Origin of the sequence: Aeromonas sp. Y293-4 (assembly GCF_027705905.1) — a bacterium.
Taxonomy (GTDB): domain Bacteria; phylum Pseudomonadota; class Gammaproteobacteria; order Enterobacterales; family Aeromonadaceae; genus Aeromonas; species Aeromonas veronii.
The window spans coordinates 299,873-357,543 of sequence record NZ_JAPDCI010000003.1 but is presented as its reverse complement, the minus strand read 5'-3'; the positions used below and the strand labels follow the sequence as shown (position 1 = coordinate 357,543).

Annotated in this window: 49 protein-coding genes, 5 tRNA genes and 1 pseudogene (1 of these 55 cut by a window edge); 33 read left to right on the top strand and 22 right to left on the bottom strand. The window is 58.9% G+C overall.

Going from position 1 to position 57,671, the window contains the following annotated elements; genetic code table 11:
• From OKC31_RS05595 to OKC31_RS05575, 5 genes are all read left to right on the top strand, one after another.
• Positions 1 to 401, top strand: the 3' portion of a protein-coding gene (locus OKC31_RS05595) for a glycoside hydrolase family 9 protein (protein ID WP_270656459.1). It extends 1,333 nt beyond the left edge of the window; 401 of the gene's 1,734 nt are visible here — the last part of the coding sequence; its start codon lies off the left edge, out of view; it ends in the stop codon at positions 399 to 401.
• Positions 394 to 1,266 (top strand): BadF/BadG/BcrA/BcrD ATPase family protein, encoded by an 873-nt coding sequence (locus OKC31_RS05590; protein WP_005347722.1) that lies wholly within the window; start codon positions 394 to 396, stop codon positions 1,264 to 1,266. The genes OKC31_RS05595 and OKC31_RS05590 overlap by 8 nt, the downstream gene beginning before the upstream one ends.
• The gene (locus tag OKC31_RS05585; RefSeq protein WP_270656458.1) at positions 1,251 to 3,116 is read left to right on the top strand and encodes a beta-N-acetylhexosaminidase; all 1,866 of its coding nucleotides are present in this window, start codon (positions 1,251 to 1,253) and stop codon (positions 3,114 to 3,116) included. The genes OKC31_RS05590 and OKC31_RS05585 overlap by 16 nt, the downstream gene beginning before the upstream one ends.
• A gap of 212 nt (positions 3,117 to 3,328) precedes the next feature.
• The gene (locus tag OKC31_RS05580) at positions 3,329 to 4,882 is read left to right on the top strand and encodes a methyl-accepting chemotaxis protein (RefSeq protein WP_157162149.1); all 1,554 of its coding nucleotides are present in this window, start codon (positions 3,329 to 3,331) and stop codon (positions 4,880 to 4,882) included.
• 66 nt (positions 4,883 to 4,948) lie between these two features.
• Positions 4,949 to 5,305, top strand: a complete 357-nt coding sequence (locus OKC31_RS05575; RefSeq protein WP_157162148.1) for an MGMT family protein — start codon at positions 4,949 to 4,951, stop codon at positions 5,303 to 5,305.
• 16 nt (positions 5,306 to 5,321) lie between these two features.
• Here OKC31_RS05575 and OKC31_RS05570 read toward each other — a convergent pair whose 3' ends face one another.
• Together OKC31_RS05570 and topA are read right to left on the bottom strand one after the other, a co-directional pair.
• The gene (locus OKC31_RS05570; protein WP_201989940.1) at positions 5,322 to 5,486 is read right to left on the bottom strand and encodes a hypothetical protein; all 165 of its coding nucleotides are present in this window, start codon (positions 5,484 to 5,486) and stop codon (positions 5,322 to 5,324) included.
• Positions 5,487 to 5,594: 108 nt separating this feature from the next.
• Positions 5,595 to 8,216: a type I DNA topoisomerase gene (gene topA / locus OKC31_RS05565; protein WP_157162147.1), complete on the bottom strand. Its 2,622-nt coding sequence runs from the start codon at positions 8,214 to 8,216 to the stop codon at positions 5,595 to 5,597.
• Between the two features lie 355 nt (positions 8,217 to 8,571).
• Between topA and astB the strand changes: the two genes are divergently transcribed.
• From astB to OKC31_RS05540, 5 genes are all read left to right on the top strand, one after another.
• Positions 8,572 to 9,909 (top strand): N-succinylarginine dihydrolase, encoded by a 1,338-nt coding sequence (gene astB / locus OKC31_RS05560; protein WP_157162146.1) that lies wholly within the window; start codon positions 8,572 to 8,574, stop codon positions 9,907 to 9,909.
• A 240-nt stretch (positions 9,910 to 10,149) separates the two neighbouring features.
• Positions 10,150 to 10,234 (top strand) — tRNA-Tyr (locus OKC31_RS05555).
• 34 nt (positions 10,235 to 10,268) lie between these two features.
• Positions 10,269 to 10,353 (top strand) — tRNA-Tyr (locus tag OKC31_RS05550).
• Between the two features lie 34 nt (positions 10,354 to 10,387).
• Positions 10,388 to 10,472 (top strand) — tRNA-Tyr (locus tag OKC31_RS05545).
• A 142-nt stretch (positions 10,473 to 10,614) separates the two neighbouring features.
• A complete protein-coding gene (locus OKC31_RS05540; protein WP_005353834.1) occupies positions 10,615 to 10,905 on the top strand; it encodes a hypothetical protein in 291 nt (96 codons plus the stop codon).
• On the opposite strand, the gene OKC31_RS05535 is transcribed toward OKC31_RS05540, so the two are convergent.
• Entirely contained in the window at positions 10,879 to 14,322 is a 3,444-nt protein-coding gene (locus OKC31_RS05535) for an ATP-binding protein (RefSeq protein WP_270656456.1), read from the bottom strand. The two genes, OKC31_RS05540 and OKC31_RS05535, sit on opposite strands and share 27 nt — an antisense overlap.
• A 122-nt stretch (positions 14,323 to 14,444) precedes the next feature.
• Here OKC31_RS05535 and OKC31_RS05530 point away from each other — a divergent pair, with 122 nt between their 5' ends.
• Positions 14,445 to 15,083: a response regulator gene (locus tag OKC31_RS05530; protein ID WP_151285611.1), complete on the top strand. Its 639-nt coding sequence runs from the start codon at positions 14,445 to 14,447 to the stop codon at positions 15,081 to 15,083.
• Here OKC31_RS05530 and OKC31_RS05525 read toward each other — a convergent pair.
• The 4 genes from OKC31_RS05525 to OKC31_RS05510 form a co-directional block, all read right to left on the bottom strand.
• Complete coding sequence (locus tag OKC31_RS05525; protein WP_139493522.1) at positions 15,080 to 16,285, bottom strand: hypothetical protein; 1,206 nt, start codon at positions 16,283 to 16,285, stop codon at positions 15,080 to 15,082. The genes OKC31_RS05530 and OKC31_RS05525 overlap by 4 nt on opposite strands.
• Positions 16,272 to 18,689 (bottom strand): TcfC E-set like domain-containing protein, encoded by a 2,418-nt coding sequence (locus OKC31_RS05520; protein WP_270656455.1) that lies wholly within the window; start codon positions 18,687 to 18,689, stop codon positions 16,272 to 16,274. Before OKC31_RS05520 ends, OKC31_RS05525 begins: the two co-directional genes overlap by 14 nt.
• Before the next feature lie 64 nt (positions 18,690 to 18,753).
• Positions 18,754 to 19,242, bottom strand: coding sequence for a CS1 type fimbrial major subunit (locus OKC31_RS05515; protein WP_270656453.1), 489 nt, complete (start codon positions 19,240 to 19,242; stop codon positions 18,754 to 18,756).
• A gap of 45 nt (positions 19,243 to 19,287) precedes the next feature.
• Entirely contained in the window at positions 19,288 to 19,986 is a 699-nt protein-coding gene (locus tag OKC31_RS05510; RefSeq protein WP_247823256.1) for a hypothetical protein, read from the bottom strand.
• 279 nt (positions 19,987 to 20,265) lie between these two features.
• Between OKC31_RS05510 and OKC31_RS05505 the strand changes: the two genes are divergently transcribed.
• From OKC31_RS05505 to OKC31_RS05495, 3 genes are all read left to right on the top strand, one after another.
• The gene (locus OKC31_RS05505; protein ID WP_247823258.1) at positions 20,266 to 21,003 is read left to right on the top strand and encodes an EAL domain-containing protein; all 738 of its coding nucleotides are present in this window, start codon (positions 20,266 to 20,268) and stop codon (positions 21,001 to 21,003) included.
• 256 nt (positions 21,004 to 21,259) lie between these two features.
• On the top strand, positions 21,260 to 22,621 hold the full coding sequence (gene trhP, locus OKC31_RS05500) for a prephenate-dependent tRNA uridine(34) hydroxylase TrhP (RefSeq protein ID WP_247823260.1): 1,362 nt from the start codon (positions 21,260 to 21,262) through the stop codon (positions 22,619 to 22,621).
• 1 nt (position 22,622) lies between these two features.
• Complete coding sequence (locus OKC31_RS05495; protein ID WP_005334896.1) at positions 22,623 to 22,871, top strand: YfhL family 4Fe-4S dicluster ferredoxin; 249 nt, start codon at positions 22,623 to 22,625, stop codon at positions 22,869 to 22,871.
• Between the two features lie 75 nt (positions 22,872 to 22,946).
• Here the strand turns inward: OKC31_RS05495 and OKC31_RS05490 are convergent, their stop codons facing one another.
• Positions 22,947 to 23,339, bottom strand: coding sequence for a DUF1090 domain-containing protein (locus tag OKC31_RS05490; protein ID WP_005334898.1), 393 nt, complete (start codon positions 23,337 to 23,339; stop codon positions 22,947 to 22,949).
• Positions 23,340 to 23,497: 158 nt separating this feature from the next.
• Here OKC31_RS05490 and OKC31_RS05485 point away from each other — a divergent pair, with 158 nt between their 5' ends.
• Positions 23,498 to 23,851 (top strand): DsrE/DsrF/TusD sulfur relay family protein, encoded by a 354-nt coding sequence (locus OKC31_RS05485; RefSeq protein WP_043822380.1) that lies wholly within the window; start codon positions 23,498 to 23,500, stop codon positions 23,849 to 23,851.
• A 175-nt stretch (positions 23,852 to 24,026) separates the two neighbouring features.
• Positions 24,027 to 25,109: a diguanylate cyclase gene (locus OKC31_RS05480; protein WP_123172560.1), complete on the top strand. Its 1,083-nt coding sequence runs from the start codon at positions 24,027 to 24,029 to the stop codon at positions 25,107 to 25,109.
• A 34-nt stretch (positions 25,110 to 25,143) separates the two neighbouring features.
• On the opposite strand, the gene OKC31_RS05475 is transcribed toward OKC31_RS05480, so the two are convergent.
• Both OKC31_RS05475 and sohB read right to left on the bottom strand, forming a co-directional pair.
• Positions 25,144 to 26,367, bottom strand: coding sequence for an MFS transporter (locus OKC31_RS05475; protein WP_247823261.1), 1,224 nt, complete (start codon positions 26,365 to 26,367; stop codon positions 25,144 to 25,146).
• 180 nt (positions 26,368 to 26,547) lie between these two features.
• Positions 26,548 to 27,555 carry a protease SohB gene (gene sohB / locus OKC31_RS05470; protein ID WP_005347779.1) on the bottom strand — a complete coding sequence of 336 codons (1,008 nt, stop codon included), beginning with the start codon at positions 27,553 to 27,555 and terminating at the stop codon, positions 26,548 to 26,550.
• Positions 27,556 to 27,777: 222 nt separating this feature from the next.
• On the opposite strand from sohB, the gene OKC31_RS05465 reads away from it, so the two are divergent.
• Positions 27,778 to 28,533 carry a YciK family oxidoreductase gene (locus tag OKC31_RS05465; protein ID WP_040069067.1) on the top strand — a complete coding sequence of 252 codons (756 nt, stop codon included), beginning with the start codon at positions 27,778 to 27,780 and terminating at the stop codon, positions 28,531 to 28,533.
• Positions 28,534 to 28,660: 127 nt separating this feature from the next.
• Complete coding sequence (locus tag OKC31_RS05460; RefSeq protein ID WP_247823263.1) at positions 28,661 to 29,575, top strand: LysR family transcriptional regulator; 915 nt, start codon at positions 28,661 to 28,663, stop codon at positions 29,573 to 29,575.
• Between the two features lie 15 nt (positions 29,576 to 29,590).
• On the opposite strand, the gene OKC31_RS05455 is transcribed toward OKC31_RS05460, so the two are convergent.
• A complete protein-coding gene (locus tag OKC31_RS05455) occupies positions 29,591 to 30,763 on the bottom strand; it encodes an MFS transporter (protein WP_005334914.1) in 1,173 nt (390 codons plus the stop codon).
• A 182-nt stretch (positions 30,764 to 30,945) separates the two neighbouring features.
• On the opposite strand from OKC31_RS05455, the gene OKC31_RS05450 reads away from it, so the two are divergent.
• A complete protein-coding gene (locus OKC31_RS05450; RefSeq protein WP_247823264.1) occupies positions 30,946 to 32,088 on the top strand; it encodes a MalY/PatB family protein in 1,143 nt (380 codons plus the stop codon).
• An 81-nt stretch (positions 32,089 to 32,169) separates the two neighbouring features.
• Positions 32,170 to 33,531 (top strand): TAXI family TRAP transporter solute-binding subunit, encoded by a 1,362-nt coding sequence (locus OKC31_RS05445; protein ID WP_245133621.1) that lies wholly within the window; start codon positions 32,170 to 32,172, stop codon positions 33,529 to 33,531.
• A gap of 104 nt (positions 33,532 to 33,635) precedes the next feature.
• Here the strand turns inward: OKC31_RS05445 and OKC31_RS05440 are convergent, their stop codons facing one another.
• Entirely contained in the window at positions 33,636 to 34,550 is a 915-nt protein-coding gene (locus OKC31_RS05440) for a LysR family transcriptional regulator (RefSeq protein WP_005353868.1), read from the bottom strand.
• A 170-nt stretch (positions 34,551 to 34,720) separates the two neighbouring features.
• On the opposite strand from OKC31_RS05440, the gene OKC31_RS05435 reads away from it, so the two are divergent.
• The 4 genes from OKC31_RS05435 (at position 34,721) to ygjK (ending at position 40,198) form a co-directional block, all read left to right on the top strand.
• A complete protein-coding gene (locus tag OKC31_RS05435) occupies positions 34,721 to 35,977 on the top strand; it encodes an adenylosuccinate synthetase (RefSeq protein ID WP_005347796.1) in 1,257 nt (418 codons plus the stop codon).
• 196 nt (positions 35,978 to 36,173) lie between these two features.
• Positions 36,174 to 36,710: a YbhB/YbcL family Raf kinase inhibitor-like protein gene (locus tag OKC31_RS05430; RefSeq protein ID WP_005353872.1), complete on the top strand. Its 537-nt coding sequence runs from the start codon at positions 36,174 to 36,176 to the stop codon at positions 36,708 to 36,710.
• Between the two features lie 11 nt (positions 36,711 to 36,721).
• Positions 36,722 to 37,522 carry a helix-turn-helix transcriptional regulator gene (locus OKC31_RS05425; protein WP_219296356.1) on the top strand — a complete coding sequence of 267 codons (801 nt, stop codon included), beginning with the start codon at positions 36,722 to 36,724 and terminating at the stop codon, positions 37,520 to 37,522.
• Between the two features lie 195 nt (positions 37,523 to 37,717).
• Positions 37,718 to 40,198: an alpha-glucosidase gene (ygjK, locus tag OKC31_RS05420; RefSeq protein WP_270656452.1), complete on the top strand. Its 2,481-nt coding sequence runs from the start codon at positions 37,718 to 37,720 to the stop codon at positions 40,196 to 40,198.
• Between the two features lie 100 nt (positions 40,199 to 40,298).
• On the opposite strand, the gene OKC31_RS05415 is transcribed toward ygjK, so the two are convergent.
• From OKC31_RS05415 to OKC31_RS05405, 3 genes are all read right to left on the bottom strand, one after another.
• Positions 40,299 to 40,850 carry a hemerythrin domain-containing protein gene (locus OKC31_RS05415; protein ID WP_005353878.1) on the bottom strand — a complete coding sequence of 184 codons (552 nt, stop codon included), beginning with the start codon at positions 40,848 to 40,850 and terminating at the stop codon, positions 40,299 to 40,301.
• Between the two features lie 70 nt (positions 40,851 to 40,920).
• Positions 40,921 to 41,598: a uracil-DNA glycosylase gene (ung, locus tag OKC31_RS05410; RefSeq protein WP_005353881.1), complete on the bottom strand. Its 678-nt coding sequence runs from the start codon at positions 41,596 to 41,598 to the stop codon at positions 40,921 to 40,923.
• 69 nt (positions 41,599 to 41,667) lie between these two features.
• On the bottom strand, positions 41,668 to 42,408 hold the full coding sequence (locus tag OKC31_RS05405) for a substrate-binding periplasmic protein (RefSeq protein WP_270656451.1): 741 nt from the start codon (positions 42,406 to 42,408) through the stop codon (positions 41,668 to 41,670).
• Positions 42,409 to 42,775: 367 nt separating this feature from the next.
• Between OKC31_RS05405 and grcA the strand changes: the two genes are divergently transcribed.
• Positions 42,776 to 43,156, top strand: coding sequence for an autonomous glycyl radical cofactor GrcA (gene grcA / locus OKC31_RS05400; protein ID WP_005334936.1), 381 nt, complete (start codon positions 42,776 to 42,778; stop codon positions 43,154 to 43,156).
• Between the two features lie 117 nt (positions 43,157 to 43,273).
• Here grcA and OKC31_RS05395 read toward each other — a convergent pair whose 3' ends face one another.
• The 7 genes from OKC31_RS05395 to hemA all read right to left on the bottom strand — a co-directional run bounded on the left by OKC31_RS05395 (position 43,274) and on the right by hemA (position 50,459).
• A complete protein-coding gene (locus OKC31_RS05395) occupies positions 43,274 to 44,554 on the bottom strand; it encodes a dicarboxylate/amino acid:cation symporter (RefSeq protein WP_058059198.1) in 1,281 nt (426 codons plus the stop codon).
• Positions 44,555 to 44,855: 301 nt separating this feature from the next.
• Positions 44,856 to 45,710, bottom strand: a complete 855-nt coding sequence (gene kdsA / locus OKC31_RS05390) for a 3-deoxy-8-phosphooctulonate synthase (RefSeq protein ID WP_005334937.1) — start codon at positions 45,708 to 45,710, stop codon at positions 44,856 to 44,858.
• A 183-nt stretch (positions 45,711 to 45,893) separates the two neighbouring features.
• The gene (locus tag OKC31_RS05385) at positions 45,894 to 46,694 is read right to left on the bottom strand and encodes a SirB1 family protein (RefSeq protein ID WP_005362204.1); all 801 of its coding nucleotides are present in this window, start codon (positions 46,692 to 46,694) and stop codon (positions 45,894 to 45,896) included.
• A 12-nt stretch (positions 46,695 to 46,706) separates the two neighbouring features.
• The gene (locus tag OKC31_RS05380) at positions 46,707 to 47,090 is read right to left on the bottom strand and encodes a SirB2 family protein (RefSeq protein WP_005334939.1); all 384 of its coding nucleotides are present in this window, start codon (positions 47,088 to 47,090) and stop codon (positions 46,707 to 46,709) included.
• Positions 47,091 to 47,146: 56 nt separating this feature from the next.
• Positions 47,147 to 47,998 (bottom strand): peptide chain release factor N(5)-glutamine methyltransferase, encoded by an 852-nt coding sequence (gene prmC, locus OKC31_RS05375; protein WP_270656450.1) that lies wholly within the window; start codon positions 47,996 to 47,998, stop codon positions 47,147 to 47,149.
• Between the two features lie 61 nt (positions 47,999 to 48,059).
• The gene (gene prfA, locus OKC31_RS05370; protein WP_005334945.1) at positions 48,060 to 49,148 is read right to left on the bottom strand and encodes a peptide chain release factor 1; all 1,089 of its coding nucleotides are present in this window, start codon (positions 49,146 to 49,148) and stop codon (positions 48,060 to 48,062) included.
• Positions 49,149 to 49,199: 51 nt separating this feature from the next.
• Positions 49,200 to 50,459: a glutamyl-tRNA reductase gene (gene hemA, locus OKC31_RS05365; RefSeq protein WP_139476479.1), complete on the bottom strand. Its 1,260-nt coding sequence runs from the start codon at positions 50,457 to 50,459 to the stop codon at positions 49,200 to 49,202.
• A gap of 126 nt (positions 50,460 to 50,585) precedes the next feature.
• On the opposite strand from hemA, the gene lolB reads away from it, so the two are divergent.
• The 8 genes and pseudogenes from lolB to OKC31_RS05325 all read left to right on the top strand — a co-directional run bounded on the left by lolB (position 50,586) and on the right by OKC31_RS05325 (position 57,670).
• Entirely contained in the window at positions 50,586 to 51,164 is a 579-nt protein-coding gene (gene lolB, locus OKC31_RS05360) for a lipoprotein insertase outer membrane protein LolB (protein ID WP_005353907.1), read from the top strand.
• A pseudogene (gene ispE, locus OKC31_RS05355) lies at positions 51,164 to 52,034 on the top strand (4-(cytidine 5'-diphospho)-2-C-methyl-D-erythritol kinase). The gene lolB and the pseudogene ispE overlap by 1 nt, the downstream one beginning before the upstream one ends.
• Positions 52,014 to 52,088, top strand: a tRNA-Gln gene (locus OKC31_RS05350). Before ispE ends, OKC31_RS05350 begins: the two are co-directional and overlap by 21 nt.
• A 195-nt stretch (positions 52,089 to 52,283) precedes the next feature.
• Positions 52,284 to 53,231: a ribose-phosphate pyrophosphokinase gene (locus OKC31_RS05345; protein WP_005343846.1), complete on the top strand. Its 948-nt coding sequence runs from the start codon at positions 52,284 to 52,286 to the stop codon at positions 53,229 to 53,231.
• 116 nt (positions 53,232 to 53,347) lie between these two features.
• Positions 53,348 to 55,336: a bifunctional metallophosphatase/5'-nucleotidase gene (locus OKC31_RS05340; RefSeq protein ID WP_270656449.1), complete on the top strand. Its 1,989-nt coding sequence runs from the start codon at positions 53,348 to 53,350 to the stop codon at positions 55,334 to 55,336.
• A 218-nt stretch (positions 55,337 to 55,554) separates the two neighbouring features.
• Positions 55,555 to 56,151, top strand: a complete 597-nt coding sequence (pth, locus tag OKC31_RS05335; RefSeq protein WP_270656448.1) for an aminoacyl-tRNA hydrolase — start codon at positions 55,555 to 55,557, stop codon at positions 56,149 to 56,151.
• Between the two features lie 116 nt (positions 56,152 to 56,267).
• Positions 56,268 to 57,359, top strand: coding sequence for a redox-regulated ATPase YchF (gene ychF, locus OKC31_RS05330; RefSeq protein WP_005334961.1), 1,092 nt, complete (start codon positions 56,268 to 56,270; stop codon positions 57,357 to 57,359).
• 234 nt (positions 57,360 to 57,593) lie between these two features.
• Positions 57,594 to 57,670 (top strand) — tRNA-Met (locus OKC31_RS05325).
• Position 57,671 lies beyond the last annotated feature (1 nt).

Genomic DNA, 57,671 nt, shown 5'->3' with positions numbered 1-57,671 from the left:
GGGAGAATGCCCGCCTCGCCTCTCTGGCGACCATGGCCTTTGCTGGCGCCCGCCACTTCCCCCGCCAGAGCCAGCCGCTGCTCACTTATGGTCAGCACCAGCTCGACTGGATCCTCGGGCAAAACCCCTTCAACGCCTGCATGCTGGCGGGCCACGGCATCAACAACCCCGCCTATACCGCCGGGTATCCCAATGCGCAGGGGGGCATCTGCAACGGCATCACCTCAGGGTTTGATGACGAAAATGAGGTGGCCTTTATTCCGGAGGAGTACAAGGATCGGCTGGATCAGAACTGGCGCTGGGGCGAGCAGTGGATCCCCCACGCCGCCTGGTTTGCCCTGGCTATCAGCTGGCAGAGTGCGCAGAGTGATCGACATGAGCAGGGAGGTCGCCATGATTGAGTTCTGGGTCGGGGTCGACGGCGGGGGCACCCACACCCGCGCCCGCATTCGGGATCGGGCGGGCAAGCTGCTCGGAGAGGGGCGCGCGGCAGGATCCAATCTGGAGCTGGGCATCCCCCATGCCCACGCCAATGTGCTGGCTGCCATCGCCAGCGCCCGCCTTGCCGCCGGGATCGCTATCGAGAGTGAACAGCAGATGGGGGTCGGACTGGCGCTCGCCTCCGCCGAGCTGGCCGACTGCTATCACGCCCTGCTCGAGATGCCCTTCCCCTTTGCCAGCGTCAGACTCACCTCCGATGCCTTCGGTGCCTGCCTCGGCGCCTTTGGCGGCCGTGAGGGGGCCATTCTGATCGCAGGTACCGGCTCGGTGGGGCTGGTCTATCAGGAGGGGCAGATCCGCACCTGCTCCGGCCGCGGCTTCCCCATTTCAGACATAGGTAGCGGCGCCTGGTTGGGGCTGCGCGCCATCCAGCAATCCCTGCTCTGCCACGACGGCATTCTGCCCCCCAGCACCCTCGCCATCCGCTTGATGGACCGCTTCAAGCGGGATCAGGCCGAGGTGGTACGCTGGGCCGCCCGCGCCATTCCGGCGGACTATGGCCACTTTGCCCCCTGGGTGTTCGATGCCGCCAGCGATGGCGACGAGCTCGCCAATCAGCTGCTGGACGAAACCTGCGAACAGCTGCGGATCCTGCTGGAGGGGATGACCCAGCTCGGTGCCAGACAGATCGCCCTGCTGGGGGGGATTGGCACCCGCCTCGCTCCCCGTCTCGGCCAGCTCAACCTGATCCCCCCCCAGGCAGATGCGCTCGATGGCGCCATCCTGTTTGCCCAATCAGAGGATTTTCCATGTCTACACCCCTGATCCACACCCAGGTCGCCCGACGTGACGGCGAGGATGTCTGGTTCACCTTCACCCTCTCCCGCATGCCTGATACCAAGTGGAAGCTGCACTTCTGTCTGGCTCGCCATATCGACCCCGACTCCTTGCAAGGGGGCGAGCTGGAGCGCCAGAGCGGCAGCTACAAAGTGATTGTCCCGAACGCTGGCAGCAGCGAACTGCGCTTTTGCTGCCGCCAGACCCCCATCAAGAAGCTCTCCGACATGCCGCAGGGCTTTTTCCTAAGCTTGCCGGAGGCGACCACGGGTGCCCAGCTGCTGCCGGTGACGCTGGCGGCGCAGGATCTCGGACTGGAGAACCCGCCGGTAACCCGCCCCGACCTGCCGGATGTCGAGCCCCTGCCCGGAATCGTGCCACAACCGGCCCATCTGGTACTGCTGGAGGGGAACTTCCGGCTGGCCGAGCGGGCTCATGTCAGCGCCCCCCGCGATGTACCGAAATTGCTGGCCCACTTCAACGAGCTGACGTCGCTGGCGCTGGAGCAGGATCACGACGCTGAAATCCGGCTAACCGAGGCCAAACTGGCCCCCGAAGCCTACCAACTCACCATCACGCCGCAGGAGGTAGTGATTGCCGCCGCCGACGAACCGGGCTGGCGTCATGGGCTGGTCACGCTGGCCCAGTGGTATCTGCAACATGGCGAGAGCCTGCCCTGCGTCACGCTGGAGGATGCCCCGCGCTTTGGCTTTCGCGGCATTTTTCTCGACTGCGCCCGCCACTTCCACACCCCGGCCACCATCAAGCGCCTGCTCAAGCTGATGAGCCTCTACAAGTTCAACCGCTTCCACTGGCATCTGACCGATGACGAGGGGTGGCGACTCGAGATCAAGGCCTTCCCGGAGCTGACCGACGTGGGAGCCTGGCGCGGCCACGATCTGGCGATCGGCCCCCAGCTCAGCGGCGGCGCCGAACCCTATGGCGGTTACTACACCCAGAGCGAGGTGAAGGAGCTGGTGAGCTATGCCGGTGAGCTCGGCATCACCGTCATTCCCGAGATCGACATCCCGGGCCACTGCCACGCCGCCATCAAGGCGCTGCCCGAGCTGCTGATCGAAACGGCGGATCACTCCCGCTACCGCTCGGTTCAGCATTTCGATGACAACGTGCTCAACCCCGCCCTGCCTGGCACCTACCGCTTTCTGGAGGCAGTGCTGGACGAGGTATGCGAGCTCTTTCCCGGCCCGCAGATCCACATGGGGGGTGACGAGGTGCCGACCGGGGTCTGGACCGACAGCCCCGCCTGCCAGCAGCTGATGACCGAGCAGGGCTACGCCGACTGCCGCGAGCTGCAGGGCCATCTGCTGCGCCACTGCCAGCGCTATCTGGCCGCCAGAGGCAAACAGATGATCGGCTGGGAGGAGATCCTGCATGGCGACAAGGTGAGCCGCAAAGCGGCCATCTGTGCCTGGACCAGCTTTCAGGCGGGGCTGGATGCTGCCGCGGCCGGTTATCCGGTGGTGATGGCGCCCGCCCAGTTCCTCTATCTCGATCTCGCCTGGAGCGCCGATATTCATGAACCCGGCCTCTACTGGGCGGGTACCCTCAATCTGGAGCAGATCTACGCGTGTGACCCTGCCCCAGCCGATTTCCATGCCAACGATAACATCCTCGGGGTGCTGAGCCCCTTGTGGTCAGAATTGATCACCAGCCGTGATCGTCTCGACTACATGTTGTTCCCGCGTATGCTGGCCACGGCCGAGGTGGCCTGGAGCGATCCCGCCCACAAGGGCTGGGAGCACTTCGCCGCCCGCCTGCCGGGTCAGCTGCAGATCCTCGATCAGTTGCAGGTGCGCTACCGGATGCCACAGAGGTAATGTTGTCTCTACTTTGGCGGCCAATCGGCCGCCTTTTTTACAATTAACCAACAAAACATCAACTTCCCCCTACCATTCATCCGCCATTATTGGCAAAATCCAGCCCCCAATGAAGCTGGTCTGCCTCCTGCTGGCGCGAGCCTGCGGCCACCTCCAGATCTGCCACAATAAAAACGACAATATTATCAACAAGAACATCGGAGCGTATTCCTATGGCCCGCAGAGATGTCCATACCCTGGATAGCGAAGTGGAGTTTCCTGCCGACGTACAACTGGTCTCCACCACTGACCTGCGCGGGGTGATCACCTACGCCAACCCGGCCTTTTGCGAAATCGCAGGCTACCCGGTCGATGAACTGGTGGGACACAACCACAATCTGGTACGCCACCCCGACATGCCCAAGGCCGCCTTCGCCGATCTCTGGGCCCGCCTCAAGGAGGGCAAACCCTGGCGCGGTATGGTAAAAAACCGCTGCAAGGATGGCCGTTACTACTGGGTAGATGCCTATGTGACCCCCATCTATGAAGGCAACAGGATCAGCGGCTACCAGTCGGTACGCTGCAAGCCCGAGCCCCAATTCAAACGCATCGCCGCTCAGACCTACCAAGCCCTGCTCAAGGCCGAGCGCGGCAACAGCAGCAACCTTCCCTCTCTTGCCAAAGTACGCACCCCAGCCATTACCCTGCTGCTGCTCGGCCTAATGGGCTGGACCTTCGCCAGCCAAGGGGCCATGACCGTCCTGCTGATGCTGCTGCCCCTGTTGCTGCTTGGCGGAGCCTACTGGCGCGAGCTCTTTGCCCTGCCCCACTATCTGCAGCAACTGGGCCGTGAATATGACAGTCTGACCCGGCTGGTCTACTCCGGTGACAACCCCGGTGCCATTGCCGATTTTCATATCAAGATGCTGCAGGCCCGCATCCGAACCGTGTTGGGGCGGATCAACGATGCCACGGCACCTCTGCAAACCCTGGCCATCAATTTGAAGCAGGCCTCTCATCAGGCCTGTCTCGATATCAACGAGCAAGATGCCCAGACCCAGCAGATGGCTACGGCTATGACTCAAATGGCCAACACAGCTCACGAGATCGCCCGCAACATTCAAGACTCCAACGGTCAGGTCAACGAAGCTCGCAATCGTTGTGAACAAACCAACCAGCAGTTGAACCAGACCGAGCAACAGATCGAACAGCTCGCCAAACAGGCAGAGCTGGCGTTCAACTCGGCGGTAGAGCTCGCCAGCGAATCCGAACGGATTGGCAGTGTCATGGGCGAGATCCAGGGCATCGCCGAGCAGACTAACCTGCTAGCCCTCAACGCCGCCATCGAAGCGGCTCGCGCCGGGGAGCAGGGCCGTGGTTTTGCGGTGGTCGCAGACGAGGTGCGAACTCTATCGACCCGCACCCACAAGGCGACCGAGCAGATCCAGGGCAGCATCAAGCAGATCCAGCACACGCTGGGACGTTGGAAGGGGATGATGCAGGAGAACCTGCAGCAGACCCGCGCATGTGCCGAGATGACCCGCCAGGGCGCCAGCAGCCTCCATACCGTGCTGACAGAGATAGAGCTGGTCACCGAACACTCCACCCAGATCGCCACCGCTGCAGAGCAACAACAAGCTGTAGTGGAGGAGATCAGCCGCAGCATCCACCAGATCTCCGAGTACTCCCACGCCAACAGTCAGAAGATGCTGGATGTCGATCACTCCAGTCAGGCTCTGCTGGAACGGGCCAAGCAACTGAAGGGGCTTAGCCAGACCTTCGGCTGAATCATTGCCAGCCCCATGACAGAAGCGCCACAATGGCGCTTCTGTTGTTTTTGACGAATCGGGTCTATGAGCATTGAATCAAGTCCATCCCCATTGAACAAAGCTGCCCGTATCGAAGCGATCATCGCCCTGATCCCGGCAGGCCGGGTGGTCAGCTATGGTCAGGTGGCCGATCTGGCCGGGTTGCCCGGACGGGCAAGACTGGTGGGCAAGGTGCTGCGGGAAACCGACAAGGTACTGCCGTGGCATCGGGTGCTGAGCGCGGCGGGCACCATCTCGTTACCGAAAGGATCGCCAAGCTTTGCCGAACAGACGGGACGCCTGCAGCAAGAAGGGGTCGTGGTGATCGGTGGGCGGGTCAGAATGAAGCAGTGGCAATGGCAGCCCGATCTGGCCGAGCTGCTTTTTCTACTGCCGTTTTGAGGGGGTCACAGCCGGATCACTCCAGCGGCGCCAGGATCTCGTCGCTGCGCACCTGCACCGGTATGGTCTCATCCGCGCGCTGCAGCAGCACCAGCAGGCTCTGCCGGTCAACCTCCAGCACATAGGCCACCCCTTCCCGGGTCATACAGCTCATGCCCGGCCGGATCTCGTTAATCTCCATCTCAACCTCCTTGTCTACTCCGCGATTGATGACAGCTGCACTCCTTGCAGCTGTCTCAGTATACCGCTATCCATAAGCAAAGAGGCCCCTTGTCGGGGCCTCTTTTCATCAGGCTTTTTTAGCCTTTGGCAAACTCTCTTGCCAGGTACCGTTGTCGTAGTGAGCGGTCCAACCGGTCGCCTTGCCGTTGACCTCGCTCATCACGTACTGCTCCTTGGTCTTGCGACTGAAGCGTACGATGGCGGGGTTGCCGTCCGGATCGGTGAGCGGGGCTCCCGCCAGATACTTGTGTTTGGCAGAGATGCGATCCTTGAAGCGCTTGAGCTCTTCCACCAGCGGCGCGCGGGTCTCGCGGGATTTGGGGAAGTTGCTGGCCGCCAGGAACAAACCGGCAGCACCGTCACGCAGTACAAAGTGGGCATCGGACTGGGTGCACTTGAGCTCTGGCAGCGGCACCGGATCCTCCTTCGGTGGCGCGATGTCGCCGTTTTTCAGGATCTTGCGGGTGTTCTTGCAGGTCTCGTTGGTGCACCCCATGTACTTGCCGAAACGGCCGTTCTTGAGCTGCATCTCGGCTCCGCAACGGTCGCACTCGATGCTCGGCCCTTCGTAGCCCTTGAGCTTGAACTGGCCCTTCTCGATTTCGTAGCCATCGCAGTCCGGGTTGCGGCCACAGACGTGCAGCTTGCGGCTGTCATCGATGATGTAGGCATCCATTGCTGTACCACAGACACCGCAGCGGTGCTTGGCGCGCAGCGCTTCGGTTTCCGCCTCTTCGCCGTCAGTGGCGGAGACAAACTCATCGGCAGAGACCAGGTTGATGGTCTTCTTGCAGCGCTCTTTCGGCGGCAAGGCATAGCCGGAGCAGCCAAGGAACACACCGGTTGTGGCGGTACGAATCCCCATCTTGCGGCCGCAATCCGGGCAGTCGATGTCAGTCATCACCATCTGGTTGGCACGCATGCCGCCCTCTTCGGGCGCCTTGTCAGCCTTCTCCAGCTCCTGGGTAAACTCGGCGTAGAAGGCGTCCAGCACCTTCTTCCACTCCAGGCTCCCTTCGGCGATGCCATCGAGCTTGTCTTCCATCTTGGCGGTGAACTCGTAGTTCATCAGCTCGACGAAGTTCTCCACCAAACGATCGGTGACGATCTCGCCCATCTTCTCGGCGAAGAAACGGCGGCTCTCGACCCGCACATAACCGCGATCAACGATGGTGGAGATGATGGAGGCGTAGGTTGACGGACGGCCGATGCCGCGTTTTTCCAGCTCGCGCACCAGCGCAGCTTCGGTGAAACGGGCAGGCGGCTTGGTGAAGTGCTGGCGCGGATCCAGCTTGACCAGTTTCAGCACCTCGCCAACGCTCACCGCCGGCAGCTGGCTATCTTCGCCCTTGCGACCCATCGGCGGCAGTGCCTTGGTCCAACCGGCGAAACGCAGGGTACGGCCACGGGCCTTGAGCTCGAACTCACCTGCCTTGACGGTCAGGGTGGAGGAGTCGTATTGAGCCGGGGTCATCTGGCAGGCAACAAACTGACGCCAGATGAGATCGTACAGACGCATGGCATCCGGCTCCATCCCTTCCAGCATCTCGGCAGTCACCTGTACGTTGGAGGGACGGATCGCTTCGTGCGCCTCCTGGGCATTGGCCTTGGCGCCATACAAATTCGGCTCGGCTGGCAGATAGGCAGCGCCATACTGCTCGCCGATATATTCACGCACCGCCTCAACCGCCTCTTTGCTGAGGTTGGTGGAGTCGGTACGCATATAGGTGATGTAACCCGCTTCATAGAGACGCTGGGCCATCATCATGGTCTTCTTGACCCCGAAGCTCAGACGGGTAGAGGCCGCCTGCTGCAGGGTGGAGGTGATAAACGGCGCGGACGGTTTGGAGCCGGTCGGCTTGTCTTCCCGGTTCACCACCTTGTAGTCGACCCCTTCCAGGGCCGCCACGGCGGCAAAGGTCTCGGCCTGGGTCACCGGCTTGAAGTCGGCACCATTGCGGCTGACCACTTCCATCCGCAGATCGCTCTTGTCGGCGGTCAGCAGGTCGGCATTGAGATCCCAGAACTCGACCGGAACGAACGCCTTGATTTCGCGCTCTTTATCGACGATGAGACGCACCGCAACGGACTGCACTCGACCGGCGGAGAGACCACGGGCCAGCTTTTTCCACAGCAGCGGGGAGACCATGTAACCCACCACGCGGTCGAGGAAACGACGGGCCTGCTGGGCATTGACGCGGTCAATATTGAGTTCGGACGGCTGGGCAAACGCTTCCTTGATGGCGCTCTTGGTGATCTCGTTGAACACCACGCGCTTGTAGCGGCTGTCGTCGCCACCGATGATCTCGCGCAGGTGCCAGGCGATCGCCTCTCCTTCTCTATCCAAGTCGGTTGCGAGATAGATGGTGTCGGCTTTCTCGGCCAGACTTTGCAACTCGCTGACCACCTTCTCCTTGCCGGGCAAAATCTGGTAGTTGGCCTGCCAGCCAGCGGTCGGATTGATACCCATCCGGGCAAACAGGGCCTTGCGATCCTTGGCAGCCTTCTCGGATTCGCTCAACTTGATGCCGCGAATGACAGGTTTCTTGGGCTCGGTGCTGGCGCTGCCGCTGGTGGGCAGATCGCGAACATGACCCACGCTGGATTTCACCACGTAGTCCTTGCCCAGATATTTGTTGATCGTCTTGGCCTTGGCCGGAGACTCCACTATGACCAGTGATTTGCCCATGCTGTAACTATTATCCTCATTGCACCCGACGGGGTTGGTGTGCGGTTTTGTGGGGCTGTATAAGAGATTTGGCGCGAAAAAGCAATCTTGTGAGCAAATTTGCCTGACCAGCCCGAACCACACGGCTTCTTTTATTGCTTCTTTATTTATTAATGCGAAGGCAACAGGCCGGACGCAACCGCTTTTTCAATTTTCTGCCATACCGCCCCTCTTTTTATATCTGAAACGACATAAAAACGTCTGCTGGTTACCGGCTTGTTACAAAAACATAAAATCTCTTTATAATGGCCCAACCCCGACGCATTGCGCGCGGAAGGAACCGCTACCCATCATAAAAATCGAAAGGATGTACTCAATGAAGCACTTCGAGGTCAATTTCGACGGTCTGGTCGGCCCGACTCATAACTATGCCGGCCTCTCCTACGGCAACGTTGCCTCCCAGAGCAATGCCCAGGAGGCTTCCAATCCGAAAGAGGCCGCCAAGCAGGGGCTGCGCAAGATGAAGGCGCTGACAGAGCTTGGCATGACCCAAGGGGTACTGGCGCCACAAGAGCGTCCCGACCTCGCCACCCTGCGCCGCCTCGGCTTCACCGGCAACGATGCCCGGGTGCTGGAACAGGCCGCCAAACAGGCTCCCGCCGTACTGGCTGCCTGCTATTCGGCCTCCAGCATGTGGACAGCCAACGCCGCCACCGTCTCTCCCAGTGCCGATACCCAGGATGGCCGCATTCACTTCACCCCCGCCAACCTGACCAACAAGTTTCACCGCTCCCTGGAGCCTGACGTCACTGGTCGCATCCTGCGCGCCGTGTTCAACAATGATCGCCACTTCAGCCACCACCTCCATCTGCCGGAAAATGACCACTTCGGCGACGAGGGGGCAGCCAACCACACCCGCCTCTGCCGCGCCTATGGCGAGGCGGGGGTCGAGCTGTTTGTCTATGGCCGCAGCGCCTTTGACTACTCCCGCCCGGCGCCGAAGCGCTATCCGGCCCGCCAGACTCTGGAGGCAAGCCAAGCCATCGCCCGCCTGCATGGCCTTGGCGAGGAGAGCGTGGTGTTTATTCAGCAAAACCCGGAGGTGATCGATCAGGGGGTGTTCCATAACGACGTAATCGCGGTGGGCAACCAGAACGTGCTCTTCTTCCACCAACAAGCGTTCCTCAACACCGAAGCGGTGCTGACCGAAATCCGCGGCAAGTTTGGCGAAGGAGATTTGCACTTTATCGAAGTTCCGACCGCCGAGGTATCCGTGCTGGATGCGGTGAAATCCTACCTGTTCAACACCCAGATCCTCACCCTGCCGAGCGGTGAGATGGCCATCATCGCCCCCACCGAGTGCCGCGACAATCCGGCGGTGTCGGCCTATCTCGGCAAACTGCTGACGCAGGGCACCCCGATCAAGGCGGTCCACTATATGGATGTGAAACAGAGCATGCGCAATGGAGGCGGCCCGGCCTGCCTGCGACTGCGGGTTGCCATGAACGATCAGGAACTCGCAGCGGTCAATCCGGCCTGCCTCATCAACGACAGCCAGTTTGCCCGCCTCGATGGCTGGGTAGATCGCCACTACCGTGACAGCCTGACCCTCGATGACCTGCGGGATCCGGCACTGGCGCAGGAGTCCCGCAGCGCACTGGACGAACTTACCCAGATCCTGAAACTGGGTTCGGTCTACCCGTTCCAGCGCTAGATGTGATGCCCGGGAAGACCGCCGACACTGGCGGTCTTCTGCTATCTGCCTGTCTTCAGCGCGCTCACCAGCTTGCACGGATGCTGTTTTGTGCAGAAAAGCAGCGCACAACTTGCTGATAAGCTTGAATTTTGAGCTGGATGTATCAAAAAATCGACGAACAGTCATTTTTTACTGCCAGATGCCTCATCAAGGGGTTCACAAAGCCTCTGGATCTGATAGTATGCGCCTCGCACTTGGGGAGGGGTTCCCGAGCGGCCAAAGGGATCAGACTGTAAATCTGACGGCTCTGCCTTCGAAGGTTCGAATCCTTCTCCCTCCACCATTTCAAGTGCGACAAGTTGAAAGCAATACCCCGTGGAGGGGTTCCCGAGCGGCCAAAGGGATCAGACTGTAAATCTGACGGCTCTGCCTTCGAAGGTTCGAATCCTTCTCCCTCCACCATTTCAAGTGCGACAAGTTGAAAGCAATACCCCGTGGAGGGGTTCCCGAGCGGCCAAAGGGATCAGACTGTAAATCTGACGGCTCTGCCTTCGAAGGTTCGAATCCTTCTCCCTCCACCATCATTCAAGAAAACCCGGCCTCGCGCCGGGTTTTCGCTTTCTGCTATCCCCCTCACACTTTTTCGGCATTGTCAGATCTGACAGTTGCAATTGCATCCCATCTTGCTCATCGTGGCATCATCGACATTAGAGTGTTCACATCATGTTTGAAGTCTGGGACGAGCATGGTCACGCCACCGGTCTGACACTGCAGGCGCTCAAAGTCAGAATCAGCAACGACTATCAGGGCGATCTGATGGTGCGCTACAGCAACAAGCTGGGACTCCCCACGACCCTCTTTCTGACCATTCATCAGGGCGTTGCCTATCAACGCTTCAAAGCGGGCTCGCCAAAACTGGATTGGGAGTGGCTGGCCAGCGCAGGCAATGGCCACAGCCCCCGCAATTTTATGAGCGAACAGTTTCCCTTACTCCAGCTCTCCTTGGATAACTGAATGCCCCTCTCTTTCGCTCAATAACGTCAATTCATCGATGATTTGCTGTAATTGGGCACGAAAGCGTGTCAGCTCATCTGTACAAGCTGGCGATCCAAACTGACGGATTTTTTCTTCCAATCGCCATGCCTGTTCCGCCAATTCCGGCGCCATCATCATGCTGATGGTCCCCGCCTGACGATGCACCCAATTGGCCAATGCATTGTCATCAAGTGGCTCCTGCACCATCGACTGTTCAAGCTCCTGGCGAAAAAGCGGAAACATCTGCTGCAACTTGTCACCATAACCAAAAAATGCCTCCATGGCCGCAATATCAATCAAGGTTGGCGCGGGTAAGATTCGCCACTTCTGCAACATCTGGCGCAGAGTATCCAGCAGCACCGGTTTGCCCAACAGATCGTCCATGCCCGCGGCAAAACAGCGCTGAGCCTGCTCTGGTAACACATTGGCCGTCATGGCGATGATCAGCTGCCGCTCGCCTTTCTCTGCAGCCCGTATCCTGCGGGTGAACTCATAACCATCCATCACCGGCATCTGACAGTCACAGAGCACCAGCTCATAGGCATGCTGCGCGACCATCTCGAGAGCCTGCTGGCCATGCTCTGCCACATCGCAGTTCATCCCAAGTTGCCTGAGCTGGCGTATTACCAGCGACTGGTTGAGGGGATTATCCTCCACCAGCAATACCCGACAGGGCTGCATGGATGCGCTCTTTCGCATCCCTTTCGTTGCCGTCCCATCGCTCAAGCCAAGCTGGTGATAGCAAACTTCCCGCACCGAATGCCAGGTCATGGGATTGCTGTTGAGGGTGCAACCCTCCTCATCACAACGATAACCGAGGGGGGTTGCCAGCGGCAGCACCCGGATGACCCTGTTGCCCGCCAACTCATGGTCTGTGAAACGCAACTGAGCATCACCAGACTCCGACGTTCGTGTTACCCCCAAGGCATCAAGTTGCAACAACAGGGTGTGGCACAACTTCTCGTCATGGAGATCGATGTGGGCTTGCACGCCATTGAGACGAGGATCCGGCTCTCGCTGTGCCAGCACTGGCAACGTGACCGTCAGGCTGATGAAAGTGCCCAGCCCAGGGGCACTCTCCAGCCGGATCTCGCCACCCATCAAGGTGGCCAGAGTCTGGCAAATACTCAGGCCCAAGCCGGTACCACCATAACTGCGGGTGGTGGATCTCTCAGCCTGTTCAAAGGCATTGAAGATCCGGCCAAGCGCCTCCGGGCTCATACCGATGCCGCTATCGCGCACACCGAAGCACAATTGCTGTTGCCCCTCCCCCTGCGACAGCAGTTGCACCGAGATCTCGATAAAGCCCCGCTCGGTAAATTTGATGGCATTGCTGACAAAGTTGAAGAGGATCTGGCGCAGACGCAGCGCATCACCACTAACCCGAGCCGCCACACCGGCATCCGCCCAGAGATAGACGCGCAACCCCTTGTGATGCACCTCGCTCACCGTCATGGTCAGCACGCTGTCGATCAATTCACGGACAAGAAACGGCGCTTCTTCGAGTTGCATCTTGCCCGCCTCCAGCTTGGCGAAGTCGAGCACGTTGTCGATCAGCGCATGCAACCCCTGGGCACCGCGGTTGATAACCTCCACCATCTGGCGCTGATCCTGGGTCAGCTCGGTAAAAGTGAGCTGTTCCGCCATACCGACAATGCCATTCATGGGCGTGCGAATCTCGTGGCTCATGGTGGCCAGAAACTCCCCTTTCTGGGTGGCGGCAGACTCCGCTTTGGCCTTGGCTCTGGCCAGTGCGGCCTCAATCAGATGCCGACGGGCTATCTCCTGACGCAGCCGCCAGTAAGCTACCGACAGCACCAGGATAAAGAACATGATCGCCACTCCGGTAGGCAACAGGGTACGCACCAATTTTGCTCTGGGGATCCCCTCGCTATAGTTCAGCGCCAGCCAACTGTTGCGGATCTGTCGCTTCTCCTTATCGCTCATGCTGGCAAGCACCCGGTTGACCAGGGGCAGCAAGGGGATGTAAGGCTCACGTACCGCAACGGCCAACTCATCCTTGAAGGGGGTGGGTGCGGCAATATGAAGTCGGTCATCAAACTGTTCGGTGATAATACGGGAAACCACCACCAGATTGCCGATATAGGCATCTCCCTGACCTGCTGCAACCTGGGCGAGCCCCTCGCTGGCACTCTTGGTCGTGATCAGTTTAAGGTCAGGCACCATTGCCCTCAGCTGGGGGATCAGCATGCTGTCGGTCAGCAACAGCTTTTTACCAGCCAGATCAGAGAGATCCCCGATCGGAATACTACCGCGCGCCGTCACCAGCACCATCGGGAATGATGCGAAGGGTTCGCTGGCATGCCAACCCACCAGCCGCTCGATAATGCGAGCGGGTAATACCGCCAGGTCGACTTCGTGATGCAGCAGTTGCTGTTGCAGGTCAGGCCAATCCTTTACCGATATTCGGCTGTAAGCCAACCCCAACTTCTCTTGCAACACCTTCAGATAATCCGCTATCAAGCCGACCGAATTGCCCTCCTCATCGAGATGAGAGAAGGGCACCCAGCCGGGGATCAGCCCCAGCTTGAGCGGTGGCAGCATCGAGAGCCAGCCACGCTCATCAGGACGCAGTAAAAAATGACTGTGCCCCATAAAGTTGGGCTCCAGGCTCTCCCCCAACCAGCGTTTCTCCAGTTCACTGCGCGCCTCGACCGTTAGCGACTGAATGGCAGTATCAAGCCGGATGGCAAGAGTGTGTTTCTGGCTGGCGACGCCAAGATGCAGGGTTTCCATCAATAAGGGAGACTGGGCAACCACCGCCAACGCCGGGTGACGCTCGATAAACAGATTGGCCACATGAAGGTTGCCGATGTAGGCATCTGCCCGACCTTGCTCAACCGCCTGCAATGCACGGTGTGTATCGACAAAGAGTCGCGGTGTGACATTGGGATAGTGCAGCTTGACCAGCTTCTCGGTCAGAAAGCCTTTTTCGATAGCAATGCTGGCGGACTGCAACCGGCTCACATCCCGAAACAGGGGGCTGTCCTGGCGAACCACCACCACGGTCGGCGAAGTGTAGTAAGGTAGGCTATAGGTGACACACTGACGCACCTCACAATTAAATGCATCGAGCAGGATATCCAGCTTGCCACGGCAGGCATCGGCATACATGGTTTTCCAGTCAGGGTAGACCTGCCAGGCGATCCGGTAGTCCAGCTTCTTGGCCAATTGCTCCATCAATTCAACACTGAAGCCAGCGGCGACCTTGCCGTCCCACTGCTGGAATGGTCCCCATCCGCCAGCCAATATGCCCACTTCAATCGTTGGCACAGAATGTACCTCCGCCGAAAATACGGAAGGCGTCAAGGAAAAAACAGCGACAATAATTATGAATCGTTTGATTAATGACATAAGCGAACAATATATAGACATAACGATTCACATATATTTATAAAAAGTTATATGCACCTGAAAAAATGGGGTGCGCACGGTAGTATAGAAATGTTAGCTTTGGTAGCCTGAATATTATTCACCGTTTTATAAGAGGCTCATCCATGTCCTTCAAGATTATTCTTGCCGATGACCACCCCTTGATTCTGACCGGGATCCGTAGCCTGATTGACCAGATAACACCCCATTGTGAAGTGATCGCCGAGGCATATCAGGTATCTGACTTGCTGAAATTATTGCAACAGCATCATTGTGATCTGTTGATCACTGATTTCAGTATGCCGGGAGATATCCGCTGTGATGGCCTGGTGATGATCCAGCAGTTGCGTCGGGATTATCCAAACCTGCCCATTATTGTGCTGACCCAGATCCAGAACAGCGCCATCTTGCAATCCCTTATTCAGGTTGGGGTCAACGGTCTGATACTGAAAAAATCGGTTATTAATGAATTGGCTGATGCCATTCGCCAGATATTGCTCGGCCATCGCTATATTGGCCCGGCAGTACAAATGCTGCTGGCCAGTGCCGGTATTTCCGGGCAAAGCAACAACAACCTGCTTACGCCCAAGGAGAGTGAAGTAGTGCGTCTTCTGGCCAGCGGCATGTCGGTCACCCAAGTTGCCAACTACCTTCATCGCAGTGTCAAAACCATCAGCACTCAGAAAAAGAGTGCCATGACTCGGCTGGGCATTAGCAGCGATAGCGCACTCTTTGACTATGCCAAAAGCAACGGACTCTGCTAATCGATAGCCGCATCAAATATCAAGGTGACATCGCCTTTAAAGGAGGAACCAGGATATTTCATCATTTCGGCGACCGTCCCACCCACTATCTGAAATCGAATTGCTCTGGCTGCATTGATAACAGGAATCCCCTGTACAGGAAGTACAAATTTGGATTTATTTGTAGTCAATAAAGTCGTTTCATTGAATCTGTTCACATAGTATGTTTTTAATGGTACTGTTCGTCCCTTGCTATCTTTTAATGCGCACTCACCACTAGTAGACCATTGATATTGGCAACGCAGTGCGACTGTAAATGGGGCACTAAACCATATCCGAAAAGGAAGGTCTTGCTGCAAGAAATTTGGCTCTCGCTTTCCACTATGAATCCAATTACTCCACCCACCTGGTGGCAATAAGGTTACTTGGCTATGGCCATCGCTATCTCCTTTGGGAAAATCAACTTTCAATTGATGACGGACTGTCAGTGTAAATTTAAGTTCATGCTCTGTTCCCCCAGAATAGGTTGCATCACCTAGGTCAATATCCTTATTACGACCCACCATTATTTTTAAACTACCGGTATACTTTCCATTTGACATAGTCAATGGATTAGGTGCTTTTATACGAAAGCCATAATTCAGCCAATCGACAGAGTATGATGTTCCATCACCAAGTTGGCTATTGTGATAGCACTCAGACGCACCATTTTGAGCTAAATCATTAATAGAGTATAAAAAAAGTTGCCCAGTTACTACAGACCCTGACCACCCCCAAGTACTAAAGCTTTGATAGCAATCACCACCAATAGTATGCATGGGCCATCTATTATTATTGACAATTGGATACTCCATTTTTATTACCTTGGCACCTATATTGGTTGGAATAAATGCCAATTCATGGCGTTCTCCATTGTTGCTGTTCGTCAACGTCACTTTTTTAGGACCAGAAAGTCGATAGTAACTTAGGTAGTTCTGTTTACCCTTCGCCGAATTTATTGTTTTTGCTATCGACACTGGGAGTTTTACTATAACCGATGACTCTAGCGGATTCTGTGGGTCACAATAAGAAATCGGTTGACCGACATCGCACGGAGTGGTGTTGATAAAACGCCCACCACTCACTTCATAGCTCTCAGGTTTATAGTCTGCAGTAATATCAATCACATCAGCCAAAGAAGAGTGACTAAACATCAGTAGAACTAATATTTTAATAGTTTTCATTTTTTACAGTCACACCAGGTGAACATATTAACTCTCCCAACATAATAATCTCCGATGCCTCCGTACGACTCTGCACTCCTGATGAGTTGTTGCAATGGAGGGTACCATTGTGTTCCACGCTAAATTGCGGCTGTCGTCGGCTCGCTTCCAGCGCAAAGAAGCCATCATTTTCGGTAAATGCCCGCCCTATAGGGTTACTGACCATGGCACCACGCAGCGGCTGGCTTTGCTCGTCCAGCAGGCGACCAATCACAGTAACGGTGCTCACAGCATTCACCTGGCCATAACCCACCCCGCCGCGATTAAGGTGGTAGGGGAGCACGGTGGGCTTGATGGTGAGTGGCATCCCCTCGTGGTCGGCCATCTCCAGTTGCAAGGCGCCACTTTGCAAGGCTGGCACTGAGACCAGATGACGACCGGGCCCAAGGGTCTGTACGCTGCCCAGATCGTCGCTGACCCGGATCCGCGCTGCCTCATCATCGGCCGCAATATCGAGGATCATCGCCGCCTCATTGCCCATACCGCCCATATCGCGGGAACCGAGCGCCAGATCCCCTTCATGCCCCAGCGCCAGCACACTCTCCAGGTTGACGCCGCCGGTCACCTCTGCGTTATAGGAGGAGTGCTGGGCAAACAGGTCGCCACCCAACCAGGACGACGCGAAACGACCATAGCCGGATAGACCGGTACCATAGCTGTCATGGGTGCTGCCCACGCTGACCTGACGCAGCGGGCCCCAATCCACCTCCTGCTGGTAGTTGAGATAGGCGCTGCGCTGGGCACCGCCCGAGCGTGAGGTATTGCTGCCCAGCCCCAGCGACAACTGGCGATCATCTCCCCCCAAGTTGATAGTGAGACTCAGCGTGCTACCGCGATCCCGCTGCTGCGCCGTGCTCTCGCTGCCGGGACGATCGAACAGGGTCACGCCCCAGGTCACCCAACGCCCCCACAACCGATCGCTATAGTGCCACCCCACATCAGCACCATTGCCACGACCAGACTGGTGAGAAACATAGACACCGAGGGAGCCCCACTTTTCCAACGACTGCTGCAGTGACAGGCTGGACACCGAACTTGCCTCCCCCTGCTTGCGCAGATTGCGTGAATGGCTGGCCACCAGACTGCTATTGCCATGCCAGTAGATCCCCTGCAGATCGTAACCCCATCCCATGCCGACACTCTGGTTGAGGGAGGCAAAGCCGTGGAGCTGACTGGTAGCCTCCCAGTCGAGTGAGAGGGAGTGCTGGGCACGTCTGTCCACATACTGGCTACCCGCCCCCACCACCAGCGAGGGAAGCAGCAGGTGGTTCACCGCAGCACCACCGCTGGCGCCTTCCAGATCGCTGTCTCCCTGCCGCACCAGCCAGCGGGTCTGACGCCCGGCAAACAGGTTGAAACGCCACGGTTCCTCCGGTGTCTGCCAGTTGGAGGGTTTGTAGATCATTTCGCGCCAACGGCGGGTCTCCTGACCATCCTCAAGCAGCCGCAGCTCCACCTCGTAGATACCACCGGGTAGCGAGCGGGTATCGAGCGCCTGCAGACCGGATACGACCGGCTGGGACTGGATGAGGTTGCCGTCCCGATAGATCTCAACCATGCCCGGCCGTGCCGGTGCCACCTGGATCGGCGCCAGACTGGGTACCCCGCGTTCCCGGCGCAACAGATCCGAGCTGCCCCACATCACACCAAGCACTGTAGGCGTCGCACCACTGTAGTAGTTGGGCTGACGCACCAACCCCTGCGCCGAGGGAAAGAAGAAGCCGAGACGATAAAAATTGGCCTCATGGAGCCGCTCGCCATAAAGCTGAGCCAGGCCGACTTCACTCGATTGCCCCTCCTGCCGGGTGGCATCCCCCTCCATAAAAGGGGTCCACGGTCCCCAGCTGCCCTCCAGCTGCAGGTTGTAGTGTCCATGGCGCTGAGTGCCCTGCACCAGGTTCAGCTGGTTCTGGATCAGCAACCCCTTGCTCTCTTGAGGCAGCGCCATAAAGCGCTGATCCCGCGCCCCCAGCTCCACCTGACCGGTCAGCACCGAGAGCTGGGACTCCTCCAGGCTGTATTGCAACCCCACTATGCCTTCGGGACAGGCACGGCCGCACTCGCCGAGTGGCAGATGACTTCCCAACTTGCTCAACCAGCGTTCACGCGTACCCTCGTCAAAATCGCTCTCCTGCACATCCACCAGTGAAAGCAGCTGTACCGAGTTATCCCGCCCGAGCAGCACTTCCCCATCCCCCAGCAGGCGACCGTCGACAGTGACTCGCACCATCAGGGGAACACCAAAAAAGTGCTCTTCAAACCCTTCCGGCAACTGCTGCGCCTGTTGCAGCAACAGTGCCGGGTCTGCCGCCGCCAATGAGGCAGAGAGCAACGACCCGAGCAAGAGAAGAAGAGAACGAACCATGAAGTGCAACCTGAATGCCTGGAATATCAATTAAAGGGGGCCTGATGACCCCCACATACTCATGTCAGCTGCCTTGAGCAGGCGGTGCCTCCGATTCAAACATCATGCTGACAATCCCCTGATAGTTGCCGGGCTTGTAGCCACCGGTTGGCGCCGCGGCCGGAATAATCTCCAGCCCTACCTGTTTGCCAGTATTGGCATCTGCCTGATTCAGCAAGTCAGCAGATGTAGTGGTCAGCGCAACGCCTGCCACCTTGACCGTCAAACCGATACTCTCCTTGACGCTGGCCATGGTTGCGGGATAAACCAGATAACCCTTGATGGGACCAATGGTGCTCTTCATCTCCAGCTGCTTGGCCAAGGGATCCAGCTTTTGGCTAAAGGGGTTAAAGGTCAGTTTCTGTGGGGTACTCATCCAGTCACCCACGGGTTGCACATAAAAGTTTTCGGTCGGGATCTGCGCCATTACCGTCACAGTATGCTCAATGCGCTCGGCCGCCATCAGGGTACTGCTTGCCAACAACAGTGCGGGGGTGAACCATAACCTCTTCATAACCACTCCTTATTCTTTGATGATATTCATATGACATATCGATGTTCAGGCCTTGAACTCCTTGAATACCGATTGCTTTCCTTCTATCAGTTCAAAACGAACCGTACTGGTGGCATCTTGGCTGACCCGTTTTTTAACGCCGGGCAACAGATGCAGCTTCTCCGGTTGGCTGCATGACGTTTTGTCACACAGCTCCAGATAATCGAGAATAACGGTGGCATTGCCCCGGTTCTCCACATAGAGGGCACCGTTATTGCGGCCAATCCGGGTGTCATAATGGGTCTCTTTGGGTGCCACAAACAAAATGGTGCCATAACCGGTCATGATGCTGACCCCGGCGCTAATTTGCTGTTGTGGTGGCAATTCGGTTATTTCATCATCCTGTGGCTTGACCGGTACAAAACGCACCCGAAAATAACGTTCTCGCTCCCGCACTCCCATATAGATAAAACGGGTAGCCTGTGAGCCGCCAGCAGGGATAATCAACCTGGAGGGACTGATCACCAACTGACGAACCCCCTCCTCCGGTAACTCCTGCTCCTTCGGCACGCCATCGGTATCATATATAATTTCGGCCAAGGTTATTTTGACAAATGCCGTCTCATCACCAAGATTTCTAACCCGCTTGAGCAGCGTAGTTTTTTCTGCCGACATATAGTCATATAAGGTGCCAACGCTAATATCCGGCGATGCCAAGGCATTGCTGCTGAATATAAGCAGCAATACAGTAAAAATCTTATTCATGAATAATTATCACACTGTAAAAACGATAGAGAGTGGTGCCTTCATTCATTGAAGGCTCCGAAAAATATACGAATTCCATATATGCAGATCGCCAGATGATCATATTTGGCTCGGCGATTCGTCATTGAGGCCAGTCTAGATAATCCACACAGCGGACTTAATCGGAATAATCTGATACTGCCAAAGTATTTTTTCTGCAAACAATCAGACAATTCCTACAGCCAGCTTTCAACATCCTCCCCTATTATCCGAAATCATCTCAGTCAGCAGGGAAGTGACATGTTTGCGTTTAAAGAAGAGTTTCCGGTCGGTGACGTGGCATCCCTGACGACAGCGGACATTGCCGTGCCCTTTTATCAGCCAATCGTTGACCGGGATCGCCAGATCATCGGCTTTGAGGCGCTGGCCAGACGCTGGGAACCCCACCAGCAGCGCTATCAGGGAATAGACTTTCCCTCTCTCAGCGATGAGGAGTCCCTGTATGTGGATATCGTTATGCTCAGAGCCATTCTGCGCGACCTGCCAGCACTGGCGAAGGGAAGGTCATATATGCTCTCCATCAACCTCAATCCCACACTGAGCAGCGCCACCTATCAGAACCTGTTGCTGCTGGTGCTGCTACAAGCCCGCAAGCTGGATATCGCAATCTGGTTCGAGGTGGTGGAGTACGCCCCGCTAGAGCGCAAGGAGTTGGCCCTGATCGAGGTACTGCGCAGCCACGGTGCCCATATCGCCTGCGATGACTTTGGCACCCAGGAGTGCAATTTTCAGCGAGTGATGGCGCTCCCCTACGAGATCATCAAGCTGGATCGCTCCCTGCTGCTGCAAGCGACCAGGAGTAGCCATGCCTTGCGCATGCTGACCGGACTGGTGGAGTACCTGCAGCGACTCGGCATGAAGGTGGTGTGCGAAGGGGTGGAAAACCAGACCCATATCGAGATTGCCGACCAGCTCGGCTGTGACTATCAACAGGGTTACGTCTACGCCATGCCCTCCCCCCTCTCCCGTTGGGCCTGAGCGGCTGTTTCATTTCGGCATCCTGTCGGCTCGCGCAGCCAACAATTTCCTGCCAAATTGCATGATGACGTGGGGACGAGTACAATCTCGCACCCCGAATATCCGGCGCATCTTCTTTAGATAACCCCGGATATGCCGTCATCGGGTCGCGCTGCATTGAGCCTCCTCCCGGAGGGCATCTTGCACCGCAGCTCAACCACTACGATGCCATCAGGTGGCATCGTCCTGATTTGCAATCAGATATAAAGAGTCCGCCATGTTTAAACCAGAATTGCTCTCCCCCGCAGGTTCCCTCAAGAACATGCGTTACGCCTATGCCTATGGCGCTGATGCCGTCTATGCCGGTCAGCCCCGCTACAGCCTGCGGGTGCGCAACAACGAATTCGATCATGAAAACCTGCAGCTGGGCATCAACGAAGCCCATGCACTGGGCAAGCAGTTCTATGTGGTGGCCAACATCCAGCCCCACAACTCCAAGCTCAAGACCTTTATCCGCGACATGCGCCCTGTGGTTGAGATGAAGCCGGATGCGCTGATCATGTCAGACCCCGGTCTTATCATGATGATGCGTGAAGCCTTCCCGGATATGCCCATTCACCTCTCGGTGCAGGCCAACGCGGTCAACTGGGCCACAGTGAAGTTCTGGCATCAGATGGGCCTGACCCGCACCATTCTCTCCCGCGAGCTGTCGCTGGACGAGATCGAAGAGATCCGCATGCAGGTGCCGGAGATGGAGCTGGAAGTGTTCGTTCACGGCGCGCTGTGCATGGCCTACTCCGGCCGCTGCCTGCTCTCCGGCTATATCAACAAGCGTGACCCCAACCAGGGCACCTGCACCAACTCCTGCCGCTGGGAGTACAAGGTACACGAGGGTAAAGAAGATGACGTGGGCCAGATCGTCCACCGTCAGGAGCCCATCGCAGTGCGTCCGGACAACACGCTAGGCCTTGGCAAGCCGACTGATGCCCTTGTGCTGCTGGAAGAGTCCAACCGCCCGGGCGAGTACATGAGCGCGTTCGAGGACGAACACGGCACCTACATCATGAACTCCAAGGATCTGCGCGCCGTCGAGCACGTCGAGCGACTGACCAAGATGGGCGTTCATTCCCTGAAAATCGAAGGGCGCACCAAATCCTTCTACTACTGCGCCCGTACCGCTCAGGTTTACCGCAAGGCCATCGACGATGCGGTGGCGGGTCGTCCGTTCGACCGCAGCCTGATGGGTACCCTCGAAAATCTGGCCCACCGCGGCTACACCGAGGGCTTCCTGCGCCGTCACAATCACAGCGAATACCAGAACTACGACTACGGCTACTCTGTCTCCGACACCCAGCAGTTTGTCGGCGAGATCACCGGTCGCAAAGGTGACATGGTCGAGGTCGAGGTGAAGAACAAGTTCCTGGTGGGCAACAATCTGGAGCTGATGACCCCGCAGGGCAACGTCCGTTTCAATCTGGAGCAGATGGAGAACCGCAAGGGCGAGCTTATCGATACCGCGCCGGGCAACGGTCACGTGGTCTATGTGCCAGTCCCGAAAGATCTGGATGTGAACTACGGCATTTTGCTGCGCAATCTGGGCGACAGCCAGGATACCCGCAACCCGCACACGGCGGCCTGAAATGGCGCTGCTCATCACCGACAAGTGCATCAACTGTGACATGTGCGATCCCGAGTGCCCCAACCAGGCTATCAGCCTGGGTGAGGAGATCTACGAGATCGACCCCAGTCGCTGCACCGAGTGCGTCGGTCACTATGAGAAGCCGACCTGCATCAGTGTCTGCCCTATCGACTGCATCATCTGGGATCCCGCTCATGTGGAGACCGAAGATCAGCTGATGGAGAAGTTTGTGCGGATGCACAGGCAGTAGCTGATGCACAGACCGTAAAACGAAAAAAAGGCCGAGCAATCGGCCTTTTTTGATCCTGCGTGCAGCGGCTGGGCATCACTTGCCGACCAGCCGGATCAGTTTGTCCAGCTCCCGCTGGGCCTCCAGCATCCGGGTCTGGGACTCCTCCAGCCTGGCCTGCCGCTTGGCAATCTTCTCCGGTTTGCCACTGACTCTCGCCTCCTGCAACTCGAGCAGGCGCTCGTCCACCTCGCCGCGCAGTTTGTTAACCCGCTCTTTCTGCTCCTTGAGCAGACCTTCATCAGTACAGTTGGCCTTGATATTGCGCGCTGCCTGTTCGAGCCCGGCAATCTGCCCGGCATTGTTGTGTGCTTTGGCAAACACCAGCTGGTCGTTGACGGCCTGCAGACGGGCCTTGCAACCGACCGCCTCACTGCCAAAGGCCTGACCCGCCAACAGCAGCAAGCCGGCTCCCAATACTTTCCACATCTCGATTCATCCGGTCTTGTTTGCGAGCTGACCATAAAAACCTCGATCGGCAGCAGGGTCAAGCAAGCGGGAAAAAGGTGCGACAGAAGTTGTGCAACATCACGCAATTGGCACCCTGTTGGTTCTACAATGGCGCTCTTTTCAATCGGGAGTCTGTTATGAGTCAACAAATTGTGGTCATTGCCAACGGGGCCCCCTATGGCAGCGAATCCCTGTTCAACGCCCTGCGTCTCGCTATCGCCCTCAACGAACAGGGGGGGGCCAGCCTCAAGCTGTTCCTGATGTCCGATGCGGTGAGTGCAGCGCTGGCCGGTCAGGCACCGGCCGAGGGATACAACCTGCGCCAGATGCTGGAGATCCTGCTGGCTCAGGGCGTCACCATTCGCCTGTGCAAGACCTGCACCGATGCCCGTGGCATCACCGCCCTGCCGCTGATCGAGGGGATTGAGGTCGGCACCCTGCCGATGCTGGCCCAATGGACCCTGGCTGCCGACAAGGTGCTGACGTTCTGATCTCCTCCTCCGGCTCTCTTGCCCCTTTAGTCCTCATCTGACCCTCAATGGCCCCCGCCATACGGGGGCATTGCGCGCGCCACCAGTCTCACTGACTACACTATCAGTTGCCACGCCTGCTTGTTTGTCCCACCTCATGGACAGCGTAACGCCCAGTAATAAACCGAGGACGACGATGAATCCGACCGAACAGACCCTGCTTGAGCAGATGAGGATCACCGACTTCGAAATTGCCCATCGCAAGGAGTTATTGCTGCTCAATGAGCAGGATGTGGCGCGGCTGGCAAGTTATTGCAGCAAGATAGAACCACGGATAGACGCCCTGGTGGATCGCTTCTACCAGCAGCAGACGGCCATCACCGAAATCGCCCTGTTGATCGGGGATGCTGATACCCTCATACGGTTGCGCACCGCACAACGGCGCTATGTGCTCGATCTCTTCAGCGGCCATTACGATCTGGAGTACGTCAACAACCGGCTGCGGATCGGGCTGGTTCACAAGCGGATCGGAGTCGAACCCAAGCTCTATCTGGCCGCCATCAACACCCTCAAAGCCCTGCTGATCGAGGATATGTTCGAGCAGATCCACGATGAACCGGAGCGCCTCGTCATGCTGGCCGCACTGGACAAACTCTTTCTGTTCGACATCACTCTGGTCTTCGAAACCTACATTCGCAGTCTGGTGTCGGAAATAGAGTCCTCCAGAGAGAAGTCGGAGAACTATGCCAAGAGTCTGGAGCAGAAAGTACGCGAACGAACCAAGCAACTGGAGGAGCTGAACCGCACCGATGCCCTGACCGGATTGCTCAACGTTCGCCACCTCAACGAGCTGTTGCTGCTGAGCCTGCGCACCTGTCAGCGCCGTGCCGAACCCATGGCCATCGCCTATCTCGATATCGACAACTTCAAGCAAATCAACGATACCGAAGGTCACCAGCGCGGAGACGAGATCCTGCGCATCGTTGGCCACTGCATCCGTCAGGTCTTTCGCGCCGAAGACAGCTGCTTTCGTTATGGGGGAGATGAATTCTGCCTGATCCTGCCCAACTGCAACGAGAGTCAGGCGCGGGATATCTATCTCAAACGATTGATCAACACCGTCAAGGAGCAGTTGGGCGATCTCACCCTCAGTATCGGCATAGTGCAGACCGGGCCGGAGCACTACGACGACGGGCTAAACCTGATCCGGCTCGCCGACGAGAGGATGTACGCAGCCAAGAAGGCGCTCAAAGAGAAGACGCCGGGTAGCACGCACTGAACATTCAGCATCACAGATCCCCGCATTAACCGGGTCAGCTCCGCTCAACCACAGACGTGGCCACAGCGGGACGCTGTACTCTGGCCCCACACTCATAAAGCGCAAAAATCGCCACACAAAGCAGCGCCATCAGCGCATAGAGCCACTGACCGCTCCACTGCTCGAGGATCCAGCCTCCCAGCAGGGCACCTGCGGCCCCTCCCAACCCGGCCAGTGCGCTGGCACCAAAGTAGCTCCCTTTGAGGTGAGCAGGGGCCATCTGGTCGATCAGCACGTTGAGCAGGGGGAAGAGGATGGTCTCGCCGATGCTGAGCAGCAGCACGGCACCAAACCAGTGGCTGCGCACCATCGGGTCCCCCAGCGCGAAGAGCAGCTGGGCCGCCAGAAAGAGCGCCATGCCGATATGAAGCCGTACCCGCACCGGCCAGCGTGACAACAACCGCAGCAGCGGAAACTGCAGCAGCACCACGGTCAGGGCGTTGGTCGCCACCAGCAGGGCAACCAGCTCGGCCACCTGCGGCATACCGGCCCGGGTCAGATACTGCACCAGCGGCGAGTGAAACTGGGAGTAAACCAGCACCATCAGAAGATTGGCCATCACCAGCAGCAGGAAGGCGCGATCCGCCAGCAACACCTTGATGGCATCCCGCAGTCCGGGGCCAGCTGCACCCGGCTTGCCTGTGCTGCCAGCCCGGCGAAATCCCCAGCCAAAGGCCAGCGACAGCAGCAAATAGCTCACCACCAGAAACAGGAAGGTCTCCTGCTGGGCGTTGATCCCGAGAGTCACCCCTAGCAGAGGCCCCAACGCGGCCCCCAGATTAAGCAGAAAATAGCGCAGGTGCAGTGCCAGCTCCCGCGCCTTGGCCGAGGCCAGACTGTCGGCCATCAGCGCCTTGCCGGGGGCATCGATGAGCCCCGACGAGAGGCCGCTACCCATCACCCCGACCCCAAGCCAGAACACCGCATGGGAGAAGCCGAGCAGGCCGAAACAGATCATCGCCACCAGACAACCAGCCAGCAGTATGCTGCGCCGCCCGAAGCGATCAGAGAGCCAGCCGCCGTAAAAACTGACCAGGGTAGAGAGGGCCATTGAGCTCCCCAGCAACAGGCCGATGAAGGTGGCCGAAAGGTCATACTCCCGATAGAGCAGAATGGAGAGGAAGGGCCACACCATGTAGTAGCTGGTGCGCACCATGAAGGTGCCCAGAATGACGATCCAGACCAGCGGGGTAAATTGCCTGAAGGTGCTCCATGACATCGCTATGCTCCATGCCCCGCAGCTCTTACCACAAGATCCTGTCATAAACGGGGAAAGCGTTCAGTTGTAACAGAGGGCCTCAATAGAAACAACCTTTGTTCACCAGCAAGGTACAACCGGATGCAAAAAGGCCAGCCTATGGGCATCGGCTGGCCTTTTTATCGCGGGATTTCCCTCGGGTTAGCGCCAGGGGCTCTGCTGCCACAGACGCCCTAATCCCGCCTCGAGCGCCTGCGCGCCCTGCTGTCCCAGCTTCTGGGTCAGACTTTTAGGCTTGCGATAGCTGATGCCGATCACCTTGTGGTGGCTGGCCTGCGCCAGCAGGTAGTCATCGCTGGTGCAGAGGGTATCCACCAACCCCAGCCCCTTGGCCTGACTCGCCAGCCAGTGTTCACCGGTCGTGACCTGATCGATATCGAGTTGCGGGCGGTGTTCGGCCACAAAGGCCTTGAAGCGCTCGTGGATCGCCGCCAGCTCCTCGCGAAACTTCTCGCGCCCCAGATCGTCGTTCTCGCCAAACATGGTGATAGTGCGCTTGTACTGGCCGGCGGTGTGCATCTCGAATTCGATATCGTGCTTTTTCAACAACTTGTTGAAGTTCGGCATCTGGGCGATCACCCCGATGGAGCCGACGATGGCAAAGGGGGCAGCCAGGATCTTGTCCGCCACGCAGGCCATCATGTAGCCGCCGCTCGCCGCCACCTTGTCGATAGCCACGGTGAGCTTGATGTCACGATCGCGCAGTCGCTGCAACTGGGAAGCGGCCAAGCCATAGCCATGCACCACGCCGCCACCGGATTCGAGTCGCAGCAGCACTTCGTCGCCGGGCTGGGCGACGCCGATCACCGCGCTCACCTCTTCGCGCAGGGAGGCTACCTCTTTGGCATCCATGCTGCCGTTGAAATCGAGCACGAACAGGCGACTGCGCTCATCCCCCGCCTTGGCGCGCTTCTTCTGCTCCTCTTTCTGCTGCTTTTCCATCACCTTGCGCTCGGCCTTGCTGGCGAGCGCGCTCTTGAGTGCAAATTGCCCCTGCTCCAGCTCGCTCGAGAGATCGGTCACCACCAGCTCACCCTTGCGCGCTTTCGGCTGGCGAGTGCTGACGATCATCAGGATGATGGCGCCGATGGCCAGCAGGAAGGTCACTGTCTTGGCCAAAAACAGGCCATATTCGGTCAGAAATGTCACGATGGACTCCAGAATGGATCGGTTTTCGTCACATTCTAGGGAGTTTGATGGAGGCGCGCAAAAAATCGCAGCCAGTGCCAGGAAAAACCAACCCGAGCATCACAACCTCTCTATTTTCTTCACATTTTTCTTGCCGCTGGCTGGTCAAACAGGCGCGCGGATCAGTACACTTGGCGCCGATTGCCATGCACTTATGGCCGGAATTTGTTAACAGGAGTTGTCATGCTCGATTATCAGGCGCCCCGCGATCTGCTCAAGGATAAAGTCATTCTGGTCACCGGTGCCGGCGACGGGATCGGCCGCGAAGCCGCCCTCACCTACGCCGCTCACGGTGCCACCGTGATCCTGCTCGGCCGCACCAGCGCCAAACTCGAAGCCGTGTATGACCAGATTGAAGCGGCCGGTTATCCGCTGCCCGCCATCGTGCCGGTGGATCTGAAAGGGGCCACCGCCGCCCACTACCGCGGCATGGCCGAAACCTTCGCCCAGCAGTTTGGCCGCCTCGACGGCGTGCTGTTCAACGCCGGTCTGCTCGGCACCCTCTCTCCGTTTGAACACATTCAGGAGAAGGAGTGGGACGAGGTGATGCAGGTCAACGTCAAATCGGAATTCCTGCTGACCCAGGCGCTGCTGCCGCTGCTGCGCCAGACTGCCAAGACGCAGGGCGATGCCTCCATCGTCTACACCTCCTCCAGCGTGGGGCGCAAAGGGCGCGCCTACTGGGGCACCTATGCCATCTCCAAATTCGCCATCGAGGGGATGATGGAAGTGCTGGCCGACGAGCTTGAGAACACCGGTGTGCGGGTCAATACCCTCAATCCAGGCGGCACCCGCACCAAGATGCGCGCCAGCGCCTTCCCGGCGGAAGATCCCATGAACCTCAAGACCCCGGCCGACCTGATGCCCCTCTACCTCTACCTGATGGGGTCGGACAGCCGCGGCAAAACCGGCCAAACCTTTGTGGCTCAGCCAAAATAAACAGGCGGCTCAGCCCAAATAAATCAATAAAATACCCAGAGTGTTGTACGGCAGGGGTTAAATTGAATAGGGAGCACAGGCTCCCTGTTCGAACCACTGACCATCCTATCTCCAATCAGGTTGAACTATGTTTCGTCCCAAGAGCACGTTTGAGCAATGGCGGATCTTTCAGGCGGTAGTCGACTGCGGCGGCTACGCCCAGGCGGCCGAGGCGCTGAACAAGAGCCAGTCCTCCCTCAATCATGCGGTTGCAAAGTTGCAGCAGAGTCTGGGGGTGCCCTTGCTGGAGGTGCGCGGCCGCAAGGCGGTGCTTACCCCGGCGGGCGAGATCTTCCTCAAGCGGGCCCGTCAGCTGAGCCAGCAGGTGGAGGAGCTGGAGAATCTGGCCAACAACCTGGAGCGGCAGTGGGAGCCGCAGATCAACCTCTATGTCTCGGCGCTGCAACCAAGGGATCGCCTCTATCGGGCCTTGGCCAGCTTCTATCCCCGCAGCCGGGGTTGCCGGGTCAACCTGCACGAACGCATTCACTGCCACTTCAACGCCCTGCAACCGGGGGACCTGATGCTCTCCGAGCACCTGCCCGGCGATCGCACCGGCCTGTTGCTGGACGAGGTATGCCTGCTGCCTCTCTGCGCCGCCAGCCATCCGCTGGCGCAAGAGGAGGGGCCCATCCGCAGCGACGTGCTGACCAGCCACAACCAGATCAGCCTTCATCCCCCCATTCACCGCTCGGTGGACTGGAACGATGCGGATGACACCGGCTGGAAGGCGACCCACTACCACGAAGTGCTCGCCATGCTGCGCCTTGGCCTCGGCTATGCCTGGCTGCCGCGCCATCTGATAGAGCGGGAGCTGGCGGAAGGTTCACTCATACAGCTGGATCTGGAGAGCGGCAACGAGCGCCACCTCTACACCTACCTGCTGACCCTCTCCCCCGAATCTCTCGGCCCAGCGACCGAGCTGCTGCTGCGCTGCCTGCGCAACGAATATCAGGGCGAATCAGCGCCGCTTCCGCACGCCCAGCCCCGGCACGATAAATAACAGCCAGATCCCCCGTCAGACGTTGGGCACCCGCCAGCTGGCGGCCAGTGCCACCAGCGCCAATCCCAGCGCCACCATAAAGACCCCGTGGAAACTCCACACCTCCGCCACCACTCCGGCGATGGCCCCTGCCATGATGGAGCCGGTGCGGATGCTGTTGGCAAACAGGGTGGTCGCTACCCCGGCCCGCCCCGGCATCAGATCCTGAAAATAAGACATGCCGATCCCCGCCACGATACCGATGAAGATGGCGTTGAACAGCTGCAAGGCGATCAGGGCGTATTGGTCGGTGAGGGTCACCAGACCTGTGTAAAAGGCCGCGCCAGCCAGCACCGCCAACAACATCATGGGGCGCTTGCCAAAACGGGCCGTGTAATAACCCGCCAGCAGCATGAAGGGGATCTCCAGCGCCGCCGCCGTGCCCATCAGGATACCGGCAAGCTTCTCATCCATCCCGAGCTCCCGGGTGATATAGAGCGGCATATTGATGAGGTACATGCTGTTACAGGTCCACATCAGGGTGGAGGCGATAAAGAGCGCCCGCACCGCCGGATCCCGCCAGCTGCTGACCCGCTCTGTCTCTTCGGCCATCTTGGGCAAAGGCAGAGAGGGGAGCCAGCGCCACACCACCAGGGCGCAGAGCAGATAGGCCAGTGCCGAGGCCAAGTACATCAGTTCGAAGCCGTAGCCGATGGCTAGCGCGAAGGCGATGGGCGGGCCTATGACCCAGGCCAGCGAAAACTGGGCCCGCATCACCGAGCTGAACATGTCCGCCCGCCGGTTGCGGCTGTCAGAATACTCCCGCGCCAGCGCAAACAGCTGGGGACTGGCCGTGGCCGCCAGCGCCGCAAGCATGACCCCCAGACTCGCCAGCAGCCAGTAGTTGCGGTTCCAGGCAAACAGCAAGGAGAGCGCTACCCCGGCAAAGCAGCAGCGCAGGATCAGTCGCTTGCGATCCCCCTTGTTGTCGGAGCGATGGCCCAGCCACTGGCTGACCAGAATGCCCACCACAGCATTGATGGTATAGAAGAGCCCGACCAGAAAGGGGCGCACCTGCACCTCTTCGGCCAGAAACAGACTTAAGGTAGGCACCTGCAGTGCCACCGCGACGCCGGTCATAAAGGTCACGGCAAGAAATGAAAGAGAGACGGGGTCAGGGCGTTTGACCGCCGCTATCGACAAGCTCATAGGGTTACCACTGGTTGGAGGGACGATACGGGCTAACGGGCGGCAGCCGTATGAAAATTCGGCGCCTATCTTATGTCACTATCAAGAGCGGGCTCAAGGATGGCATAAGCGGGTGTGCGCCTTGCGAGGGAGGCCGCGACCCCGTAGAGTGAAAGCCCATCCTGCCAGCACAAGGAGTTCGCATGTTTGATTTTGATCAGGAAGTAGACCGTAGTGGCACCATGAGCCTGAAATGGGACAAGTACAAGGGTCAGGATGTGCTGCCCATGTGGGTTGCCGATACCGACTTTGTCTCCCCCCCGTCCGTGATCGAGGCGTTGACCAAACGGGTCGCCCACGGCATTTTCGGCTATTCACGCCCCTCGCCGCGCCTGATCGAACTCATTATCGAACGGATGGCGACCCGCTATGGCTGGGCCATCGAACCCGAATGGCTGGTATTCCTGCCGGGCGTGGTGCCGGGGCTCAACCTCGCCTGCAAGGCGTGGAGTCAGCATGGCCGCGGCATCATCACCCCCAAGCCGGTCTATTACCCCTTCCTGCAGGCGCCGGGCTTCAATGATCGTCCCCTGCTTACCGTGCCGATGATTGAAGAAGCCGGTCGCTGGGTGCTGGATCTTGAAGAGCTTGAGCGTCAGGCTCCCGCCGCAGATCTGCTGCTGCTATGCAACCCCCACAACCCGGGCGGCACCATCTTCACCCGTGACGAGCTGCTGGCCATCGATGCCATCGCCGCGCGCCACAATCTGGTGATCTGCTCCGATGAAATCCACTGCGATCTGCTGCTGGATAAAAACGCCCGCCACATTCCCTACGGTGCCATCAGTGCACAAGCAGCCGAGCGCTGCGCGGTGATGATGGCCCCGAGCAAGACTTTCAATATCGCCGGTCTCTGCTGCTCCTTCGCCATTATCCCCAACGCCCGTCTGCGCTTCAGGCTGCAGCAGGCGATGCGCGGCATCAGCGCCGACGTCAACCTGCTGGGCTTTGTCGCCGCCGAAGCGGCCTATGAGGGTGGCGAACAGTGGCTGACCGAGCAGCTCGACTATCTGGCGGCCAATCTGGCCCTGATCCAGCAGGCGGTTGCCCGCTGGCCCGGCGTCAAGCTGGCCAACCATCAGGCGACGTATCTGGCCTGGATCGATGTGAGCGGCCTTGGCCTTGCCGATCCCATCGCCTTCTTCGAGCAGGCCGGCGTTGGTCTCTCCCCCGGCGCCCAGTTTGGCGACGGTCAGTTCGTGCGGCTCAACTTCGGCTGCACCAGGGCACGGCTGACCGACGCGCTGGCGCGGATGGAGCGGGCAATCCTCAATAACAAGCCCTGATCAGCCAGCAACGGGATGGGCAAGCCCCATCCCTTTTTCCCTGTGTCACCAGCCAGCGGTCAACTCAGTCAACGGTCAATTATGTCTCTACGGATCTTGCATCACCTTCTGCTCCCCCTCTGTGCACTCTCTGCGCTGCTCCCCTTTGGCAGCCAGGCGCTGACTATCGGAACGGGCCCGCTCAATGGGGTCTACTACCCGACCGGTGGCGCCATCTGCCGAGTGCTCAATGCCGGCCATGCCCTGCATGGGGACAGCTGCACCGTGCAGAGCACCCGTGGCTCGATGGCCAACCTCAAGGCACTCGACAAGGGGGACGTACAGCTGGCGCTGGTGCAGTCCGATGTGTTGCACCACGCCCTGCACGGCACCGGCCCCTTCAGCGGGCAGGGAGCCAACAATGAGCTGCGCAGCCTGTTTCGCCTCTATCAGGAGTCGCTGACCCTGCTGGCCGCCCCTGACAGCGGCATCACCACTCTGGCGGATATCGAGGGGAAACGGGTCTACCCGGGCAACAAGGGCGCCGGTGAGCAGATCACCAGCCAGGCCCTGATGGCAGCCATGGGATGGCAACCCGGGCAGTTTGCTGCCTATCAGCTCAAGTCGGAGAGCGAACCGCTGGAAGGGCTGTGCGATGGCTCGCTGGATGCCGCTTTTGTGGTAGCCGGTCACCCCAGTCTGGCGGTCGGCGATCTGATCAGCCGCTGCAAGGTGCGCCTCATCCCCATCGAAGGGGAGCAGATCGACACGCTGCTCAAACAACACCCCTACTACCAGCGCAGCCGTATCGCTGCCAACCTCTATCCGGGGCAGACCACCGCCATCAACAATATCGGGATGAGCGCCGAACTGGTGGCGCTGGCCAGCCTGCCGGACCCCATCGTCCGAACCGTGCGCGATACCCTGCTGGCCCGGGTCAAACAGTTCAGTCGGCTGCATCCCGCCCTGAGCAAGGTGACGCCCGCGCAGTTGCAGGCGCAAACCGAGCTGCCCCTCCATGCGGGGATGTCGGATCAACCGCCAGCTCCCTTGTCACTGACCCCCGAGCAGTTAACCGCGGAACAGCTGACGCCGGAGCTGTTAACACCAGCGCCATCGGCCTCGGAGGCGGTGCCCACGACAGAGCAGGTGAGTGCCGCAGTGGCGACAGAAGCCACAGAGGTTAATTCCTTGCCCGAAGAGGCGCTTGAGGTCGCCCCCGAGCTCACTGCACCAACCACCGAGGATGAGAGCGTGGCCCCTTCGGCCGCAGCGTCAACGGCTCCATCACCATCGGCTGCCGTTTCGACTCAGTTGCCACAGAGCGTCTCTGCGGCCACTACGCCGCAAGAGCAGGCAGCCGAGCCGGCCAGCAGCGCAGTGACTGGCGAAACCCCACCGCAGGATAAAACCGATACACTGCCCTCCCCTGCCACCAGCGCAGCCACACCGCCACAGCACTGAGTGGTCAGCACCCACAAACGCATCAGGGCAGCCTCGGCTGCCCTGATTATTGATATGCGCTCGACAGTGGCGAAGTCGATTGGCCTGCTCACCTTGCCGCCCCGCTACGGCTCCATCACCCGGGTCAGATAGGGGTTGGGCTTCTGGATCTCCTCCTCCACCCAGTGCAGCAACTGCTTGATGGCCCGCGATAACACCTGATTCTGGCGCACCACGTAGCCCAGACTGGTACCGGGAAAGTCGCCGAGGCTGGTGACCGGCGCGGTGAGGTTGAGGCGCGGATGCAGGGAGAAGTCCGGCACGATGGCGACACCAAAGCCCGCCTCGGCCCAATCGAGCTGGGCGTCCACGCTGCCTACCTCCATGATGCGGCAGGGGGGCAAGGCCAGCAGCGGCAGGGACGGGTCGATCAGCGCCCGGGTGCGGGTGTCGTGACCGAGCAGGATCAGGGTCGGCTCGTCGAGGGGATCGCTCTCTCCCGCCACCGCCCGCGCCTGCCAGCGGGCAAGGCCGTGGCCCAGGGCGCACCAGGTTACCTGTTGCAGCTCGGTATAGAAGAGCGGTTCGCTGCGCTTTTGCGCCATGACAAAACCCAGATCCGCCTTGCCCGCCTTGACCAGCTCGGCGGCCTGATCCGAAGTGGTGTTGAACAGAGTGAGGTCGATGCCGGGGAACTCCCGCTTGAAGCGCTGGAACGGCTGGATAAGCAGCAGGCGGGAGATAATGTCGCTGGCGGCGATGGCCAGCGTCCCCTGACTCAGCTGGTTGAGGGCATTGAGATCGGACTGGCAGAGCTGCAACTCGGCGATGGTGCGCTCGGCGCTTTGCAGTAGCCGCTCCCCCGCCTGCGTCAGGCGAAACGGACTGCGCTCGATCAGCCGCACCCGGGTCGCCTGCTCCAGCCGTTTGATATGCAGGCTGACATTGGGTTGGGTCATGTGCAGCTCGGTGGCGGTCTGACCAAAATGTTGCAATCGGGCCAGAGTGACAAAGGTTTGCAGCCAGTGAATATCCAGCATAAGAGTCCCTCAACCCGCGAGGTGCGGGGCTTGTCAGGCAAAATCGAGCAGTTTGCCGCTTAATTGGCCATAATTATATGGTTCTCTTATCGGAATTATAAAGATAATTAATTTTTCTAATCCGCATCAGGCTCCTAGGATGGACGCCTAACGTCTTAGGAGAAAGAGTCATGTCGTCTATCGTAGTCGTAGGTGCTAACTGGGGTGATGAAGGCAAAGGCCGCATCGTGGATTATCTGGCAGGTCAAGCTGGCGCCAGCATTCGCTTCCAGGGCGGCAACAACGCTGGCCACACCGTGGTCAACGACCTTGGCACCTTCAAGCTGCACCAGGTTCCGAGTGGCGTATTCAACCCGGATTGCCTGGTTGTCCTCGGCCCGGGCATGGTGATCAGCCCCGAGAAACTGACCGTCGAGCTCGAGGAAGTCAAAGCCTCCGGCGTGACTCCGAAGCTGGCCATCTCTGACCGCGCAACCCTGTGCCTGCCGCTGCACGCACTGGAAGATACCCTTGAAGAGCAACGTCTGGGTGACGGCGCCTATGGCTCCACCCGTCAGGGCATCGCTCCTGCCTACGGCGATCGCGTGATGAAGAAAGCGATCCTGGTTGGCTGGCTGAAACAGCCGGACGTGCTGGTCGAGCGCATCCAGTTCATGCTGGACTGGAAACTACCGCAGATGAAGGCTATCTACCCCTCCTTCGAATTCACCCAGACTGCCCAGGAAATGGCCGACTGGCTGCTGGAAGTCTCTGCACCGTGGATCGACGCCGTGTGCAACGTCAGCATGCCGCTGAAAGCGCTGCAGGCAGAAGGCAAGACCCTGCTGTTCGAAGCGCAGTTGGGCGCTGGCCGTGACCTGATCTACGGCGAATACCCCTGGGTAACCTCCTCCCACGTATCCGGCGCCTACGCCGGTATCGGTGGCGGTCTGCCGGGTCTGCGCCCGGAGCGCGTCATCGCTGTGGCCAAGGCATTCAGCTCCTCTGTCGGTACCGGCACTCTGCTGACCGCCATGGAGAACCAGGACGAGTTCCGCAAGATCACCAACGAGTTCGGTGCCACCACCGGCCGTCCCCGTGATGTCGGTTACTTCGACGCGGTCGCCACCAAGAACGGTGTCGAGCTGCAAGCCGCCACCGAAGTGGCCCTGACCAAGCTGGACTGCCTGACCGGTCTGCCGGATCTGAAGATCTGCGTGGCCTACGAAGGTGCCCACACCGAGAACCCGATTTGGCCGCAAACTGCCGCCCTGAAGCCGGTTTACGAGCAGATGGAAAGCTGGAGCGAAGACATCACCGGCTGCCGCACCTTCGAAGAGCTGCCGCGCGCTGCCCAGCAGTACGTGCTGCGTATCGAAGAGCTGCTCGGCGTACCGGTTCCGATGGTTTCCGTCGGCCCGGGCCGTGACGAGATGATCCTGCGCTAAGCCGCACTTCTCATCGTCAAACAAAAAACCGGCATCCCTGATGCCGGTTTTTTTATGGCTGCCGTTTACCTTCTTGCCATAAAAACACCAAAAGGCTCAATTAACTCACTAATCGACCTCACTTTGAGTCGTTCTGCAACAAAATCCTGTCCCACCCTCGCTAAAGTGAACCCGTTACCACACGAGGAGTCACCCGATGAAATTGCTCAAACAGAGTGCCCTGTTGCCACTGCTCTGCCTGACGGCCATGCCAGCCTTTGCCATGACCCTGAAGAGCACGGACATTCACGAAGGCCAGTTGATGGACAAACAGTTCAGCTTCAACGGCTTTGGCTGCAGCGGCGACAACCACTCGCCCCAACTTAGCTGGCAGGATCTGCCGGCAGGCACCAAGAGTGTTGCCATCACCGCCTATGACCCCGATGCCCCTACCGGCAGCGGTTGGTGGCACTGGCTGGTGGTTAACCTGCCTGCCACCCAGAGCGAGCTGGCCAGCAATGCCTCCGGCAAGCTCAAGCAGGGATTGGAGATCCGCACCGACTTTGGCAGCCAGGGTTACGGCGGCCCCTGCCCGCCCGCAGGTCACGGCATGCACCGCTATCAGTTCACCGCCTGGGCCCTGCCCCATGATCTCGAGGTGAAGGCTGATACCCCGCCCGCTATGGTAGGCTACATGCTCAACAGCATGGCGCTCGGCAAAGCCACCCTGACCGCCACCTTCGTCACCCCCTAGGAGCCAACCGGATGAGCACTCCCCTGCTGCAACAGAGCCACTATCTCGGGATCCGCCAGCAGCCCCTGCACCGGGTGCTCATCTACGCCCCGACCCTCATCTGGGTCACCCAGGGGAGCAAGCAACTGTGGTGGCGCGAGCGACGTCTGTCGTTTGACAGGGAGCGGTGGCTGCTGATCCCGGCAGGCCACCTGCTCACTTTCGTCAATCAGCCGGAGCAGGGCAAGTTTCGCTCCCACGCCATCACGCTGCTCACCCCGCCGCCACCAGAATGGCTGGCCGAGTCAGCCCCTTCCCACGCCGATCTGGAGGAACCCGCCGTCAAAGTCACCCCCGGGCTCGCCTTCTGCTTTGAACTCATCAGCACCATGGCCGAACGGGGACTGAGCGAAGCGACCCAGGCCGAACTGCTGCGCGGCTTCTATGCCGAACTGCGGGCCGCCAACGCCCTCGGATTGCTCTTTCCCGCCAGCACCATGACCCTCGCAGAGCGGCTGGCACGCTACCTGGCGGTGGAACCCGGAATCGACCACACCCTGGAGGCGGTGGCCCCCCACTTCTCCATGAGCCGCGCCTCCATGGTGCGCAAGCTGGCCGCCGAAGGTCGCAGCTTTCGCCAGTTGCTGGCTCAGGTGCGCATGAGCCACGCCCTCAACCTGTTGCAACAGGGCCTGACCCCGCTGGAGGTCGCCCTCGCCTGCGGTTATGACTCCCCCAGCCGCTTTGCCGCCCGCTTCAAACAGGAGTTCGGCCTGACGCCTCACCAATACCTGCACACCTGCCCTGCCAGATTGGCGAGCAACGACAAGTAAAACATTACTTAAAACCAATCTAATGTAACCTGATGTAACCCAGTGATCTCGCTCACATTGCCGCCTCTTCAGAGTGTGATCTCGCGCCAGCGCCCCCTTTCTCCTTGCCATACAATGGCTACCGAACACCTTTTCACTAAAAATAAGCGTAAAAAATCTTCCTTTTAACCTACATAAACGGAATTGGAGCGAGAAATGTTTCGTAAAACTTTACTCTCGGTAGCCCTAGGCACCGCCCTGTTCGGACTGACCGCCTGCAACGATAACCAGACAAAGAGCAGCACAGTCGCCAAACCGGAGCAGGCCATCCAGTACAAGGACGTGATCGACCGTCGGGGAACTCCGACCCAATTCCGCGACTTTGACAGCTACTCCAACCTCAAATACAACCCGCTGCTCGATCTGGGGGCATGGCACGGTTTCCTGCTGCCTGCCAGCGACAAGGAGTGGGGGGGCTTTACCGGCCCCATGGTCATCTCGGAGGAGTACAGCCTCTTCTTTGCCAGCGAGCTGGACAAGCTCACCCTGAGCGATGCGAGCGGCCGCCCGTTCCCGCTCACCAGCGCCCGCAAGCAGGAGGTGTACGCCATTCCCGGTGCGCTGGTGCAACGCTTCGAGTTCGAGCCCTTCACGCTGGAGCTGGAGCTGCGTTATGGCGATGCCCGCACCGCCCTTATCCGCACCCGACTCATCAACCAGACCGATACCCCGCTCACCCTCAACCTCAACTGGCAGGGCGAATTGCTCAATCAATGGGATGCCAAGGATACGATTGCCAGCAAATATCCAGACTGGACCCGCACCATCAGCGAGAGCGACAAAGGAATCGAATTCCAGTTCGGCAAACTGCGCAGCACCTGGAACATCATGCAGAGCGGCAGCGCCCGCTATCGCATCGACCGCACCCTGCCAAGTCGCACCACCCTCGACCAGAAGACACTGGGCTACCAAAGCGACGCCAGCATTACCCTGGCCGCCAAGGGAAGCGAAGATATCTACACCCTGCAGAGCTATCTCCACTCCGCAGATGACGCCAGCCGCCATCAGCAGAGCCGTCAAGCCCTGCTGGCCAACCCGGCCAGCTATTTTGCCGACTCCATCCGCCGCTGGGAGAGCTACCTTGCCAACGGTCTCTCCAATCAGGGTATCCCCGAGTCGGAGCGCCGCATCGCCGTCAAGGCGATGGAGACCCTCAATGGCAACTGGCGCTCCCCGGCTGGCGCCATCCTCCACGACGGGGTAACCCCCTCCAATACCGCCCGCTGGTTCGACGGCGTCTGGGCTTGGGACAGCTGGAAGCACGCCTATGCCATGGCGCACTTCAACCCTGAGGTGGCCAAGAACAACGTGCGCGCCATGTATGACTATCAGGTGCAGCCGGATGACCCGGTTCGACCGCAAGATGCGGGCATGGTGATCGACGCCGTCTTCTACAACAAGCTGGCGGATCGCGGTGGCGATGGCGGCAACTGGAACGAGCGCGACACCAAGCCGCCCCTCTCCGCCTGGGCTATCTGGGAAATCTACAGCGCCACCAAGGACAAGGCCTTTATCGCCGAGATGTATCCCAAGCTGCAGGCCTACCACGACTGGTGGTACCGCGCGCGGGACAACAACCGCAACGGTATCATCGAATATGGCGCCACCAAGCATGTGGAGCACAACGACGAGTACGGCAATATCACCTTCAAGGTGCAGTACTCCAACGGTATTCCCGCCGGGCTGGATCTCTCCAGCTGTACCAGTGAGGGGGATGGCTGGTATGCCTGCGCCGGTATGCCGCTCTATCAACAGGTGTTGAACGTGGGCGGTTACAGCGACATGGATATCGGTGCCCAGCACGGCGCCGGTTGGGAGTCCGGCATGGACAACGCCGCCCGCTTCGGCTTTATCGAACCGGGCCAGCTGCAACGCTATGCCGACAAGATTTATGGCGGAGATTTGGCCAAGGCACGTCAGGACTGGAACGTCGCCTTCTTTGAAAACCATCAGGACAATGGCGATTTGATCGGCTTCTCCATCGATCAGGAGTCAGTGGAGCTCAACGCCTTCCTCGCCAAGGAGAAACGCATTCTGGCCGACATGGCCGACCTGCTTGGCAAGCCAAACGACGCGAGCCGCTACCGCGATGGCGCGACCCAGCTGGCTGGTTACATCAATAGCTGCATGTTCGATGAGGCGTCAGGCTTCTATTACGATCGTCAGATTGCTCAGGGGGATGTGGCTGACGGCAACGGCTGCGTCGGCAAATTGCTGACCGCTCGCGGCCGTGGTCCGGAAGGGTGGAGCCCGCTCTGGGCAGAGGTCGCAGACAAGGAGAAAGCGGCGCGGGTGCGTGAGGTGATGCTCAACGCCCAGGAGTTCAACACAAAGATTCCGCTGGGCACAGCCGCACTCACCAACCCGGCCTACGACCCCAATATCTACTGGCGCGGCCGGGTATGGCTCGATCAGTTCTACTTCGGGGTGAAGGGGCTGGAGAACTACGGCTACCGCAGCGATGCCGAGGCTCTGGTCAACAAGCTGTTCAACAACGCAGAGGGCTTGGCGGGCAGCGGCCCCATCCGCGAAAACTACAATCCGGAGACCGGCGCCATGCAGGGGGCAAGCAACTTCAGCTGGAGCTCGGCCCACCTCTATATGCTCTATCGCAACTTCCTGAAACCACAGGCGTAAGCTTGCTCCACCATGCAAAAGGCCTCCGGATGGAGGCCTTTCTGTTTTCACTCTAGTTGCACTCACACAATACCCGCCACGCGGCGGGTACGGGCTAGTCTTAGCCGGTCGTGAGTGGCAGAGAGAGGCGTTTGGCCAGTGCCTGGAAGTGCTGGCTCACCTCGGCCCCGAACAGGGGGTCGCCAATGGCGCGGTTCTGCCAGTTTTGCTCCAGATGACGCCAGTCATCCTCGGTCAGGGAGTCACGCAGATGGGGGAAGATCACCCCCTCTTCATAGTTCATGTGTGCCTCTTGCAGCTCCACGAAGCGCTCCAGCTTGGTGGTGAACTGATCGAGGGGGATCACAGCATCCATCAGGATCATCTCCACCATCTCCTTGAGATCGGCCCCGGCCTCCAGCAGCTTGACGTGCTCCTCCTGCAGGCGGTTGGCGACCTCACCCTCCACCACCCGATATTTCAGGTAGTAGTCATAGATGAGGTCTTCCTTGGGATGGTGGTACTTGTCAGAGACCTCCCGCAGGTAGTCGATGACATCGCGCACCAGAAAATAGCTGATGGGCTCTTCGGCACGAATGGCTGCCAGCTTGTGCTTGAGCAGCTCCAAAAGTCGGGCGATGTTGAGATGGTCCTTGTGCAGACTGGATAACATGGGCACTCCTTGGCTCTGAATTAATCTTATGTCCCTGAGTATACGGTCATTTGTCGCCCGAACTTTGCACTCAATCAAGTGGGATGCAGACAGATTTCCACTCTATCGGACTCTTGCCCTGTTGTTCCAGCAAGCGATTGGTCTCGCTAAAGTGGCCGCAACCGATGAAACCGCGGTGGGCAGAGAGTGGGCTCGGGTGCGGCGCGGTCAGCACATAGTGGCGCTGGCGGTCGATGAAACGTCCCTTCTTCTGGGCGTGGGCACCCCACAGCAGGAACACCACACCCTGACAACTGGCATTGATCTGCTCGATGACCCGATCGGTAAAGGTCTCCCATCCCAGATGGGCGTGAGAATGGGCCTGACCGGCCTGCACCGTCAGCACAGTGTTGAGCAGCAGGACCCCCTGTTTGGCCCAGGATTCGAGAAAGCCGTGATTGGGTGTGACGAAACCTGGCAGGTCACGCTGCATCTCTTTATAGATGTTGACCAGTGAGGGGGGCGTACGCACGCCGGGCAGAACGGAGAAGCAGAGCCCATGCGCCTGATTGGGGCCGTGGTAGGGGTCCTGGCCCAGGATCACCACCTTGACCTGATCCAGCTCGGTCAGCTTGAAGGCATTGAACACATCGGTGGCTGGCGGATAGATCACCTTGCCCGCTTCCCGCTCGGCTCTGACAGTTGCCAGCGTACTCTTGAAATAGTCCTGCTCTTTCTCAGAGCCAATCACATCACTCCAGGTCAGCACCCCGGCCTCCTCACTTGATACGGCGAATGGCTCAGGATAGGGGGCCAGCCCGCAAGACGCAACCGTGGCTCACGCTTTCCAGAGCCTGGCGAGCCGCCCCGAGCGCTCCAGCTTGCGCAGGCCGGTATTGAACAGCAGCATCAGACGGCGCGCCTCGGGATCGGCCTTGCGCATCAGCAAGTATCCCGGTTGCGACCAGATGGGGTCGGCGGCACCGGTCAGTGACAGCGATTGGGGATGACGAACGAGCGCCTGCTGGAACAGAGTCTGTGCCACCTGCTCATCCATCACCAGATAGTGGATCCGTCCGTCAAGCAGCTTGCCCATGCTCTCCTCATCGGAATCTGACCACTCGAGGGTGAGCCCGGCTTGGCGGGCGGCAAAACCATCGCCATAGAAGTAGCCACGGGTCACCCCGACCGGCTCGTGTTTCAGCTCACCCAGATTGACCGCGGGCGTACCGGTCAGCGTCATCAAGCGGGTGGTGAAATGGCCGAGCGAGGCGGAGAGATAGAAAAGCTGCTCCCGTTCGCGGGAGCGAAACCAGGGCATGGTGACCACATAGCGCCCTTCCAGAGTCAGTCGGTAAGCCTCGGCCCAGGAATAGAAGTGAAAGCTGACATCGAGCCCCTCTTCGGCAAAGGCCTGGCGCACCACCTCACAGAGAAAGCCCTGATTGGGCAGCGCCTCACTGATATAGGGCGGCCACTCGCCCACAGCAATACGCACCGTCTCGGCCCGCACCGCAACACTGCTTGCCCAGCAACAGAACAGGACCAGCCATGCCCACTTTCGCCACCCATTATTCACCCGGCACTCTCCTCGCTTTTTTGCTGAGTGTAGCCAACCCCTCAATTAACCTCAGAAAAAGCCGAAAAGATGTAGTTAAATTACTAGATTAACGAGATAAAAGATGCATAATTTGGATATCTTACAAAATCAGAAAAATGACCTATTTTTGATTCAACTCAAGAATTTAATCCCATTGAAATGGCGCTTTGTCGGATTTTCTTGATCTAGATCAATTTTGGTAATATTACCACCGTGGTATATATGACACCATCAAAGAAAAGGTGTAAGGCAAGGGCCCTTTAAGTCATCGCCATCGACGGTAGCTTAAATACATCAGGGTAATTTCCTTACAGTTGGATTCGCGTTCCCATTGAGGAGTCATACCATGATCAAAGGCATTCAAATCACCCAGGCCGCCAACACCGCTCTGCTGAACTCTTTCTGGCTGCTGGACGAAGAGAAGCAACAAGCTCGCTGCATCTGCGTCAAAGGCGATGCTTTCGCTGCCGATCAAGAAGTGCAACTGGCTGACCTGGGTCAGTTCGAATACCGCGAACTGCCGGTTCAGGCTGAGCCTGCTGTTGAAGGTGGCCAGCACCTGAACGTCAACGTGCTGCGTCGCGAAACTCTGGAAGATGCTATCGAAAACCCGGAGAAGTACCCGCAGCTGACCATCCGTGTATCTGGCTACGCAGTGCGTTTCAACGCCCTGACCCCGGAACAGCAGCGTGACGTGGTTACCCGTACTTTCACCCAGAGCCTGTAATCAACGCCCTGCAGTGAAGAGCTGATACTTGCGGTATCAGCACAAAAAAAACGGCCGATTGGCCGTTTTTTTATTGCCCCCGCACCAGCCAACACGGCCGTGCGGGGGAAACAGCGCTTACGCCCTGTCCGCTTCCAGTTGCCCGACCTTGCCGCCGAGCACTGCATCCATTTTCTTCTCGTCCAGCTGCTTGCAGTATTTGGCGACCACCACGGTGGCAACCCCGTTACCAATCAGGTTGGTCAACGCCCGCGCTTCGGACATAAAGCGGTCGATCCCCAGGATCAGCGCCAAACCAGCCAGTGGCAGATGGCCCACCGCCGAAATGGTCGCTGCCAGCACGATAAAGCCACTACCAGTCACCCCCGCCGCCCCTTTCGAGGAGATCAGCAGTACCACCAGCAGGGTGATCTGTTGGAACAGATCCAGCGGCGTATTGGTAGCCTGGGCGATAAAAATCGCCGCCATGGTCAGATAGATGGAGGTGCCATCCAGGTTAAAGGAGTACCCGGTCGGAATGACCAGCCCCACCACCGATTTCTGGCAACCCAGCTTCTCCATCTTGTCCAGCATCCGCGGCAGTACCGACTCGGAAGAGGAGGTCCCCAGCACGATCAGCAACTCCTCGCGAATGTAGGAGATGAAACGCAGGATGCTGAAGCCTGAGGCTTTGGCGATGCTGCCCAGCACAATGAAGATAAAGAAGAGGCAGGTGAGATAGAAGCAGGCAATAAGCTGGCCCAGCTGTACCAGTGAACCTACTCCATATTTGCCGATGGTAAATGCCATTGCCCCGAATGCACCGACCGGCGCCAGTCTCATTATCATATTGATAATGCCAAATATGACTTTGGAGAAACTGTCGATGACGCCGAAAATAATCTGTCCCTTTTCACCGATATGATGCAGGGAGAAACCGAACAGCACCGCAAACAGTAACACCTGCAAGATATTACCGCTGGCAAAGGCACCGATCACACTGCCCGGAATAATATCCAGCAAAAAGGCGATAATGCCCTGGGACTTGGCCTGCTCCGCATAGGCGGAGATGGCGCTGGCATCCAGCGCAGCCGGATCGACGTTCATACCGGCACCCGGTTGCAGCAGGTTGACCACACACAGCCCGATGATCAAGGCGATAGTGCTGACCACCTCGAAGTAGAGCAGAGCAATGGCGCCGGTCTTGCCGACCGCCTTCATACTCTCCATCCCGGCAATGCCGGTAACCACGGTACAGAAAATAACGGGGGCGATGATCATCTTGATCAATTTGACGAAGCCATCACCGAGGGGCTTCATATCGGCGCCCAGTTCCGGATAGACATGCCCCAGAAATACCCCGAGGGTAATCGCGAGCAATACCTGAAAATAGAGGCTGCTAAATAGTTTCTTTCGCATTATTAACGTCCTGTTAATTTAATTGCACATTGTTATGGCAGCAATAAACATGCAGATAGCCGGACGAGATATCTGCGTACCTCACCCGATCCATGCTGTTTCTGCATTACTACGGGGACCACTTTACATGTAATAAAAAACAATTAAGAGACATTAATCACACAACAAAATTAACACCATTAACACCACAGCAACCAACAATTATTTGCTCACAGATTAATTTGAGTCTTCAACTAAATATGGCAGATATAAAAATACCCCGCATTGCGGGGCATTTTCATCAGGCATGACAGCGTCGGGATCAGGCCGAGGTATCGAGAGGTTCGAAGCCCTTGATCAGGTCATCAATGGCCTTCATCTGTTTGAGGAAGCCTTCCAGCTTCTCCAGCGGCAAGGCACTCGGGCCATCGCAGCGGGCAATTTTCGGATCCGGGTGGGATTCGATAAAGAGACCGGCCAGACCGACCGCCATGCCGGCGCGCGCCAGTTCGGTCACCTGTTCGCGACGACCACCGGAGGCGGCACCCAGCGGATCACGGCACTGCAGGGAGTGGGTCACGTCAAAGATCACCGGATAGCCACCGGTGCTCTTCTTCATCACGCCCAGGCCCAGCATGTCCACCACCAGGTTGTCGTAGCCGAAATTGGCACCGCGCTCGCAGAGGATCAGCTGATCGTTGCCGCACTCCTCGAACTTGTCGGTGATGTTCTTCATCTGGCTTGGGCTGAGGAACTGCGGCTTCTTGATGTTGATAACGTTGCCGGTGCGGGCCATGGCTTCCACCAGATCGGTCTGGCGCGCCAGGAAGGCGGGCAGCTGGATAACGTCCACCACCTCGGCGACCGGCTTGGCCTGATGGGGTTCGTGCAGATCGGAGATGACCGGCATGCCGAAGGTCGCTTTCAGCTCCTGGAAAATCTTCATCCCCTCTTCCAGACCCGGACCGCGGTAGGAGTGGATGGAAGAGCGGTTGGCCTTGTCCCAGCTCGCCTTGAAGACAAACGGGATGCCCAGCTTGCTGGTCACTTCCACGTACTTCTCGCACACCGCCATCGCCATGTCGCGGGATTCCAGCACGTTCATGCCGCCAAACAGCACGAACGGTTTGTCGTTGGCTACGTCGATCTGGTTGATCTTGATATTCTTCTGTTCCATCTAAGACTTCCTTAATGAAGGGGCCTGAAGCCAAGTTACTCCGTTGCAGCCGAGCGCTGCGGCCTTGATATTCTTCTGTTTCAACTCCAAGACATCCTTAATAAAAGGGCCTGAAGCCAAGTTACTCCGTTGCGACCGGACGCAGCGGCCTTGATATTCTTCTGTTTAAGTTTCAAGCCGCCCTTAATGGAGGGGCTTGGGGCTCAGATCCAGCGCGGCCAGCTGTACTTTCAGCACATCGGCGACCGGATCGTCCGGGCATTGTTCAATAAAATATTCAAAATCGTCGGCGGCCTGGCGCGGGCAATCGAGCTGCTCGTAGATAAAGCCGCGATCCCGCGTCTCCAGCGGATCGCCGGGCTTCATCCGCAGCAACAACTCGCTGCAACGCAGTGCCTCGGGCATGCGGTCTTCCCGCAGCAAGGCCCCCTTGCTGACATTGAGCAGCCGTTCGATGATCTCCCACTGGCCGGAGGGCTGCAGGTAGTCGGGGGTCAGGGTCGCCAAGTCCCCCAACGCACCGCGCAGCAGCAGCTCGATGCGGGCCAGACTCAGCTCGTCGCCGGTAAAGGGGTCGACATAGACCTCCCCCTCGCCACCGGCAAAGCTCACCAGGAAGTGGCCGGGGAAGCAGATCCCCTCCACATCGAGCCCAAGCTTGCGCCCCAGCTGGATGATGAGAATGCCGAGGCTGACCGGGATCCCCTTGCGCTGCACCAGCACCTGATTGAGGTCACAGTTGTTGGCAGAGAAATAGTCCTGCCAGTCGCCATGAAAACCGAGGCTGTGGTAGAAGCCCTGCAGCAACTGCTGGCGCACCTCGTCGCAGGTGCCCTCTTCGATCTGCTCATCCAGCCACTCGTCCAGCAGGTTCAACTCGCGGATCCCCTCCTCGACCGAGCCATAAATTTCGTCACTGACTGACAACGCCAGCTCGGTGATGTCGTGGGCTTCGAAATCGGTCCATTCGTCTATGTGTAACATTCTCTTCATGCCTTAGCCGAACACACTCGTCTGTTTGAGCACTGCCAACTTGGCAATAAAGTAGATCCAGCCGAGCGCCCCCAGAAAGGAGCACCAGCGCACCAGATTGCTTTTGGCCAACCGCAGCGCCATCGCCGCCAGAAATACCAGCACCAGAATGGCCATCAGCTTCTCGCTGAGCCAGGGCGTTCCGTTATTGAGCGGGTTGAGATCCAGCACCATACAGAGCAATACGCCGGAGAGCACCACCAGACCGTTGAGCCAACCGCTGACCTTCATCACCGGCGCGCTATAGGCTCGGCCAGTGGCGGTCTGTACCCAGTAGAAGCGGAGCATAAACATCAGCACGGCCCCGGCTATCAGGGTGAGGTGCAGGTGTTTGAGCACAAAAACCATATTCAATCCTTGCATGGGGGCGCACAGGCAACCCGCCGTGTAACAGTAAGGGGCTGTCAGCGCAGCGGGCAGAGGCCCAGCGTCACCCTGTCGTTATCCCCGTAATCGCGCACCGTGGCTACCTCGCGGTAACCGCCATCGCGCAGCAACTGACGCACCGCCTCCCCCTGATCCCAGCCATGCTCCAGCAGCAACCAGCCATCGGCCAACAGATAAGCGGGGGCATGGGCCACGATGTGGCGGATATCAGCCAGCCCGGCGTCATCGGCAACCAGCGCCGAGCGGGGCTCAAAGCGCACGTCACCCTGCTCGAGATGGGGATCGGCGCCATCAATATAGGGGGGATTGGAGACAATCACCGCAAAACGTGGCGTTTCGTCGCGATCCGGCTCGCCAAGGGGCTCGAACCAGCTGCCATCGCGCACCTCGATGGGTAACCCCAGCGCGGCGCTGTTCTCGCGAGCCAGCGCCGCAGCATCCGCCATCCGATCCACCGCCCACACATCGATTTCGGGCCGCTCGGACTTGAGCGCCAGCGCGATGGCGCCGGTGCCGGTGCCGAGATCCAGCACGACGCAAGGACCTTGCGGGATTCTGGTCAGCGCCTGCTCGACCAGCACCTCGGTATCGGGGCGCGGGATCAGGGTCGCCGGGCTCACTTTCAGCGGCAGCGACCAAAACTCCCGCTCGCCAACGAGATGGGCGATGGGTTCGCCGTTGAGACGACGAGCCAGCCACCCCTGCAGAGTGGCCTGCTGGGCGGCATCCAGCTCACGCTCGGGCCAGGTCATCAGATAGCTGCGACGACACCCGAGCAGATGGCAGAGCAGTACATCGGCGTCGGCGCGGGGGGATTCTCCCCCAGCCAGCACGGTCATGATATGGGCGCGGGCCTGCTGGATCTGCATCAGTGCCACTCCACCTTATGGGCAGAACACTTAATGCGAGCTTGCCGGATCACCATTTGCATCAGTTGTTCTCGGCCAGCGAGGCGAGCTGATCGGCCTGATACTCCTGCACCAGCGGTGTGATGACGCAGTCCAGATCCCCTTCCAAAATTTCGGAGAGGCGATAGAGGGTCAGGTTGATGCGGTGCTCGGAGAGGCGACCCTGCGGGTAGTTGTAGGTGCGAATGCGCTCGGAGCGATCGCCGGAGCCCACCAGATTGCGGCGGGTGCTCTGCTCGGCGGCGCGGTGGCGCTCATCCTCGGCCGCTTGCAGACGGGCGGAGAGCACCGACATCGCCTTGGCGCGGTTCTTGTGCTGAGAGCGCTCATCCTGACACTCCACCACCAGACCGGTCGGCAGGTGGGTGATGCGGATGGCCGAGTCGGTCTTGTTGACGTGCTGACCACCGGCACCGGAGGCGCGGAAGGTATCGATCTTCAAGTCGGAAGGGTTGATCTCGATCTGCTCGGCTTCCGGCACTTCCGGCAGCACGGCGACGGTACAGGCGGAGGTGTGCACACGGCCTTGGGATTCGGTCTCCGGCACCCGCTGTACCCGGTGACCACCGGATTCAAACTTGAGACGGCCATAGACGCGCTCGCCGTCGATCTTGGCGATCACCTCCTTGTAGCCACCGTATTCACCGTCATTGCAGCTGACGATGGAGACGCGCCAGCCCTGACGCTCGGCAAACCGTGAATACATGCGGAACAGGTCACCGGCAAAGATGGCCGCTTCGTCGCCACCGGCACCGGCGCGGATCTCCAGATAGCAGTTGTTGTCATCCTTGGGATCCTTGGGCAGCAACATCAGTTGCAGCTCCTGCTCCAGCGCCTCCAGATTGGCCTTGGCGAGCGGCAGCTCCTCCTGCGCCATCTCGCGCAGGTCGGCATCATCCTCCTCCAGCATCATCTGGGTGGTATCCAGATCATCCTGCGCCTGACGGTAACGCTGGAAGGCGTGAACGATATCTTCCAGCTGGGCATATTCGCGGGTCAGGGCGCGGTAGCGATCCTGATCCGAGACCACATCCGGCTCGCCGAGCATGGCCTGTACTTCTTCGTGGCGCTCGATGAGGCCTTCCAGCTTTCTGATCAGTGACGGATTCATAACTCTTGCATTCTCAATGGAGGACGGGACAACCGGCAGGTTGCCCGAAAATTATGGCTCTTGTGACAACCCCAGCGCCTGCCGCAAGCGGGAGAGCTCGCTCTGATCCCCCTGGGAGGCAGCCTGGCGCAACGCCTGGGTCGGCGCGTGGATCAATTTGTTGGTGAGGCGATGGGCCATCGCCTTGAGCGCCTGTTCGGCACTCTCGCCCTGCGCCAATGCCAGCAGGGCCCGTTGCAACTCTTCATCAGCCACTTGCTGGGACTGATGGCGGTAATCGCGAATGAGGTCGACCGAGCTCTGGCCGCGATACCAGCCCATAAACTCGTCGCGCTCTTCCTGCACGATCACTTCCGCCTGTGCGGCAGCCCGTTTACGGGTTTCGAGGTTCTGCTCGATGATCCCCTGCAAATCATCCACCGTGTAGAGATAGGCATCGGAGAGCTCATCGACTTCGGCTTCGATGTCGCGCGGCACGGCAATATCCACCAGAAACATGGGCTTGAAGCGGCGGGCCTTCAGCGCGCGCTCCACCATCCCCTTGCCGATGATGGGCAGTGGACTGGCGGTCGAGCTGATGACAATATCCGCCTCGTGCAGATAGTCGGGGATCTCTTCGAGCGTCATCACCTGGGCACCGAATTCGGCCGCCAGGGTCTGGGCACGCTGCAGGGTGCGGTTAGCCACCATCATCTTGGTGACGTTCTGCTCGCGCAGATGACGGGCCACCAGTTCAATGGTTTCGCCAGCACCGACCAGCAGTACCTTGGTCTGGGAGAGATCGGAGAAGATCCGCCGACCCAGACTGACGGCGGCAAAGGCCACCGACACGGCACTGGCGCCAATCTCGGTATCGGTACGCACTCTTTTCGCCACCGAGAAGGATTTCTGGAACAGCCGCTCCAGCGCCCCCTTCACCGACTCCGCCTGCTGGGCATGGGCGTAGGATTGCTTGATCTGCCCCAGGATCTGCGGCTCCCCCAACACCAGCGAGTCGAGCCCGCACGCCACTCGCATCAGGTGGCGCACCGCCTCTTCATCGTGATGCTGATAGATGGCAGTGACCAGTTCGGCCGCGTCCAGCCCGTGGAACTGCTGCAGCCAGCGCAGCACTTGCTCCTGCCGCGCCTCCTCCAGATTGCAATAGAGTTCGGTCCGGTTGCAGGTGGAGACGATCACCGCCTCGCTGACACCGGGTTGGCTCACCAGCTCACGCAAGGCGCGATCGATGCAGTCCGGGCCAAAGGCGACCCGTTCCCGCAAGGCGACACTGGCGGTGTTGTGGTTGATTCCGAGGGCAAGCAAACTCATGAGTGGGCGACGATCATTTCATACGCTGGGTGCAAAGGCTGCCAATTGTACGAGAAAGGGTAAGTCTTTAAAAGCAATACGGCCGCCCCGTATACTGTGGCAAATTCCTCTCTCTGGAGCCGTCTCTTGCTGCTACGTATTTTTACCCTCACCTGCCTGCTGTTGCTGGCCGGTTGTGCCACCACCCAGCCCCAGCGTGACCAGGTGAACTGGAACCAGGAGCGGACCCGTCTCGAGCAGCTGACCCACTGGCAGCTATCCGGCAAGATGGCCATCATCACGCCACAGCAAAAGGGCAGCGCCCGTCTCAACTGGCAACAGGATGGGGAGGATTATCGCCTCAACCTCACCAGCCTGATCGGCACCAGCATTCTGGAGCTCTCCCGCAGCAAGGGAGAGATCACCCTGCTCGACAGCGACGGCAATCGCCACCAGAGCCAGGATGCCGAAGCGCTCATCTATCAACTGACCGGCTGGAATATTCCGGTTGCGGGATTGCCAGAGTGGATCAAGGGGCTGCCGGGTCAGGCGGAGTTTGAACTCAACCCCGACAGCAGTCTGGCCAGCGTGCGTGACGGCCAGTGGCAGATCGTCTATGGCGATTATCGGGATCAGGATGGCTACCGCCTGCCGCACCAGCTGACCATGACAGGCCAGAACAGCCGCCTCAAGCTTCAGATCAACCAATGGACTCTTGCACGTTAATGGCTTCCACACGCTGGCCGGCACCGGCCAAACTCAACCTGTTTCTACACGTCAATGGCCGTCGTCCCGATGGTTATCACGAGCTGCAGACCCTGTTTATCTTCCTCAACCACAGCGACTGGCTCGAGTTTGAGGTGATACCGAATAGCGACACACTCACCCTGAGCCCGGCCATTCCCGGGGTGCCGGATGAGCAGAATCTGATTATTCGGGCGGCACGCCTGCTGCAAGCAACCCTGCCGAGCCCGCAAGGTGCCCATATCCGGCTGGAAAAAGTGCTTCCCATGGGGGGCGGTATTGGCGGCGGTTCGTCCGATGCAGCGACCACGCTGGTAGCGCTTAACCACCTCTGGCAAGCGGGTTTGAGTGAAGATGAACTGGCAGCGCTTGGCGTCCAGCTGGGGGCCGATGTGCCGGTGTTTGTCCGTGGCAAGGCGGCCTTTGCCGAAGGGGTGGGCGAGCGGCTGCAACCGGTCGAACTGCCCGATGCCTGGTATCTGGTGCTCAAGCCAGATTGCCATGTAGCGACCGCAGCCGTATTCCAGGATCCGGACCTGCCGAGAGCCACGCCAAAAATGGCGCTGGACAACTTGCTGGAAGGCGAGTGGAAAAACGATTGCGAATCACTGGTGAAAAAGCGCCACCCCGAGGTTGCCAATGCGCTCGGCTGGTTGCTAGAATACGCGCCGTCAAGAATGACGGGCACAGGAGCCTGCGTCTTTGCTCAATTTGAAGACGAAGTGACTGCTCGGGAAGTGTTGGCCTGCGTGCCGAAGGGACTTGATGGGTTTGTCGCCAAGGGCGAGAACATATCACCTCTCTTCTCCACATTGCAACAGTTCAAATGATTGGGGTATCGCCAAGCGGTAAGGCAGCGGGTTTTGATCTCGCCATTCCTAGGTTCGAATCCTAGTACCCCAGCCAATTTTACCGAACGGTATTGATGATGATTAACGTGGCCGGTTTTGCACTCGGCCACGGATTCGGGTTACCGGTATCATCACAATCATTGGGCAGCAGACACCTTGTACGTTATCTTGATAAATCGTTTGCCCCAAAACGATAGGGTCTGATTTCAGACTCCCCCACATACTGGATGCAACCCCGAGGTTTCAAACCGTGCCTGACATGAAGCTGTTTGCTGGTAACGCAACGCCGGAACTAGCCCAGAAGATCGCAGATCGCCTGTTTATCAAACTCGGCAATGCTGCCGTAGGTCGCTTTAGCGACGGCGAGATCAGCGTACAGATCAATGAGAATGTACGTGGTGGCGATATCTTCATCATTCAATCCACCTGTGCCCCGACCAACGACAATTTGATGGAATTGATCGTCATGGTGGATGCTCTGCGTCGTGCTTCAGCTGGCCGTATCACTGCCGTTATCCCCTACTTTGGTTATGCCCGTCAGGACCGCCGCGTCCGCTCCGCCCGTGTACCCATCACCGCCAAGGTTGTCGCTGACTTCCTCTCCAGCGTCGGTGTGGATCGCGTGCTGACCGTTGACCTGCATGCCGAGCAAATTCAAGGTTTCTTCGACGTTCCGGTAGACAACGTGTTCGGTAGCCCGGTGCTGCTGGAAGACATGAAGTCCAAGAACCTCGAGTCTCCTGTCGTTGTCTCCCCGGACATCGGTGGCGTCGTGCGTGCCCGCGCCATCGCCAAGCTGCTGGATGACACCGACATCGCCATCATCGACAAGCGCCGTCCCCGCCCGAACGTCTCCCAGGTCATGCATCTGATTGGTGACGTTGCCGGCCGCGACTGCATCATCGTTGATGACATGATCGACACCGGCGGCACCCTGTGCAAAGCCGCAGAGGCCCTGAAAGAGCGCGGTGCCAAGCGTGTATTCGCTTACGCTACCCACCCGGTCTTCTCCGGTTCCGCCGTCGAGAACATCAAGAACTCCGTGATCGATGAACTGATCATCACCGACTCCATCCCGCTCACTGCGGAGATGAAAGCGGTTGGCAAGGTCAAGCAGCTGACTCTGTCAACTGTACTGGCCGAAGCCATTCGTCGCATCAGCAACGAAGAGTCCATCTCTGCCATGTTTGAGCATTGATAGATTCAGCAATAACGAAAACCGCCATCAGGCGGTTTTCGTCTTTCTGGACCTTCTCTTTCCAACTTTCTGCTATCTGGTACGACCCTGCCCCCGGCAGGCTTAAGGATTTACCCATGAATTGCTTGCGTCCCCTCCTGCTCGCGACCCTTACCTCCGCCCTGTTCGCCTGTCAGCCCGCCAAAGAGAACCCGCCCTTCGTGCTGACCCTGGCTCACATGAACGACACCCACTCCCAGTTTGATCCGGTCAATGCCGAGATCAAAGGGCAGATCTTTGCCCAGCAGGGGGAGACGGACACCCTCTATACCCGCTTTGGCGGTTATCCGCGCCTGCTGACCATGGCGAAAGCCTATCAGGCCGATGCGCTGGCCAAGAACCAACCCTTGCTGCTGCTGCACGGCGGCGATGCCTGGCAGGGCAGTGGCTACTTCAAACTCAACGAGGGGATGGCCAACGCCGAGTTGCTGAGCCAGTTCGGCCTCGATGCCATGGCGCTGGGCAACCACGAGTTCGATCTGGATAACCAGAAGCTAGCCCGCTTCATCGAGGGGGTCAACTTCCCGGTGCTGGCCGCCAACCTCGACACCAAGGCCGATCCGGCCCTCAGCAAGGCTGACAACCTCAAGCCCTTCGTGGTCTACGCCTTTGACGGCAACCAGAAGAGCCCGGTCACCGATCTCGACAACCTGCCGCAAGGCAAACAGCTGGTCGCTGTCATCGGTCTGGTGCTGGAAGACATGGGCAATATCGCCCCCAATGTCGGCAAGCTGCGCTTTGGCAAGGAGGTCGCCTCGGCTCAGGCCACGGTCGACATGCTGCAAGCCAAGGGGATCCACCAGATCGTGGCGCTGACCCACATCGGCAACGAGCGGGATCTGGCGCTGGCCGCCAAGGTAAACGGCCTCGATGCCATCGTCGGCGGCCACTCCCACAGCCTGCTCGGCGATTTTCGCAATATCGGCTGGGGCAAGACCGGCGACTACGCCAAGCTGGTGACCAATCCGGATGGCATCGGCAAAACCTGCGTGGTGCAGGCAGGCTCCTACGCCCAAGCCATCGGTCTGGCACAGGTGACCTTTGACAGCCAGGGTCAGGTGACCGACTGCCAGGGCCACAACAGCCTGCTGGCCAGCCGCGATTTCTTCGCCGATGCGGCGCGCAAGCAAGCACTCGACGAGACCCGCAGCAAAGAGGCAAGCCAGTTTGTCGACAACCAGCCCAATCTGGTGACCGTGGATGAAGATCCGCGCCTGCGCGGCATCATCGACAGCCACTACAAACCGGCGCTGGAGAAAGCTTATGGCCCAGTGATCGGCACCATCCCCGAGCAGCTGCAAAATGCCCGTCGTCCCGGTGACAACGGCAGCGACAGCCACGGCTCAGATGTAGCGCCGCTGGTTGCCGAAGGGGAGTTCTACTGGGCCAATACCCCAGCAGTGCAAGCCCTGACCGGCGGCCCGGTCGATTTTTCTCTGGTTGCGGTGGGCGGCGTGCGCGCCGACCTGCCTGCTGGCGAATGGCGTGAGGGGGATAGTGCCCTCACCCTGCTGCCGTTCAAGAACCAGCTCTCGGTGCTGACCCTGACTGGCGCTGAGGTGCGCACCCTCTTGACCGAGACCATCACCGCCACCCTGCCCGCCAGCGCCCATGCCGGCAAGTTCCCCTATGGCGGCCACCTGCGTTACACCTTCCAGGAGACCGACGCAGGCAAGGCGGGCACCCTGACCCAATTGCAGCGCAAGACCGCAAGCGGCGAATGGCAGGATCTGGTGGATAGTCAGCGCTATCGGGTGTTGATGAACGCCTACAGCGCCAACGGCAACGATGGCTGGCAGGCACTGGCCAATGCCCAGCGCCACCAGAGCGAGCGGGTCGACATCGCCAGCGTCAATGGCAAGTTGACCGCCTTCCCGGTGTTGAAGGTGGCACAAAACGGTGAACTGCTGAGCGCCGTCTATGCCCCGGGCCAGGCCCTCGATTGCAAGGCCAGCGGCGTGGATTGCGGCACTGATGCAGCCTCTTTCGTGGAGTATGTGCGCGATGCCCGTCCCACCCTGACCGCTCTGGATGAAGAGACCGTCACCCTGCTGCGTGCCAAATAACGACGGTAGTCAACCGGGCACAACCCATCGGCAAGCTGAAACGGGCCTCATGCAAGAGGCCCGTTTGCCCACCGTTAGCCACCCATTGGCCGCAATAATGCTGCAAATCCCGCCATAACATGCGCATTGGTTGAGTGATCGCCACTCGGCGGCTAGAATATTGCGTCCTATTGCCCTGGGTAGTGTGCCCACGGCAGCTGCGAGTGAAGACATCAAGCGTGACAAGCGAAATCAAACTGATCGTCGGACTGGGCAACCCCGGCCCGGAATATGCCAAGACCCGCCACAATGCGGGCGCCTGGTATGTGGAGCAACTGGCCCGCTGGCACAATGTCAGCCTGCGTGAAGAACCCAAGTTCTTCGGCCATACTGCCCGCATCCTGGTCGAGGGGCAGGATGTGCGGCTGCTCATCCCGAACACCTATATGAACCTCTCTGGCAAGGCGGTGGCCGCACTGGCGCGTTTTTATCAGATTGAGCCGGAAGCGATTCTGGTGGCCCATGACGAACTGGATCTGCCGCCTGGCATCGCCAAGTTCAAGCAGGGTGGTGGTCACGGTGGCCATAACGGCCTCAAGGACATCATCGCCAAGATGGGCAACAACAATAACTTCTTCCGGCTGCGTCTCGGGATCGGCCATCCCGGCAGCAAAGAGCAGGTGGCTGGCTTCGTCCTGACCAAGGCCCCCTGCAGTGAACAGAACCTGATCGACGCCGCGCTGGACGAGTCCCTTCGCGCCACCGACATCCTGTTCAAACAAGATATGACCAAGGCCATGAATCGCTTGCACAGCTTCAAGGCGGAAAAGGGTTAGGTCGGTTTGACCCTGTACGGGCATTGTGCCGGTACATGAGCAACGACCAGAACAAGCATGACATGGGCCGCCTGCGGGCGACCCCCAACAGCATCCATCAAGTAAGGTAACAATCCATGGGTTTTAAATGCGGTATCGTGGGCCTGCCCAATGTAGGCAAATCCACCCTGTTCAACGCGCTGACCAAGGCCGGTATCGAAGCCGCCAACTTCCCGTTCTGCACCATCGAGCCGAACACAGGTGTGGTGCCGATGCCGGACCCGCGCCTCGATCAGCTGGCGGCCATCATCAATCCGCAGCGCGTTGTGCCGACCACCATGGAATTCGTCGACATCGCCGGTCTGGTTGCCGGTGCCTCCAAGGGTGAAGGTCTGGGTAACCAGTTCCTGGCCAACATCCGTGAAACCGAAGCGATCGGCCACGTTGTGCGCTGCTTCGACGACGAGAACATCATTCATGTTGCCGGCAAGGTCTCTCCCGCTGACGATATCGAAGTGATCAACACCGAGCTGGCCCTGTCGGATCTGGACGCCTGCGAGCGCGCCATTCACCGTCAGTCCAAGCGCGCCAAAGGCGGCGACAAGGATGCCAAGCTGGAAGTCGAAACCCTGGAGAAGATCAAGGTCGCGCTGGAAAATGGCCAGATGATCCGCGGCATGAAGCTGGATAAAGAAGAGCTGGCCGCCGTCAGCCACCTCAACTTCCTGACCCTGAAACCCACCATGTATATCGCCAACGTGGCGGAAGATGGCTTCGAGAATAACCCCTATCTGGACAAGGTGCGTGAAATCGCCGCCGCCGAGAACGCGGTCGTGGTCGTGGTCTGCTGCGCTATCGAAGCCGACATCGCCGAACTGGACGACGAAGATCGCGCCGAGTTCATGGCTGACCTTGGCATCGAAGAGCCGGGCCTGAACCGCGTTATCCGCTCCGGTTACCAGCTGCTCAACCTGCAGACCTACTTCACCGCCGGTGTGAAAGAGGTACGCGCCTGGACTATTCCGGTCGGCGCCACTGCCCCGCAAGCGGCAGGCAAGATCCACACTGACTTTGAAAAAGGCTTTATTCGCGCCCAAACCATCGCCTTTGAAGACTTTATCAACTACAAGGGTGAGCAAGGCGCCAAGGAAGCGGGCAAGATGCGCGCTGAAGGGAAAGATTACATCGTCAAAGATGGCGATATCATGAATTTCCTGTTCAACGTCTAATCCCATGACAGGCCAGCATTTGCTGGCCTGTTTTTTGTCTGCCATTGCCCGGGCAATAATGGCAATGTCTTAAAAAAAAGCAGATTGTTGGGCTTTTGCGCAACAGAGACCAATAACTGGTCAAACGCACTCAAATTGCGTTTTTCTGGCAAAAAAAGGGTTGACGCCCCAGAGCCAGATACGCATAATTCGGCCCGCACGGTGACGAGGTAACGACTCACCGGAAGCAAGGTTGGCTATGTAGCTCAGTTGGTTAGAGCATCGCACTCATAATGCGGGGGTCACAGGTTCGAATCCCGTCATAGCCACCAT

Bases quoted from the DNA above. Each gene is read 5' to 3' on its own strand.
- OKC31_RS05590 (WP_005347722.1), top strand. From the start codon at position 394: ATGATTGAGTTCTGGGTCGGGGTCGACGGCGGGGGCACCCACACCCGC.
- OKC31_RS05385 (WP_005362204.1), bottom strand. From the start codon at position 46,694: ATGTTACACATAGACGAATGGACCGATTTCGAAGCCCACGACATCACC.
- OKC31_RS05445 (WP_245133621.1), top strand. From the start codon at position 32,170: ATGTCTCTACGGATCTTGCATCACCTTCTGCTCCCCCTCTGTGCACTC.
- grcA (WP_005334936.1), top strand. From the start codon at position 42,776: ATGATCAAAGGCATTCAAATCACCCAGGCCGCCAACACCGCTCTGCTG.
- OKC31_RS05525 (WP_139493522.1), bottom strand. From the start codon at position 16,285: ATGAAAACTATTAAAATATTAGTTCTACTGATGTTTAGTCACTCTTCT.
- prfA (WP_005334945.1), bottom strand. From the start codon at position 49,148: ATGAATCCGTCACTGATCAGAAAGCTGGAAGGCCTCATCGAGCGCCAC.
- OKC31_RS05530 (WP_151285611.1), top strand. From the start codon at position 14,445: ATGTCCTTCAAGATTATTCTTGCCGATGACCACCCCTTGATTCTGACC.
- OKC31_RS05575 (WP_157162148.1), top strand. From the start codon at position 4,949: ATGAGCATTGAATCAAGTCCATCCCCATTGAACAAAGCTGCCCGTATC.
- OKC31_RS05505 (WP_247823258.1), top strand. From the start codon at position 20,266: ATGTTTGCGTTTAAAGAAGAGTTTCCGGTCGGTGACGTGGCATCCCTG.
- OKC31_RS05475 (WP_247823261.1), bottom strand. From the start codon at position 26,367: ATGTCATGGAGCACCTTCAGGCAATTTACCCCGCTGGTCTGGATCGTC.
- OKC31_RS05510 (WP_247823256.1), bottom strand. From the start codon at position 19,986: ATGAATAAGATTTTTACTGTATTGCTGCTTATATTCAGCAGCAATGCC.
- OKC31_RS05435 (WP_005347796.1), top strand. From the start codon at position 34,721: ATGTCGTCTATCGTAGTCGTAGGTGCTAACTGGGGTGATGAAGGCAAA.
- OKC31_RS05380 (WP_005334939.1), bottom strand. From the start codon at position 47,090: ATGGTTTTTGTGCTCAAACACCTGCACCTCACCCTGATAGCCGGGGCC.
- OKC31_RS05540 (WP_005353834.1), top strand. From the start codon at position 10,615: ATGTTTGAAGTCTGGGACGAGCATGGTCACGCCACCGGTCTGACACTG.
- OKC31_RS05515 (WP_270656453.1), bottom strand. From the start codon at position 19,242: ATGAAGAGGTTATGGTTCACCCCCGCACTGTTGTTGGCAAGCAGTACC.
- OKC31_RS05455 (WP_005334914.1), bottom strand. From the start codon at position 30,763: ATGAGCTTGTCGATAGCGGCGGTCAAACGCCCTGACCCCGTCTCTCTT.
- OKC31_RS05495 (WP_005334896.1), top strand. From the start codon at position 22,623: ATGGCGCTGCTCATCACCGACAAGTGCATCAACTGTGACATGTGCGAT.
- kdsA (WP_005334937.1), bottom strand. From the start codon at position 45,710: ATGGAACAGAAGAATATCAAGATCAACCAGATCGACGTAGCCAACGAC.
- OKC31_RS05395 (WP_058059198.1), bottom strand. From the start codon at position 44,554: ATGCGAAAGAAACTATTTAGCAGCCTCTATTTTCAGGTATTGCTCGCG.
- ygjK (WP_270656452.1), top strand. From the start codon at position 37,718: ATGTTTCGTAAAACTTTACTCTCGGTAGCCCTAGGCACCGCCCTGTTC.
- hemA (WP_139476479.1), bottom strand. From the start codon at position 50,459: ATGAGTTTGCTTGCCCTCGGAATCAACCACAACACCGCCAGTGTCGCC.
- OKC31_RS05440 (WP_005353868.1), bottom strand. From the start codon at position 34,550: ATGCTGGATATTCACTGGCTGCAAACCTTTGTCACTCTGGCCCGATTG.
- OKC31_RS05465 (WP_040069067.1), top strand. From the start codon at position 27,778: ATGCTCGATTATCAGGCGCCCCGCGATCTGCTCAAGGATAAAGTCATT.
- OKC31_RS05570 (WP_201989940.1), bottom strand. From the start codon at position 5,486: ATGGAGATTAACGAGATCCGGCCGGGCATGAGCTGTATGACCCGGGAA.
- OKC31_RS05425 (WP_219296356.1), top strand. From the start codon at position 36,722: ATGAGCACTCCCCTGCTGCAACAGAGCCACTATCTCGGGATCCGCCAG.
- OKC31_RS05490 (WP_005334898.1), bottom strand. From the start codon at position 23,339: ATGTGGAAAGTATTGGGAGCCGGCTTGCTGCTGTTGGCGGGTCAGGCC.
- OKC31_RS05580 (WP_157162149.1), top strand. From the start codon at position 3,329: ATGGCCCGCAGAGATGTCCATACCCTGGATAGCGAAGTGGAGTTTCCT.
- OKC31_RS05340 (WP_270656449.1), top strand. From the start codon at position 53,348: ATGAATTGCTTGCGTCCCCTCCTGCTCGCGACCCTTACCTCCGCCCTG.
- OKC31_RS05480 (WP_123172560.1), top strand. From the start codon at position 24,027: ATGAATCCGACCGAACAGACCCTGCTTGAGCAGATGAGGATCACCGAC.
- trhP (WP_247823260.1), top strand. From the start codon at position 21,260: ATGTTTAAACCAGAATTGCTCTCCCCCGCAGGTTCCCTCAAGAACATG.
- OKC31_RS05535 (WP_270656456.1), bottom strand. From the start codon at position 14,322: ATGTCTATATATTGTTCGCTTATGTCATTAATCAAACGATTCATAATT.
- astB (WP_157162146.1), top strand. From the start codon at position 8,572: ATGAAGCACTTCGAGGTCAATTTCGACGGTCTGGTCGGCCCGACTCAT.
- OKC31_RS05520 (WP_270656455.1), bottom strand. From the start codon at position 18,689: ATGGTTCGTTCTCTTCTTCTCTTGCTCGGGTCGTTGCTCTCTGCCTCA.
- topA (WP_157162147.1), bottom strand. From the start codon at position 8,216: ATGGGCAAATCACTGGTCATAGTGGAGTCTCCGGCCAAGGCCAAGACG.
- ychF (WP_005334961.1), top strand. From the start codon at position 56,268: ATGGGTTTTAAATGCGGTATCGTGGGCCTGCCCAATGTAGGCAAATCC.
- OKC31_RS05450 (WP_247823264.1), top strand. From the start codon at position 30,946: ATGTTTGATTTTGATCAGGAAGTAGACCGTAGTGGCACCATGAGCCTG.
- OKC31_RS05430 (WP_005353872.1), top strand. From the start codon at position 36,174: ATGAAATTGCTCAAACAGAGTGCCCTGTTGCCACTGCTCTGCCTGACG.
- OKC31_RS05585 (WP_270656458.1), top strand. From the start codon at position 1,251: ATGTCTACACCCCTGATCCACACCCAGGTCGCCCGACGTGACGGCGAG.
- OKC31_RS05415 (WP_005353878.1), bottom strand. From the start codon at position 40,850: ATGTTATCCAGTCTGCACAAGGACCATCTCAACATCGCCCGACTTTTG.
- OKC31_RS05485 (WP_043822380.1), top strand. From the start codon at position 23,498: ATGAGTCAACAAATTGTGGTCATTGCCAACGGGGCCCCCTATGGCAGC.
- OKC31_RS05460 (WP_247823263.1), top strand. From the start codon at position 28,661: ATGTTTCGTCCCAAGAGCACGTTTGAGCAATGGCGGATCTTTCAGGCG.
- prmC (WP_270656450.1), bottom strand. From the start codon at position 47,998: ATGCAGATCCAGCAGGCCCGCGCCCATATCATGACCGTGCTGGCTGGG.